Annotated in this window: 50 protein-coding genes (2 of these 50 cut by a window edge); 31 read left to right on the top strand and 19 right to left on the bottom strand. The window is 70.3% G+C overall.

The features are described 5' to 3' along the window. The 3 genes from SSP08S_RS29785 to SSP08S_RS29775 all read right to left on the bottom strand — a co-directional run. Positions 1-2202: the 5' portion of an ATP-binding SpoIIE family protein phosphatase gene (locus SSP08S_RS29785; protein WP_019071308.1), read on the bottom strand. The gene continues 261 nt to the left of window position 1, outside the view; 2202 of the gene's 2463 nt are visible here — the first part of the coding sequence; it begins with the start codon at positions 2200-2202; the stop codon falls past the left edge of the window. A 150-nt stretch (positions 2203-2352) separates the two neighbouring features. Further along, complete coding sequence (locus tag SSP08S_RS29780) at positions 2353-4743, bottom strand: MFS transporter (RefSeq protein WP_019071307.1); 2391 nt, start codon at positions 4741-4743, stop codon at positions 2353-2355. Positions 4744-4909: 166 nt separating this feature from the next. After that, complete coding sequence (locus tag SSP08S_RS29775) at positions 4910-5353, bottom strand: SRPBCC family protein (RefSeq protein WP_019071306.1); 444 nt, start codon at positions 5351-5353, stop codon at positions 4910-4912. A 178-nt stretch (positions 5354-5531) separates the two neighbouring features. On the opposite strand from SSP08S_RS29775, the gene SSP08S_RS29770 reads away from it, so the two are divergent. The 4 genes from SSP08S_RS29770 to SSP08S_RS29755 all read left to right on the top strand — a co-directional run bounded on the left by SSP08S_RS29770 (position 5532) and on the right by SSP08S_RS29755 (position 9383). Further along, positions 5532-6578 carry an Rv2578c family radical SAM protein gene (locus SSP08S_RS29770; RefSeq protein WP_019071305.1) on the top strand — a complete coding sequence of 349 codons (1047 nt, stop codon included), beginning with the start codon at positions 5532-5534 and terminating at the stop codon, positions 6576-6578. A gap of 177 nt (positions 6579-6755) precedes the next feature. Then, on the top strand, positions 6756-8336 hold the full coding sequence (locus SSP08S_RS29765; RefSeq protein ID WP_019071304.1) for an alpha/beta hydrolase: 1581 nt from the start codon (positions 6756-6758) through the stop codon (positions 8334-8336). A 74-nt stretch (positions 8337-8410) separates the two neighbouring features. Next, positions 8411-8809, top strand: a complete 399-nt coding sequence (locus SSP08S_RS29760; protein WP_019071303.1) for a RidA family protein — start codon at positions 8411-8413, stop codon at positions 8807-8809. Positions 8810-8849: 40 nt separating this feature from the next. After that, positions 8850-9383 (top strand): GNAT family N-acetyltransferase, encoded by a 534-nt coding sequence (locus tag SSP08S_RS29755; protein WP_019071302.1) that lies wholly within the window; start codon positions 8850-8852, stop codon positions 9381-9383. Positions 9384-9400: 17 nt separating this feature from the next. Here the strand turns inward: SSP08S_RS29755 and SSP08S_RS29750 are convergent, their stop codons facing one another. Further along, a complete protein-coding gene (locus SSP08S_RS29750) occupies positions 9401-9976 on the bottom strand; it encodes an adenylosuccinate lyase (protein WP_026178940.1) in 576 nt (191 codons plus the stop codon). A 339-nt stretch (positions 9977-10315) separates the two neighbouring features. Here SSP08S_RS29750 and SSP08S_RS29745 point away from each other — a divergent pair, with 339 nt between their 5' ends. From SSP08S_RS29745 to pssA, 9 genes are all read left to right on the top strand, one after another. Then, on the top strand, positions 10316-12121 hold the full coding sequence (locus tag SSP08S_RS29745; RefSeq protein ID WP_019071300.1) for a 3-hydroxyacyl-CoA dehydrogenase family protein: 1806 nt from the start codon (positions 10316-10318) through the stop codon (positions 12119-12121). 136 nt (positions 12122-12257) lie between these two features. Beyond that, the gene (locus tag SSP08S_RS29740; protein WP_026178939.1) at positions 12258-13067 is read left to right on the top strand and encodes a TetR family transcriptional regulator; all 810 of its coding nucleotides are present in this window, start codon (positions 12258-12260) and stop codon (positions 13065-13067) included. 418 nt (positions 13068-13485) lie between these two features. Continuing rightward, entirely contained in the window at positions 13486-14829 is a 1344-nt protein-coding gene (gene ccrA / locus SSP08S_RS29735) for a crotonyl-CoA carboxylase/reductase (protein ID WP_019071298.1), read from the top strand. 9 nt (positions 14830-14838) lie between these two features. Beyond that, a complete protein-coding gene (locus tag SSP08S_RS29730) occupies positions 14839-16866 on the top strand; it encodes a protein meaA (protein ID WP_026178937.1) in 2028 nt (675 codons plus the stop codon). Continuing rightward, positions 16863-17834 (top strand): HpcH/HpaI aldolase/citrate lyase family protein, encoded by a 972-nt coding sequence (locus SSP08S_RS29725; RefSeq protein WP_019071296.1) that lies wholly within the window; start codon positions 16863-16865, stop codon positions 17832-17834. The genes SSP08S_RS29730 and SSP08S_RS29725 overlap by 4 nt, the downstream gene beginning before the upstream one ends. A 5-nt stretch (positions 17835-17839) precedes the next feature. Beyond that, entirely contained in the window at positions 17840-18352 is a 513-nt protein-coding gene (locus SSP08S_RS29720; protein ID WP_019071295.1) for a MaoC family dehydratase, read from the top strand. Positions 18353-18354: 2 nt separating this feature from the next. After that, positions 18355-19560: an acyl-CoA dehydrogenase family protein gene (locus SSP08S_RS29715; RefSeq protein WP_019071294.1), complete on the top strand. Its 1206-nt coding sequence runs from the start codon at positions 18355-18357 to the stop codon at positions 19558-19560. A gap of 169 nt (positions 19561-19729) precedes the next feature. Further along, positions 19730-20386 (top strand): phosphatidylserine decarboxylase, encoded by a 657-nt coding sequence (locus SSP08S_RS29710; protein WP_019071293.1) that lies wholly within the window; start codon positions 19730-19732, stop codon positions 20384-20386. 22 nt (positions 20387-20408) lie between these two features. Continuing rightward, positions 20409-21230 carry a CDP-diacylglycerol--serine O-phosphatidyltransferase gene (gene pssA, locus SSP08S_RS29705; protein WP_019071292.1) on the top strand — a complete coding sequence of 274 codons (822 nt, stop codon included), beginning with the start codon at positions 20409-20411 and terminating at the stop codon, positions 21228-21230. A 257-nt stretch (positions 21231-21487) separates the two neighbouring features. On the opposite strand, the gene SSP08S_RS29695 is transcribed toward pssA, so the two are convergent. Further along, positions 21488-22606, bottom strand: coding sequence for a glycerate kinase (locus SSP08S_RS29695; RefSeq protein WP_019071291.1), 1119 nt, complete (start codon positions 22604-22606; stop codon positions 21488-21490). Between the two features lie 198 nt (positions 22607-22804). On the opposite strand from SSP08S_RS29695, the gene SSP08S_RS29690 reads away from it, so the two are divergent. Then, positions 22805-23878 carry an ADP-ribosylglycohydrolase family protein gene (locus SSP08S_RS29690; protein WP_026178936.1) on the top strand — a complete coding sequence of 358 codons (1074 nt, stop codon included), beginning with the start codon at positions 22805-22807 and terminating at the stop codon, positions 23876-23878. On the opposite strand, the gene SSP08S_RS29685 is transcribed toward SSP08S_RS29690, so the two are convergent. Then, on the bottom strand, positions 23875-24894 hold the full coding sequence (locus SSP08S_RS29685; RefSeq protein WP_019071289.1) for an NAD-dependent epimerase/dehydratase family protein: 1020 nt from the start codon (positions 24892-24894) through the stop codon (positions 23875-23877). The genes SSP08S_RS29690 and SSP08S_RS29685 overlap by 4 nt on opposite strands. A 134-nt stretch (positions 24895-25028) precedes the next feature. Here SSP08S_RS29685 and SSP08S_RS29680 point away from each other — a divergent pair, with 134 nt between their 5' ends. Continuing rightward, complete coding sequence (locus SSP08S_RS29680; RefSeq protein WP_019071288.1) at positions 25029-25586, top strand: TetR/AcrR family transcriptional regulator; 558 nt, start codon at positions 25029-25031, stop codon at positions 25584-25586. On the opposite strand, the gene SSP08S_RS56165 is transcribed toward SSP08S_RS29680, so the two are convergent. Then, on the bottom strand, positions 25555-26445 hold the full coding sequence (locus SSP08S_RS56165) for an SDR family NAD(P)-dependent oxidoreductase (RefSeq protein WP_019071287.1): 891 nt from the start codon (positions 26443-26445) through the stop codon (positions 25555-25557). The two genes, SSP08S_RS29680 and SSP08S_RS56165, sit on opposite strands and share 32 nt — an antisense overlap. 101 nt (positions 26446-26546) lie before the next feature. Here SSP08S_RS56165 and SSP08S_RS29670 point away from each other — a divergent pair, with 101 nt between their 5' ends. Both SSP08S_RS29670 and SSP08S_RS29665 read left to right on the top strand, forming a co-directional pair. Then, on the top strand, positions 26547-27404 hold the full coding sequence (locus SSP08S_RS29670; RefSeq protein WP_026178935.1) for a helix-turn-helix transcriptional regulator: 858 nt from the start codon (positions 26547-26549) through the stop codon (positions 27402-27404). Continuing rightward, complete coding sequence (locus tag SSP08S_RS29665; RefSeq protein ID WP_019071285.1) at positions 27401-27898, top strand: NUDIX domain-containing protein; 498 nt, start codon at positions 27401-27403, stop codon at positions 27896-27898. The genes SSP08S_RS29670 and SSP08S_RS29665 overlap by 4 nt, the downstream gene beginning before the upstream one ends. Positions 27899-27925: 27 nt before the next feature. Here the strand turns inward: SSP08S_RS29665 and SSP08S_RS29660 are convergent, their stop codons facing one another. After that, positions 27926-28126, bottom strand: a complete 201-nt coding sequence (locus tag SSP08S_RS29660; protein ID WP_019071284.1) for a type II toxin-antitoxin system VapB family antitoxin — start codon at positions 28124-28126, stop codon at positions 27926-27928. Positions 28127-28192: 66 nt separating this feature from the next. On the opposite strand from SSP08S_RS29660, the gene SSP08S_RS61910 reads away from it, so the two are divergent. Then, positions 28193-28387, top strand: a complete 195-nt coding sequence (locus tag SSP08S_RS61910) for a hypothetical protein (RefSeq protein ID WP_158697225.1) — start codon at positions 28193-28195, stop codon at positions 28385-28387. A 43-nt stretch (positions 28388-28430) separates the two neighbouring features. Then, positions 28431-29159, top strand: a complete 729-nt coding sequence (locus SSP08S_RS29655; protein ID WP_019071283.1) for an SIR2 family NAD-dependent protein deacylase — start codon at positions 28431-28433, stop codon at positions 29157-29159. Here the strand turns inward: SSP08S_RS29655 and SSP08S_RS29650 are convergent. Beyond that, entirely contained in the window at positions 29156-29644 is a 489-nt protein-coding gene (locus tag SSP08S_RS29650; RefSeq protein ID WP_019071282.1) for a methylated-DNA--[protein]-cysteine S-methyltransferase, read from the bottom strand. The genes SSP08S_RS29655 and SSP08S_RS29650 overlap by 4 nt on opposite strands. Positions 29645-29656: 12 nt before the next feature. Further along, on the bottom strand, positions 29657-31135 hold the full coding sequence (locus SSP08S_RS29645; protein ID WP_019071281.1) for an AlkA N-terminal domain-containing protein: 1479 nt from the start codon (positions 31133-31135) through the stop codon (positions 29657-29659). 147 nt (positions 31136-31282) lie between these two features. Here SSP08S_RS29645 and SSP08S_RS29640 point away from each other — a divergent pair, with 147 nt between their 5' ends. Together SSP08S_RS29640 and SSP08S_RS29635 are read left to right on the top strand one after the other, a co-directional pair. Continuing rightward, positions 31283-32569 carry an aspartate aminotransferase type Ic gene (locus SSP08S_RS29640; protein ID WP_019071280.1) on the top strand — a complete coding sequence of 429 codons (1287 nt, stop codon included), beginning with the start codon at positions 31283-31285 and terminating at the stop codon, positions 32567-32569. A gap of 113 nt (positions 32570-32682) precedes the next feature. Then, positions 32683-33069, top strand: a complete 387-nt coding sequence (locus SSP08S_RS29635) for a luciferase domain-containing protein (protein WP_019071279.1) — start codon at positions 32683-32685, stop codon at positions 33067-33069. Positions 33070-33093: 24 nt separating this feature from the next. Here the strand turns inward: SSP08S_RS29635 and ppk2 are convergent, their stop codons facing one another. The 3 genes from ppk2 to SSP08S_RS29620 are packed head-to-tail and all read right to left on the bottom strand — an operon-like array spanning position 33094 to position 35440. After that, positions 33094-33984: a polyphosphate kinase 2 gene (gene ppk2, locus SSP08S_RS29630; protein ID WP_019071278.1), complete on the bottom strand. Its 891-nt coding sequence runs from the start codon at positions 33982-33984 to the stop codon at positions 33094-33096. A 50-nt stretch (positions 33985-34034) separates the two neighbouring features. Further along, a complete protein-coding gene (locus SSP08S_RS29625) occupies positions 34035-34268 on the bottom strand; it encodes a hypothetical protein (protein ID WP_019071277.1) in 234 nt (77 codons plus the stop codon). 17 nt (positions 34269-34285) lie between these two features. Beyond that, complete coding sequence (locus tag SSP08S_RS29620; protein ID WP_019071276.1) at positions 34286-35440, bottom strand: inorganic phosphate transporter; 1155 nt, start codon at positions 35438-35440, stop codon at positions 34286-34288. 292 nt (positions 35441-35732) lie between these two features. Between SSP08S_RS29620 and SSP08S_RS29615 the strand changes: the two genes are divergently transcribed. Continuing rightward, the gene (locus SSP08S_RS29615) at positions 35733-37592 is read left to right on the top strand and encodes a M1 family aminopeptidase (protein ID WP_019071275.1); all 1860 of its coding nucleotides are present in this window, start codon (positions 35733-35735) and stop codon (positions 37590-37592) included. A 54-nt stretch (positions 37593-37646) separates the two neighbouring features. On the opposite strand, the gene SSP08S_RS29610 is transcribed toward SSP08S_RS29615, so the two are convergent. Further along, positions 37647-38792, bottom strand: a complete 1146-nt coding sequence (locus SSP08S_RS29610; protein ID WP_019071274.1) for an FHA domain-containing protein — start codon at positions 38790-38792, stop codon at positions 37647-37649. A gap of 140 nt (positions 38793-38932) precedes the next feature. Here SSP08S_RS29610 and SSP08S_RS29605 point away from each other — a divergent pair, with 140 nt between their 5' ends. From SSP08S_RS29605 to SSP08S_RS29585, 5 genes are all read left to right on the top strand, one after another. Beyond that, complete coding sequence (locus SSP08S_RS29605) at positions 38933-40687, top strand: serine/threonine-protein kinase (RefSeq protein ID WP_019071273.1); 1755 nt, start codon at positions 38933-38935, stop codon at positions 40685-40687. A gap of 120 nt (positions 40688-40807) precedes the next feature. Continuing rightward, on the top strand, positions 40808-41593 hold the full coding sequence (locus SSP08S_RS29600) for an IclR family transcriptional regulator (protein ID WP_051106004.1): 786 nt from the start codon (positions 40808-40810) through the stop codon (positions 41591-41593). Positions 41594-41724: 131 nt separating this feature from the next. After that, positions 41725-43779, top strand: a complete 2055-nt coding sequence (locus SSP08S_RS29595; protein ID WP_019071271.1) for an NADH:flavin oxidoreductase — start codon at positions 41725-41727, stop codon at positions 43777-43779. A gap of 52 nt (positions 43780-43831) precedes the next feature. Next, the gene (locus SSP08S_RS29590) at positions 43832-45085 is read left to right on the top strand and encodes an aromatic ring-hydroxylating oxygenase subunit alpha (protein WP_019071270.1); all 1254 of its coding nucleotides are present in this window, start codon (positions 43832-43834) and stop codon (positions 45083-45085) included. Then, positions 45082-46116: an FAD-binding oxidoreductase gene (locus SSP08S_RS29585; protein WP_019071269.1), complete on the top strand. Its 1035-nt coding sequence runs from the start codon at positions 45082-45084 to the stop codon at positions 46114-46116. Before SSP08S_RS29590 ends, SSP08S_RS29585 begins: the two co-directional genes overlap by 4 nt. Before the next feature lie 23 nt (positions 46117-46139). Here the strand turns inward: SSP08S_RS29585 and SSP08S_RS29580 are convergent, their stop codons facing one another. From SSP08S_RS29580 to SSP08S_RS29560, 5 genes are all read right to left on the bottom strand, one after another. Continuing rightward, positions 46140-46661 carry an O-acetyl-ADP-ribose deacetylase gene (locus SSP08S_RS29580; RefSeq protein ID WP_019071268.1) on the bottom strand — a complete coding sequence of 174 codons (522 nt, stop codon included), beginning with the start codon at positions 46659-46661 and terminating at the stop codon, positions 46140-46142. After that, positions 46658-48067 carry a phytoene desaturase family protein gene (locus tag SSP08S_RS29575; protein WP_019071267.1) on the bottom strand — a complete coding sequence of 470 codons (1410 nt, stop codon included), beginning with the start codon at positions 48065-48067 and terminating at the stop codon, positions 46658-46660. Before SSP08S_RS29575 ends, SSP08S_RS29580 begins: the two co-directional genes overlap by 4 nt. Positions 48068-48179: 112 nt before the next feature. Further along, positions 48180-49022, bottom strand: a complete 843-nt coding sequence (locus SSP08S_RS29570; RefSeq protein WP_019071266.1) for an inositol monophosphatase family protein — start codon at positions 49020-49022, stop codon at positions 48180-48182. Between the two features lie 121 nt (positions 49023-49143). Continuing rightward, positions 49144-50946: a gamma-glutamyltransferase family protein gene (locus SSP08S_RS29565; RefSeq protein ID WP_019071265.1), complete on the bottom strand. Its 1803-nt coding sequence runs from the start codon at positions 50944-50946 to the stop codon at positions 49144-49146. 134 nt (positions 50947-51080) lie between these two features. Further along, a complete protein-coding gene (locus tag SSP08S_RS29560) occupies positions 51081-52235 on the bottom strand; it encodes an ROK family transcriptional regulator (RefSeq protein ID WP_019071264.1) in 1155 nt (384 codons plus the stop codon). 369 nt (positions 52236-52604) lie between these two features. Between SSP08S_RS29560 and SSP08S_RS29555 the strand changes: the two genes are divergently transcribed. The 4 genes in view from SSP08S_RS29555 to SSP08S_RS29540 are tightly spaced (at most 56 nt apart) and all read left to right on the top strand, a layout consistent with a single transcriptional unit that may run on beyond the window. Then, entirely contained in the window at positions 52605-54674 is a 2070-nt protein-coding gene (locus SSP08S_RS29555) for a fibronectin type III domain-containing protein (RefSeq protein WP_043259771.1), read from the top strand. 56 nt (positions 54675-54730) lie between these two features. Then, complete coding sequence (locus SSP08S_RS29550) at positions 54731-55756, top strand: carbohydrate ABC transporter permease (protein ID WP_019071262.1); 1026 nt, start codon at positions 54731-54733, stop codon at positions 55754-55756. 11 nt (positions 55757-55767) lie between these two features. Beyond that, entirely contained in the window at positions 55768-56706 is a 939-nt protein-coding gene (locus SSP08S_RS29545) for a carbohydrate ABC transporter permease (protein ID WP_019071261.1), read from the top strand. Positions 56707-56738: 32 nt separating this feature from the next. Beyond that, positions 56739-57435 carry the 5' portion of a glycoside hydrolase family 95 protein gene (locus SSP08S_RS29540; RefSeq protein WP_019071260.1) on the top strand. The gene runs 1721 nt beyond the window's last position, so 697 of the gene's 2418 nt are visible here — the first part of the coding sequence; the start codon lies at positions 56739-56741; its stop codon lies beyond the right edge, outside the window.

Below are 57435 nucleotides of genomic sequence, written 5' to 3'. Positions count from 1 at the left end.
GGTGGCGGTGTCGGCGAGTTTGGCGAGGCCCCACTCGTGGAGCTGTTCGCGGACCACCGCGCGGGCCCGGCCGACCTCGGCCGGGTCGAGGGCGAGCCGCCATTCGGCGACGTCGTCCGGCTCGATGCCGTTCAGCCGGGCCATCAGGAGGGCGACGTCGTCCTTGCGGCCGCCGCGCGTGTTGAGGGAGCGGATGATCGTGTCGCAGGCGTCGTCCATGGACGCGGCCGGATGCGCGGCCGACTCGCTCAGCGTCGCGAGTCCTACGCCGATGTCCTCGCCGCGCACCTCGACCAGACCGTCCGTGCACATCACCAGCCGGTCGCCGGGGTCCACACGCACGCGGACCGCCTCGAAGGGCACCCCGCCTACACCGATGGGCGCGCCCGTGGGCAGGTCGAGGAGCTCGCTGCGGCCGTCCCGGGCCCGCACGATCACCGGCGGGATGTGGCCCGCGTTGCCGAGGTGGAGTTCGCCCGCGATCGGGTCGTAGACGACGTACAGGCAGGTCGCGAGGTAGGTGTCGCCGAGGCGCTGGGCCAAGTCGTCGAGGTTGCGCAGGAGTTGGGCGGGCGGGAGGTCCATGGCGGCCATGGTCTGCACGGCGGTGCGCAACTGGCCCATCATGGCGGCCGAGTTGAGGCCGTGGCCCATGACGTCGCCGACGACGAGCGCGGTGCGGGCGCCGGGCAGTTTCACCGAGTCGAACCAGTCGCCGCCGACGCGTCCGAGGAGCGTGCCGGGCAGATAGCGGGTGGCGATGTCGCAGCCCGCCATGCGTGCCGGGATGTGCGGCAGCATGCTGTCCTGGAGGGTCTCGGCGACGGACTCCTGGTAGGTGTACATGCGCGCGTTGTCGAGCACGAGGCCCGCGCGGGCGGCGAGTTCGGCGCCGGTGACGCGGTCCATGTCGTTGAACTCGACGCGCTCCGGGTGGCGCAGCAGGATCATGAAGCCGAGGACGACGTTGCGTGCCTTGAGCGGGACGACCAGCATGGAGCGGCCGGTGATCAGCGGCCGGATGTCGCGCTTCTCGAACTGCGCGGCGATCATGTGCCCCATCTGCTCGCTGATGCGCGGCACGAGGACGGGGTCGCCGGTGGTCATGCACTGGAAGAACGGGGTGTGGGCGGGGAACGGCATGGCTTCGCCGACCGGGATGACGTCGTCCCAGCGGCCGGGTTCGTCGGTGTGCTCGACGGCGACCCGGTGCCACATGGTGGTGGTGTCGGGCACACCGTCCGGGAACCCCTCGCCGGCGACGACCTGTTCGCGCAGATAGGTGCCCGCGACATCCGTGAAGCGGGGTACGACGGCCCGGCTGACCTCGAGGATGGTGGTGGCGAGGTCGAGCGAGGTGCCGATGCGTCCGCTGACCTCGTTGAGGAACTCCAACCGCTCGCGTACGGCGACGTATTCGAGGTCCTCGCGCTCGTCCACGATCTCCTCGGGCACGGGCAGGCCCTCGGCGACCGCGAGGGCGGCCCGCTCGCGGCGCGCCTTGCGCTCGGCGCGGCGGGCGACGCCCCAGTCGGGGGTCACAGGCACCCGTTCGTTCTGGCTGAACTCCAGGACGGGGTAGCCCAGTTCGAGGACCTGGGCGACGATGCGGGCGCTCTCGTCGACGCTCATGCTGGGCAGGATCTCGGGGAGCCTGCGGGCGAGTTCGTCGGCGCCGGGGAAGTCGGTGTGGTGGGCGAAGGCGGGTGCTATGCGCTCGAAGGCGCCGTCCGCCTCGGGGAGGTCCTGGCGCAGTCCGTCCGCGTCGGCGGCGAGCACGAGCAACCGCTCCTGACCCGGTCCGACCAGCGGGTACGCCCACCACAGGACGTCCACGCGATCTCGCTCGGGCACGGTGAGGCGGGCGCGTCCGGCGGCCGGGTAGGACAGCTGTCCGTCGAGGGAGGACTCCAGGTCAGGGCCGAGTCCGTCGTAGGACGCGAACGCGCCGAGGGGACTGGTCTCCTCCTCGTCGGGCAGGGCGCCGGAGACGGGGAGCAGGTCGACCGCCGTCTGGCCGATCGCCTCTTCCTTGGTCGTGCCGAAGAGCCGCCGGGCGCCTCGGCTCCAGTGCGAGACGAGTCCGTCGCGGTCGATCAGGATCACAGCCAGCGGGATACGGCCCGCCGCGGTGTGCTCGCTCACCACGTCGTCCCCGGCTCCGCGGCCGGGAGGCGCCTCCCGCTCGGTGCCACGGTCCATGGCCCAGGCCCTCTCTCCCCACGGCTCCGCAAGATCTGTGCCGCCATCCACCACGCTACGGGGGCGGCCGGTGGCCATGTGCGGCATTCCTGGAATTGGTTCCATCCAATCCGCACCGGCGTGCGCCTGCGCGCCCCGTGGGGCGGGTGATCAGTCCTCGTGACCGAGTTGCAGATCGCGTTCGGTGCGTCCCCCGCCCGCCACTTGGAGAACGGTGGCCACGGGCGGATACCCGGCGGCGATCACCGTGTACTCGCCGGAGGACAGGTCGACGAACCGGAAGGTGCCGTCGGGGCCGGTGGTGAGGGTGTCGACGACGTTGCCCGCCGCGTCGAGGAGCGTCACGCGCGCGTCCTCGACGGGCCGCCCGCCGCTCGCCCGGACGGTGCCGCGCAGCACGGCGCCGCCGGCGAGTTCGACGTCCTGCCGGGTCTCGCGGGAGGCCTGCACGCTGACGGGGAGCGCGGCCGGCCGGAACGCGGGCGCGCTGGCCGCGAGGGTGTACTCGCCGGCCACCAACTCGCTGATCACATAGCCGCCTTCGCGCCCGCTGCGGGTACTGGCCACCACCTCGCCGTGCACATTGGTGAGCGTCACGGCGGCCTCCCGCACCGGGGTGCCGTCCGCGGTCAGCACACTTCCGGCGAGGCGTCCGGCACCGCCGAGGACGACGTCGAGTTCGACGGGCCGCTCCCCCACGGTCACCGACACCGCCTGCGGCTGGTGCCCGCCGGCCGCCGCGATCAGGACGTACGAACCGGAGCCGGGCGTCGACAGCGCGTACCGCCCGTCCGCGCCGCTGGCGCCGCGTCCGATCTGCTGCCCGGAGACGTCGATGAGGGTGAGCGCGGCCCGGGGCACGACGGTCCCGTCGGGGTGCTGCACCCTGCCGCACACGGGGATTCCGGCGGCGTATCCCGAACGGGCCTGCGGGATCGGGGAGTTGAAGGGTGCGGTCTCCGAGGTCTCGGCGGGGGCGTTGTGGGACACCAGTGGTTTCTCCTTGAGGAAGAAGGCGATGAGCAGGCCGAGGGCGAGCACCGGCACCAGGTAGAGGAAGATCCGGGGCATGGCGTCGGCGTAGGCCCGGATGTAGCTGTCGCGCAGTGCCGGGGGCAGCGCGTGGACGAGCTGCGGGGTGATGGACTCGGGGTCGGGGAGACGGGCACCCGCGCGCGTGGGGAGGCGGTCGCGCAGGGCGTCGGTGAGCCGGTCGGCGAACAGGGTGCCGAAGATCGCGGCGCCGACGCTGCCGCCGATCTGCCGGAAGTAGTTGTTGGCGCTGGTGGCGGTGCCGAGGTCGGCCGGCCGTACGGAGTTCTGCACGGCGAGGACGAGGACGGGCATCACCAGGCCGATGCCGGCGCCGAGGACGGCCATCCAGGCGCTGTACTGGAGCCGGGAGGTGTCGACTTCGAGCCGGGACAGCAGCCACATGCCGAGCGCGGCGAGGGCGCTGCCGAGGATCGGGTAGATCTTGTACCGGCCGGTGTGGCTGATGAGTTGGCCGGAGATGATGGACGCGCCGACGATGCCGCCCATCATGGGCAGCATCAGCAGTCCGGACTCGGTGGCGCTGGCGCCGTCGACCATCTGGAGGAAGGTCGGCAGATAGCTGGCGGCACCGAAGAGCGCGACCCCGATCACCAGGCCCACCAGGGCGGTGACGTTGAAGACGGCGTCCCTGAACAGCCGTAGCGGGATGAGGGGTTCGGGCGCGAAGCGCTCGGCGACGAGGAAGAGGACGGCGGCGGCCACGGCTCCCGCGCCGAGCCCGAGGATGACGCGCGAGCCCCAGGCGTACTCGGTCCCGCCCCAACTGGTCAGCAGGACAAGGCAGGTTGACGCGGCGGCCAGCAGCAGCGCGCCGAGGATGTCGAGGCGGGCCTTGACGGTGGGCTTCGGCAGTTTCAGTACGACGGTCACGACGGCCAGGGTCACCACGCCGAAGGGCACGTTGACGTAGAAGCACCACCTCCAGGAGAGGTGGTCCGTGAAGTAGCCGCCGAGCAACGGGCCCGCGACGGAGGCGAGTCCGAAGGTGGCGCCGATCAGGCCCATGAAGCGGCCGCGCTGCCGGGGCGGCACGATGTCCGCGATGATCGCCTGCACGCCGATCATGAGTCCGCCCGCGCCGATGCCCTGCACCGCGCGGAACGCGATGAGTTGGTCCATGGACTGGGCGCGGCCCGCGAGCGCGGAGCCGATCACGAAGACCGCGATCGCGAACTGGAACACGCTCTTGCGGCCGAGGAGGTCGCCGAGTTTGCCGTAGACCGGCAGGCCGACCGTGGAGGTGAGGAGGTAGGCGGTGATCGCCCAGGACATCCTCTCCAGGCCGTGCAGTTCGCCGACGATCTTCGGGAGCGCGGTGGCGACGATCATCTGGTCGAGGGCGGCGAGGAGCAGCGCGAGCATGAGGCCGAGGAAGACCAACCGCACACGGCGCGGGCTCAGTTCGGCCTTCCCGACGGGTGCGGGGACCGGGGTCTCCGGGGGTGCCGGGGGTCGTTCGTCCTGCACCAGAGTCGTCCCGCCCACGTACCGCTCCCCTCGTCGCGCCTGCCGCACAATTCCCGCTTTAGGCGACAACTGTGAGCAAGCGTGACGAGTTACGGCGTACGCCCGGCTCGAACGGAGATCCACTCGAACCGGTGAGGGAAGCCGCCAGGGCGTCAACACGCCCTGGGGGCTTGGCCCTTGGGACCTACTTCTCGACCTCGGCGGCGAGCTTGTCGAGGACCAGGTCGTAGATGCGGCCGAGGCCCTTGGGGGCGAAGGTGCGCTCGAAGAAGCCGCCGATGCCGCCGGCACCGTTCCAGGTGCTGGTCACGACGACGCGGGACTTGCCCTCGCCGGCCGGGGTGACCCGCCAGGTGGTGACCATGGTGGAGTTGCGGTCCTTCTCGACCAGTTCGCCGTCGGTCGGCTCGCTGACCTCCAGGAGGCAGTCGCGGACGCGCTTGCTGGTGGCCTGGAGCTTCCAGTGGACGAGGGTGCCCTCGCCGTCGCCGCCCTCGCGCACCTCGTACTCGCTGAACTGCTCGGGCAGCAGGTTCGCGCGCGTGCCGGTGTAGTCGGCGAGGGCGTCGAACACCTTCTCCGCGTCGGCTGCGACGACCCGCTCGGTGGTGGCCTCGACCTGCGCCATTTCGTTCCTCCAGGACTTGCGTTCTCGGGGTCGGGGCAAGCCAACCACCCCCGCGCTCGGTCACCCAAATCGGGGTGCCCCAGGGCGTCGGAAGCGATCAGGAGTGATGAGGAAGTTCACTTGCGTCGTAATTCGAACAAGTGTTTCACTCTGGGGGCAGGACTACCGAGGAGGCGTCATGCGCTGGGAAAACCTCACAGTGGAGTCCGACGGCCACAGCCGGACGGCCGACGTCGCGCTGTTCGGCGCGGACGCGGTGACCACCCGAACCTTCGACACGCCCGAGTTCCGCGGAATCACCTTCCACGAGGTGCGGGCCCGCTCGATCATCAACCGGGTGCCCGGGGCGTCCCGTATGCCCTTCGAGTGGACGGTCAACCCGTACCGGGGCTGCTCGCACGCGTGCGTGTACTGCTTCGCCCGCAAGTCCCACAGCTATCTGGACCTCGACACCGGCCTCGGCTTCGACTCGCAGATCGTGGTCAAGGTGAACGCGCCGGACCTGCTGCGCCGCCAGCTCGGCTCCCGGCGCTGGCTCGGCGAGCACATCGCGATGGGCACGAACGTCGACTGCTACCAGCGCGCGGAGGGCCGCTACCGGCTGATGCCGGGCATCCTGAGCGCCCTGCGCGATCACGCGAACCCCTTCTCGATCCTGACGAAGGGCACCCTGATCCTGCGCGACCTGGACCTCCTGGTGCAGGCCTCGGAGGTCACCGACGTCGGCATCTCGGTCTCGGTCGGCTTCACCGACCCCGCGCTGTGGCGCACGGTGGAGCCCGGTACGCCCTCCCCGGAGCGGCGCCTGGACGCCGTAAGGACGCTGACCGAGCACGGCATCGACGTCGGTGTCCTGATGGCCCCGGTGATCCCCTTCCTCAGCGACCACCCGGCCCAACTGCGCGCCACCGTAAGGGCGATAGCCGCCTCCGGGGCCACCTCGGTGACTCCCCTGGTGCTGCATCTGCGGCCCGGCGCCCGCGAGTGGTTCATGGCCTGGCTCGGGCAGCACCACCCGCATCTGGTGCGCCGCTACGAACGGCTGTACGCGGAGGGCGCGTACGCCCCGAAGTGGTACCAGCGCCGGATCACCCGTCAGGTCCACGACCTGGCACAGGAGTACGGCATCGGTCCCGCGCGCGCGGGCATGCCGCGCCGGATTCCCGAACCGGTGGAGCCGGCCGACGAGCCGGTGAGCGGGCCGACGCAGCTCTCACTGATCTGAAGGCTGATCTGAACGCGCTTCCCCACGAGCTGATCCGAGGGCGTTCGAGCGCATCCGGCGGCCCAATTGGGTCAAGTATCGGCTGAACAGGTTCTTCCGCCCCGGCTTTTCGGGACTATGCGGCGAGGACCGGCCGCGAGAACCGCGGTCGGCCGCCTCTCCGTCCTGGGAGGACTCATGAGAAAACGCGCAGCCGTACTGTGCGGTGCCGCCGTCGTCGTGGCCGGGACGGTCACCGCTCTCCCCGCCGCCGCGAGCACCACACATTCCGCGACCACCGTCCAGGCGGCGAAGCTCACCTGGAAGAGCTGCGCCACCACCAACTACCCGACGCTCCAGTGCGCGAGCGTCAAGGTGCCGCTCGACCACGCGAACCCGCACGGCACGCGGATCACGCTCGCCCTGTCCCGGGTCCCGCACACCGCGAAGACGTACCAGGGGCCCCTGTTGGTCAACCCCGGCGGCCCCGGCGGCAGCGGACTGACCCTCGCGGGCTTCGTGGCCTCCTCGCTGCCCAAGGCGGTGGCGTCCCAGTACGACGTCATCGGCTTCGACCCGCGCGGCGTCGGCAAGAGCACCCCCGCCCTCGACTGCAAGCCCGGTTACTTCAACCCGGTGCGGCCCGACTCCGTGCCGAGCACCCCGGCGCTGGAGAAGGCCAACCTCACGCGCGTGAAGTCCTTCGCCGCCGCCTGCGGCAAGAAGTACGCGAGCGTGCTGCCGTACATCAACACCATCAGCGCCGTGCAGGACATGGACTCGATCCGGGCCGCGCTCGGCGCGAAGAAGATCAACTACTTCGGTTACTCGTACGGCACCTACCTGGGCGCCGTGTACGCCAAGCTCTACCCGGAGCGCGTGCGCCGCCTGGTCCTGGACTCCATCGTCGACCCCACCGGGGTCTGGTACGACGACAACCTCGGGCAGGACTACGCCTTCAACGACCGCCAGCAGGCGCTGATGGCATGGATCGCGAAGTACGACTCGACGTACAAGCTCGGCACCGACCCGGCCAGGATCGAGGCCAAGTGGTACGCGATGCGGAAGGCGCTGGCCAAGAAGCCGGCCGGCGGGAAGGTGGGCGCCTCCGAGCTGGAGGACACCTTCATCCCCGGCGGGTACTACAACGGCTACTGGCCCTATCTCGCCGAGGCGTTCGCGGCGTACGTGAACGACAAGAACGCCGATCCGCTGGTCGAGGCGTACGACAACTTCGCCGCGATCGACGCCTCCGGGGACAACGGGTACAGCGTCTACACCTCGGTGCAGTGCCGTGACGCGTCCTGGCCGCGCGACTGGAACCAGTGGCGCAAGGACAACTGGGCGGTCTACGAGAAGGCGCCCTTGATGGCCTGGAACAACGCCTGGTACAACGCGCCGTGCGCGTTCTGGCCGACGAAGTCCGAGCAGCCGGTCAACATCGCCAACGGCAAGCTGCCGCCGGTGCTGCTCTTCCAGGCGACGAACGACGCGGCGACCCCGTACGAGGGCGGCGCGACGGTCCACCAGCTGCTGGCCGACTCCAGCTTCGTGGTCGAGCAGGGCGGCGGGAACCACGGCATCACGCTCAGCGGGAACGCCTGCCTGGACAAGTACCTGGCTACGTATCTGAGCAACGGCAAGGTGCCGCGCAGCGGCGGCGAGGTCGACGCGGTGTGCCAGAAGACGCCCGACCCGAAACCGCTGACCACGGCGAAGTCGGCGACGAGCACGGCACACGGTTCGACACTGCACGGGTTGCTGGGCTTCCGCGGCTGAGCCCGGCCTGAGGGTCGATCGGTCCCTCGGGGGTGGGAATCCCCGTTGTCAGACCCATGGTCCACCATGGACGCATGAGTGATCTGACGAGGATTCCCGCCCCCGACGGCGTCGCCCCCGCGACGGCCTACACGCACGTCGTCATGGGCACCGGCCGCTTCGTCGCGATCTCCGGCCAGCTCGCCCTGGACGAGGACGGCAAGCTCGTCGGCGAGGGCGACGCGGCGGCCCAGGCCCGCCAGGTCTTCGAGAACCTCCGCCGCTGTCTCGCCGCAGCGGGCGCCGGCTTCGACGACGTGGTCAAACTGACCTTCTTCGTCACGGACATGGCCCACCTGCCGGCCATCCGCACGGCCCGCGCCGCCCACATACCCGACGACCGGCTCCCCGCCGCGTCGGCCGTACAGGTCGCCGCGCTGGTACGACCGGAGTTCCTGATGGAGATCGAGGCGTTCGCGGTGATCGGCGAATAATCGGGGGCGGCCCGGCAGCCCAGTCCCTAGGGTGCCCGCCATGGACGATGCCGAGCCCCTCCAGATCCGCCCCATGGTCCTCGCCGACTGCGACCGCGTCTCCGAAATCCGCGTCCTCGGCTGGCAGTTCGCGTACCGGGGCCTCATGCCGCAGCCCTACCTCGACGCCCTCAGCGCGAAGGACGACGCCGAGCGCCGCCGGGCGCGCTTCGCGCAGGACGACGGCAGCGTGGTGAGCCTCGTCGCGTCGCGGGGCGAGGAGATCATCGGCTGGGCCGCGTTCGGTCCCTACCGGGACGGTGAAATCCGCACCGGGGAAGCCGAGTTGTACGCGATCTACCTCGACCCGCGACATCTGAACACCGGCGCCGGCCGGGCCCTGATGCAGGAGGCGCTACGGCGGTGCGCGGCCCTCGGTCACGACCGCCTGTACCTCTGGGTGGTCCGGGGCAACGCCCGCGCCCGCCGCTTCTACCAGCGGGCGGGCTTCCGGGCCGACGGGGCGGAGGAGCCGTACGAGGTGGACGGGGTGCTGGTGCCGGAGCTCCGGTACGTCAGGGAGCTGACGCGTTGAGGGGGCGGTGGGCGGGCTCAGCGCTGCCGTGGGATCCGCCCCAGCGCGTGCACCGCCGCCTCCGCCAGTGCCGGGTGGGCGAGGGCCTCGTTCAGGACCGGTCTGGCGCGGGGGTCGCCCAGTTCGCCGAGGCCCTGTACGCAGGCGAGGGCCACGCGGCGGTACGGGTCGTGGGGGCGCAGGCGGCGCTCCAGGGTGGTGATGAGGGCGGGGACGGACTCGGGGGCGTGCAGGTCGGCCAGGAGCCGGACGGGGTGCAGGGCGTAGGCGACGCGCAGTTCGTTGGTGGCGAGGGCGGCCGCCGCGCGGGCGGTGCGGGGGTCGTCGAGGCGGGCCAGGGCGTACGCGGCGGAGGCGCAGCGCGGTGGATCGCGGTGGTTGAGGAACAGGACGAGGGACTCGAAGGCCCGCCGGTCACCCGCGAGGCCGAGCCGGAACGCGGCCAACTCCCGGGCCCAGAGCGGTTGTCCGACGGCCGTGAGCACCTCCGCCAGTTCGTCGAGGTCGTCGGTCGACACAAGTCGCTCGTACGGCGCCGCTCCTCCCGACTCCTGCCGTAAGCGCTCCGTGAGTGATCGCAACTCTTCGTCCATGAAACCGAGCCTATGGGGGGCACGGGACAGACGGGACCTACATCACAAACTCCGGGGGCTGGCGCGCTCGTTACCCACCGGTTAAGCTCAGACGAGCGAGTTACCCACTCGCGTATCTCCTTACGGTGGCCTGGTGACGCAGCCGCCGTGAGTGCAGTCGGTTCGGCACCTCGTGTGCCGCAGTACGACACGGCTTGGGACAGGGCCGGTCGGAACTCTCAACCCGCCGGGCGTGTGCGCTCGTTGCCCGGCACCACCCGCACTCCTTCTCGCACCCCGTGCGCCCCTCGGCGTACGGCGCGCGCTCCCAGTCGTCACCCTCATTCCAGGAGTCCCGCGATGGCAGCTCCCCTGTCCGACACTCCCCTGTCCCCGTTCAAGACCATTGCCGTCGTCGGTCTCGGCACGATGGGCACCGGTATCACCGAGGTCCTCGCCCGGGCCGGCCGCGAGGTCGTCGGCATCGACGTCAGCGAGGCCGCGACCGCGCACGCCTTCGCCGCCCTGGAGACCGCGACCGCCCACGCCGTGCGGCGCGGCCGGCTGACCGAGCAGGAGCGCACCGACGCCCTGGCCCGGGTCCGCACCTCCACCGACCTGGGCGCGGCGGCCGACGCCGACCTGGTCATCGAGGTGGCCCCCGAGTCGTACGAGATCAAGCACCAGATCTTCCGTGAGCTGGACGGGATCGTGCGCCCCGAGACGATTCTCGCGACCGGCACGAACGCCCTGTCCGTCACCCGGCTCGCCGCCGACTCGGCGCGGCCGGAGCGGGTGCTCGGGCTGCACTTCTTCAACCCTGCGCCCGCGATGAAGCTGGTCGAGGTGGTCTCCTCGGTGCTGACCGCGCCCACCGCGGTCACCGCCGTCACCGAGCTGGCGATCGAGCTGGGCAAGGAGCCCGTCGCGGTCGGCGACCGGCCCGGGTTCGTCGCGGACGGGCTGCTGTTCGGCTATCTCAACCAGGCCGCCGCCATGTACGAGGCGAAGTACGCCTCCCGCGAGGACATCGACGCGGCGATGCGGCTCGGCTGCGGACTCCCCATGGGCCCGCTCGCCCTGCTCGACCTGATCGGCGTCGACACCGCGCGCACGGTCCTGGAGGCCATGTACGCCGAGTCCCACGACCGCCTGCACGCCCCCGCGCCGATCCTCAAGCAGCTCAGCGAGGCGGGCCTGACCGGCCGCAAGACGGGCCGCGGCTTCTACTCCTACGAGGCTCCCGGCAGCGCGACCGTGGTGCGGGACGCACTCACCCCGCCGGAGGGCGCGCAGCTCACCCCGGGCCGTACGGTCCGCTCGGTCGGGGTCGCCGGTTCCGGGACCATGGCGTCCGGTATCGCCGAGGTCTTCGCCAAGGCCGGGTACGACGTGGTCCTCGCCGCCCGCAGCGAGGAGAAGGCGCAGTTCGCCAAGTCCCGTATCGGCAAGTCGCTCTCGCGCTCCGTCGACCGGGGGCGGATGACCGCGGAGGCCGCCGCCGAGACCCTGGACCGGATCACCGCGGCAGGCTCCTACGACTCCTTCGCGGACGTGGACCTGGCCGTCGAGGCGGTCGCCGAGGACCTGGAGATCAAGCAGCAGCTGTTCGCGACGCTGGACAAGGTCTGCAAGCCGGGCGCGGTGCTGGCCACCACGACCTCGTCGCTGCCGGTCGTCGCGTGCGCCCGCGCCACCTCGCGTCCGCAGGACGTGATCGGCATGCACTTCTTCAACCCGGCGCCCGCGATGAAGCTGGTCGAGGTCGTCCGTACAGTGTTGACGGATGGTGACGTCCACTCAACAGTCCACGAGGTCTGCGTCAAGATCAAGAAGCATGCAGTCGACTGTGGCGACAGGGCTGGATTCATCGTCAATGCACTGCTTTTCCCGTACCTCAACAACGCGATCAAGATGGTGCAGGAGCACTATGCATCTCTTGACGACATTGACGCCGCGATGAAGCTGGGCGGCGGCTACCCGATGGGCCCCTTCGAGCTGCTGGACGTCGTCGGGCTCGACGTCTCCCTGGCCATCGAGAAGGTCCTGCACCGCGAGTTCCGCGACCCGGGCCTCGCTCCCGCGCCGCTCCTGGAGCACCTGGTGGCCGCGGGCTGCCTCGGCCGCAAGACGGGCCGCGGCTTCCGCGAATATGCCCGCCGCTGAGCGCTACGGCGACCGGTCCGCGGCCGAAGGAGAGTGGGGCGGGCTGCTCGACCCCACCGGAGGACCCCCGCCCACTGCGGGCGGGGGAAACCCCCGACGTGCGCGGCAAGCTGCGCACATGCAGTACGTTCGGGTCATGCCCCAGCCCGCCAAGCCCTCACGTACCGCAGCCGCGCCCGACGCACCGGAGAGTGCGGCCGGGAGTCGCGCCGCCGCCCAGCGCCTCAAGATGCGGCGCGAACTGGCGGCGGCGGCGATGGAGCTGTTCGCGACGAAGGGGTACGAGGCGACCACCGTCGACGAGATCGCCGCCGCGGCCGGGGTCGCGCGCCGGACGTTCTTCCGCCACTTCCGCTCCAAGGAAGAGGCGATCTTCCCGGACCACGACGACACGTTGATCCGGGCCGAGGCGGTCCTCAATGCCGCCCCCGCGCACGAGCACCCGCTCGACACGGTGTGCCGGGGCATCAAGGAAGTCATGCGGATGTACGCGGCGCAGCCGGAGATCTCGGTCGCCCGCTACAAGCTGACGCGCGAGGTGCCCACCCTGCGCGAGGCGGAGATCGCGTCGGTGGCCCGCTACGAGCGGCTGTTCACGCGCTATCTGCTGGGTCACTTCGACGAGCACGCGCACGACGACGACGCCAACGACGACCCGCTGCTCGCCGAGGTCGCCGCCTCGGCGGTGGTCACCGCCCACAACCACGTGCTGCGGCGCTGGCTGCGGGCCGGCGGTCAGGGCGACGTCGAGGCGCAGCTCGACCACGCCTTCGGGATCGTACGGAAGACCTTCGGCAGCGGTATCGGCGCCGGCCGCACCACGGCCCCCAAGCCGGCCACCGCGATGGTGCACCAGCAGGGCGAGGTCCTGGTGACGGTCGCCCGCACCGACGCCCCGCTGGACGAGGTCATGCGGACCATCGAAGAGGCACTCAGGGACCGCTGAGCCCTTCCGCACCATGTGATGACGGCCACCCTCCGGGGTGGCCGTTTTGGCATGTCAGAGCCCCTTTTCACGCACCTTTCAGACCCCGTTCGATCGATCATCGCTCATTTGTTACGTAAAGATTTCACCTGAGAGCAATTCATGGCACTCGGTGCCTTGCGGGGTGACACGCAGTGTCATACGTTGAAGGTGTCCGGGCGGCCGGCGTACAGAGATCTCCCGTACGTCGGCTGTCCCCGCAACCCACCACTGGGCTGCGCGCCCGGACGCCTGCGTCACAGGCACCCTCCCGCGCCACAAAGCGCTGCCGAAGCACCACCCGCCGAACCGACGGCACCTCTCCACCCACCCTCAGCAGCAGCACCGACGTAACCATCGGCGCCCCTCCCTCAGGGCGCACTTCGCCGGAGGCAACACCGTGACCGTGAAGGACATCCTCGCCGCGATCCAGTCGCCGGACTCGACTCCGGCCGATTTCGCCGCCCTGCCGCTCCCCGAGTCGTACCGCGCGATCACCGTGCACAAGGACGAGACGGACATGTTCGCGGGCCTCAGCACCCGCGACAAGGACCCCCGCAAGTCGATCCACCTGGACGACGTCCCGGTGCCCGAACTCGGCCCGGGCGAGGCCCTGGTGGCCGTGATGGCGTCCAGCGTCAACTACAACTCCGTGTGGACCTCGATCTTCGAGCCGCTGTCGACCTTCGGCTTCCTCGAGCGCTACGGCAAGCTCAGCGAGCTGACCAAGCGGCACGACCTGCCGTACCACATCATCGGCTCCGACCTCGCGGGCGTCGTCCTGCGCACCGGCCCCGGCGTCAACGCCTGGAAGCCCGGTGACGAGGTCGTCGCGCACTGCCTGTCCGTCGAGCTGGAGTCGAGCGACGGCCACAACGACACGATGCTCGACCCCGAGCAGCGCATCTGGGGCTTCGAGACCAACTTCGGCGGGCTCGCCGAGATCGCGCTCGTCAAGTCCAACCAGCTGATGCCCAAGCCGGACCACCTGTCGTGGGAGGAGGCCGCCGCCCCGGGCCTGGTGAACTCCACCGCCTACCGGCAACTGGTCTCCCGCAACGGCGCCGGCATGAAGCAGGGCGACAACGTCCTGATCTGGGGCGCGAGCGGCGGACTCGGCTCGTACGCCACGCAGTTCGCGCTCGCGGGCGGCGCCAACCCCATCTGTGTCGTCTCCTCACCCCAGAAGGCGGACATCTGCCGCGCGATGGGCGCCGAGGCGATCATCGACCGCAACGCCGAGGACTACCGGTTCTGGAAGGACGAGCACAACCAGGACCCGCGCGAGTGGAAGCGGTTCGGCAAGCGGATCCGCGAGCTCACCGGCGGCGAGGACGTGGACATCGTCTTCGAGCACCCCGGCCGCGAGACCTTCGGCGCAAGCGTTTACGTCACCCGCAAGGGCGGCACGATCGTCACCTGCGCCTCGACCTCCGGGTTCAACCACGAGTACGACAACCGCTACCTGTGGATGTCCCTGAAGCGGATCATCGGCTCGCACTTCGCCAACTACCGCGAGGCGTGGGAGGCCAACCGGCTGGTCGCCAAGGGCAAGATCCACCCGACGCTCTCCAAGGTGTACTCCCTGGAGGAGACCGGCCAGGCCGCCTACGACGTCCACCGCAACCTCCACCAGGGCAAGGTCGGCGTCCTGTGCCTCGCCCCCGAGGAGGGCCTCGGTGTGCGCGACGAGGAGAAGCGCGCCCAGCACATCGACGCGATCAACCGCTTCCGGAACATCTGAGGTCCGCTGATGACTGAGCGCCAGAAAGACCGGCCGTGGCTCATGCGCACGTACGCCGGTCACTCCACGGCAGAGGCGTCCAACGAGTTGTACCGGCGCAATCTCGCCAAGGGCCAGACCGGTCTGTCGGTCGCGTTCGACCTGCCGACACAGACCGGCTACGACTCCGACCACATCCTCGCCCGCGGCGAGGTCGGCCGGGTCGGCGTGCCGGTGGCCCACGTCGGTGACATGCGCCGGCTGTTCCAGGACATTCCCCTGGACCAGATGAACACCTCGATGACGATCAACGCCACCGCCATGTGGCTGCTGGCGCTCTATCAGGTCGTCGCCGAGGAGCAGGGCGTCGACATCACCCAGCTCCAGGGGACGACCCAGAACGACATCGTCAAGGAGTACCTGTCACGGGGCACGCACGTGTTCCCGCCGGTGCCCTCGCTCCGGCTGACGACCGACATGATCTGCTACACGGTCAACCACATCCCCAAGTGGAACCCGATCAACATCTGCAGCTACCACCTCCAGGAGGCGGGAGCGACACCGGTCCAGGAGATCGCGTACGCGATGTCCACCGCGATCGCCGTCCTGGACGCGGTGTTCGCGTCCGGGCAGATCCCCGAGGACCGCAAGGGCGATGTCGTCGCCCGTATCTCCTTCTTCGTGAACGCGGGCGTCCGCTTCATCGAGGAGATGTGCAAGATGCGCGCCTTCGGCCGCATCTGGGACGAGATCACGCGCGAGCGCTACGGCATCGAGGACCCGAAGCAGCGCCGGTTCCGCTACGGCGTCCAGGTCAACTCGCTCGGCCTGACGGAGGCGCAGCCGGAGAACAACGTCCAGCGGATCGTGCTGGAGATGCTGGCCGTGACGCTGTCGAAGGACGCACGCGCGCGTGCCGTCCAACTCCCGGCGTGGAACGAGGCGTTGGGGCTCCCCCGCCCCTGGGACCAGCAGTGGTCGCTGCGCATGCAACAGGTGCTGGCGTACGAGAGCGACCTGCTGGAGTACGCGGACATCTTCGAGGGCTCGCACGTCATCGAGGCGAAGGTGGCCTCCCTGGTCGAGGAGTCCCTCGCGGAGATCGACCGCATCGAGGAGATGGGCGGCGCGATGGCCGCCGTGGAGTCGGGCTATCTGAAGTCGCAGCTCGTGTCCTCGCACGCGGAGCGGCGGGGCCGTATTGAGTCCGGTCAAGAGAAGATCGTCGGAGTCAACATCTTCAACACGACCGAGCCCAATCCACTCACGGCCGACCTTGATCAAGCGATCCAGACGGTCGACCCGGCCGTCGAGGCCCGGGTCATCGCGTCGTTGCAGCACTGGCGGGACACGCGCTACCAGCCGCCCTTCAACCACCCGCGCCCGTGCAAGGCGCTGGAGCGGCTGAAGGAGGCCGCCAAGGACACCGACAACCTCATGGAGGCCACCCTGGAGTGCGCCCGCGCCGGTGTCACGACCGGTGAGTGGGCCGGGGCCCTGCGGGAGGTGTTCGGGGAGTTCCGGGCGCCCACGGGCGTCTCGTCGGCGCCGGTCGCGGTCCCCGCCGAGGAGGGCTCGGCGATGGCCGGGGTCCGCCGCAAGGTGGATCTGACGGCGCGCGAGATGGGCGTCGGCAAACTGCGCTTCCTGGTCGGCAAGCCGGGCCTGGACGGGCACTCCAACGGCGCCGAGCAGATCGCCGTACGCGCGCGTGACGCCGGCTTCGAGGTGGTCTACCAGGGCATCCGGCTGACCCCGGAGCAGATCGTGGACGCGGCCCTCGCCGAGGACGTGCACGCGGTCGGCCTGTCCATCCTGTCCGGCTCGCACGCCCAGCTGGTGCCGGACGTCCTCGAACGGCTCCGTGTGGCCGGTGCCACAGACATACCTGTCATCGCCGGTGGGATCATCCCCAATGGCGACGCCGAGCAGCTCAGGGCTGCCGGGGTCGCCGCGGTCTTCACCCCGAAGGACTTCGACATCACCGGAATCATCGGCCGCATCGTCGACGAGATCCGGAAGGCGAACAAGCTCGACCCCCTGGAGGTCCCCGCATGACCACGCCCGCCCCCGTGAACCGGCTCCGTCCGCGGCGCTCCTGTCTCGCCGTACCGGGGAGCAACCCGCGCTTCCTGGAGAAGGCGCAGGGCCTCCCGGCCGACCAGGTCTTCCTGGACCTGGAGGACGCGTGCGCGCCGCTGGCCAAGCCCGACGCGCGGCACACCATCGTCAAGTTCCTCAACGAGGGCGACTGGACGGGCAAGACGCGGGTCGTGCGCGTCAACGACTGGACGACCGAGTGGACGTACCGCGATGTCGTCACGGTCGTCGAGGGCGCGGGCCAGAACCTCGACTGCATCATGCTGCCGAAGGTGCAGGACGCCCAGCAGGTCGTCGCGCTGGACCTGCTGCTGACGCAGATCGAGAAGACGATGGGCTTCGAGGTCGGCAAGATCGGTATTGAGGCGCAGATCGAGAACGCGCAGGGACTCAACAACGTCAATGCGATCGCTCAAGCCAGTCAACGTGTCGAGACGATCATCTTCGGCCCGGCCGACTTCATGGCGTCGATCAACATGAAGTCGTTGGTCGTGGGCGAGCAGCCGCCCGGCTACCCGGCGGACGCCTACCACTACATCCTGATGAAGATCCTGATGGCCGCCCGCGCCAACAACCTCCAGGCGATCGACGGCCCCTACCTCCAGATCCGCAACATCGACGGCTACCGCGCGGTCGCGCAGCGGGCCGCGGCACTCGGTTTCGACGGCAAGTGGGTGCTGCACCCGGGCCAGGTCGAGGCGTCCAACGAGATCTTCTCGCCGTCCCAGGAGGACTTCGACCACGCCGAGTTGATCCTCGACGCGTACGACTACTACACGTCCGAGGCCGGCGGCAAGAAGGGCTCGGCGATGCTCGGCGACGAGATGATCGACGAGGCCAGCCGCAAGATGGCGCTGGTCATCTCGGGCAAGGGCCGGGCCGCCGGTATGCAGCGCACGTCCACGTTCGAAGCCCCGGAGGCCTGAGCACCATGCAGTTCGGACGCACCTACGAGGAGTTCGAGGTCGGCGCGGTCTACAAGCACTGGCCCGGGAAGACGGTCACGGAGTACGACGACCACCTCTTCTGTCTCCTGACGATGAACCACCACCCGCTCCACATGGACGCCAACTACGCCGAGAACACGACGGACTTCGGCAAGAACGTGGTGGTCGGGAACTACATCTACTCGCTGCTGCTGGGCATGTCGGTGCCGGACGTGTCGGGCAAGGCGATCGCCAACCTGGAGATCGAGTCGCTGAAGCACGTGGCGCCGACCTTCCACGGGGACACGATCTACGGCGAGACGACGGTCCTCGACAAGACGCCGTCGAAGTCCAAGAACGACCGCGGGATCGTCTATGTCGAGACCAAGGGCTACAAGCAGGACGGCACGCTGGTCTGTGTGTTCCGCCGCAAGGTGATGGTGCCGACCGAGACGTACATCAAGGAGCGCGGCGGCGAGCAGCCCGGCCGCCCCCAGCTCAAGGAGCAGGAGAAGTAGCCATGGCGCGACTCGCCCAGACCGCCGGTCTCACCGACATCCAGCGGGAAATCCTGTCCACCGTCCGCGACTTCGTGGACAAGGAGATCCTCCCGGTCGCCACCGAGCTGGAGCACCGCGACGAGTATCCGCAGCAGATCGTCGACGGGCTCAAGGAGTTGGGCCTCTTCGGCCTGATGATCCCGGAGGAGTACGGCGGCCTGGGCGAGTCGTTGCTGACGTACGCCCTGTGCGTGGAGGAGATCGCGCGCGGCTGGATGTCGGTCTCCGGGATCGTCAACACCCACTTCATCGTGGCGTACATGCTCAAGCAGCACGGCACGCAGGAGCAGAAGGACCACTTCCTGCCGCGCATGGCGGCGGGCGACATCCGGGGCGCGTTCTCGATGTCGGAGCCGGCGCTCGGCTCGGACGTCTCGGCGATCACGTCGAAGGCGGTCAAGGACGGTGACGAATACGTCCTGACCGGTCAGAAGATGTGGCTGACGAACGGCGGTACGTCATCGCTCGTCGCCGTACTCGTGCGCAGTGACGAAGGGCACCCCGAGGGCACCGCGCCGCACAAGTCGATGACGACCTTCCTGGTGGAGAAGGAGCCCGGTTTCGGTGAGGTGCGGCCCGGTCTCACCATCCCCGGGAAGATCGACAAGATGGGCTACAAGGGCGTCGACACCACCGAGTTGATCATGGACGGCCTGCGGATCCCGGCCGACCGCGTGCTCGGCGGGGAAACCGGCCGAGGTTTTTACCAAATGATGGACGGAGTCGAGGTGGGCCGCGTGAATGTGGCGGCGCGTGGCTGCGGCGTCGCTCAGCGTGCCTTCGAACTGGGCGTCTCCTACGCGCAGCAGCGTCACACGTTCGGGAAGCCGATCGCCCAGCACCAGGCGATCCAGTTCAAGCTGGCGGAGATGGCCACCAAGGTCGAGGCCGCCCATGCGATGATGGTAAATGCGGCACGCAAAAAGGACTCCGGCGAACGAAACGACCTTGAGGCAGGGATGGCGAAGTACCTCGCCTCCGAGTACTGCAAGGAGGTCGTCGAAGACGCCTTCCGGATCCACGGCGGGTACGGATTCTCCAAGGAGTACGAGATCGAACGCCTTTACCGCGAGGCGCCGATGCTGTTGATCGGCGAAGGTACCGCCGAAATCCAGAAAATGATCATCGGGCGCAGGTTGCTCGAAGAGTATCGATTCCAGGGCTGATTGTCCGTTTCGGGGTGTTTTCTTCGAGAAGAAGATCACACCCCGTCAACGCTCTTCAGCCGCCGACTCGACTTACTGGCTTAGCCAGTTGTGGCCCACGACCGGTACGATCCCGGGAAAGCCGCCGTCCCCCGTTACAGTGCGGCATCATCCGCTACGAAGGTCATCCATGCCCCACAGCCAAACCTCTGCACCACGCGACAGCCTGGCAGGCGTACGCCTCGCGCGCGGAGCATCGCCGTGGCTCCTGCCGACCGTCGCCACCGCAGCCCTCAGCCTGGTACGTGCGCGCAAGTCCGGCGCCGCCAAGGCCGTGGCCGTACCCGCCACCGCGCTCGCGGCGGGCATGCTGTGGTTCTTCCGCGACCCCGAGCGCGAGATCACCCCGGGCCGGGTCATCTCGCCCGCCGACGGTGTGGTGCAGAGCATCATGCCGTGGAAGGACGGTCGCACCCGCGTCGCCATCTTCATGAGCCCGCTGAACGTCCACGTCAACCGCGCGCCGCTCTCCGGCACGGTGACTTCGGTCGAGCACATCCCGGGCGGTTTCGTTCCCGCGTTCAACAAGGAGAGCGAGAACAACGAGCGGGTCGTCTGGCACTTCGACACCGAGCTCGGTGACATCGAGATGATCCAGATCGCCGGCGCCGTCGCCCGCCGCATCGTCCCCTACGTCCCGCAGGGCACGAAGGTCGAGCAGGGCGAGCGCATCGGACTGATCCGCTTCGGTTCGCGTGTCGACATCTACCTCCCCGAGGGTGTCGAGGTGGACGTGGAGGTCGGTCAGAAGACGGTGGCTGGGGTGACTCGCATTGACCGTGATTGATCCGGAGACACAGGCGGGCTGGGTGCCCGAGGCGGACGAGGTGGACGACGAGGAGGAGATGCCTCTTTCTCTCCGCCTCTCAATAGCGGACACCCTCACCCTCGGCAACGCCACCTGCGGCTTCATGGCGGTGTACTTCACCACCACCGGCATCCTGATCCCGCACCTGACGGGCAACGACGAGTCGACCGGCATGGCCCGCCACAGCGCGGCCACCGCGGTCATCCTGATGCTGTGCGCGGCGGTCTTCGACCTCTTCGACGGCCTCGTCGCCCGCAAGCTGCGCTCCTCCCCCATGGGCGCGGAGCTGGACAACCTGTCGGACCTGATCAGCTTCGGCCTCGCACCGGCGTACTTCGTCCTCGTCTACGGCATGGTCGCGGACGACGCGCACCAGAGAGTGGCCGCGGTCGGCGCGATCGTGGTGCTGCTGGCCGTGGTGCTGAGACTCGCCCGCTTCTCGTGCGTGACCCCGCCGAACGGCATGTTCCAGGGCATGCCCTCCCCGTTCGGCGCGCTGACGGTGGTCTCGATCGTGCTCCTGGAGCTGCCCTTCGTGGCGACGCTCCTGGCGATCCTGGGCACCGCCTGGCTGATGGTGAGCCGGGTCGAGTACCCGAAGCCGCGCGGTCGCCTCGCGGTGGCCATGCTCGCCTGGATCGTCCTGTCGATGGGCCTGCTGGCGGCCTGGGCGTTCGACGCCCCGAGCGGCCAGCTCCTCCTCCAGACGGGCTGCGCGCTCCAGCTGGTCATGGGCGCGGTGATCCCCCTGTTCGCGACGGCCCGCCGCGTGAACACCTTCCGCGACAACAGGCGTGAGGCGCGAGCCGCACAGCTGCCGTAGCGGTCGTAGCAGACGGAACGAAGGGCCCCGAGCCATGTGACTCGGGGCCCTTCGTCGTGTCGGCGCCCGGCATTGGTGCGGGCCCTGCCTGGGGCTGCGGCCCCGGACCCCCGCTTCGGCCCTGAACTGGCCTCGTCCTCAGACGCCGGACGGGCTGAGAGTGACCGGCGTCGAGCAGTCGCCGCGCCGGTCGTACGACGTGTCGAGGGAGGCCCAGGCCACTTGGCCGGGGCCCTTCGGCGTTCCTCGGGCGGGACTCAGACCAGGAAGTCCCGGGCGATGTTCTCCGCCACCCGCTCCAGGATCGGCCCCGCGTCCGCGATGCACTTCACCACGTCCGGTTCGACGGACGTGAGGGGGTAGGCACGGCGGATGCCCGCGTGGCCGAGGGCCTGAGGGGGCAGGGCGAGGCGGCCGCAGACGGCTACGACCTCCTTGCCCTCGGCACGGGCCGCCGCGGCGACGCCGGTCGGGGCCTTGCCGTGCAGGGTCTGTTCGTCGAGGGAGCCCTCGCCGGTGATGACGAGGGTGGCGCCCTCCAGGGCGGAGGCGAAGCCGAGGACGTCGAGCATGACCTCGATGCCGGGGCGGAAGCGGGCGCCGAGGAGGAGCGCGCCGTAACCGATGCCGCCGGCCGCGCCCGCACCGGGTGCGACGGCGTACTCGGCGGCCCGGGCGCCGATCGTCTCCTCCAGGATCTTCGCGTAGTGGCCGAGGGCCGCGTCGAGGGCGTCCACGTCGTCCGGTGCGGCGCCCTTCTGGGGGCCGTAGACCGCGGCGGCGCCCTTGGGGCCGGTGAGCGGGTTGTCGACGTCGCTGGCGAGGACGAGGGCGACGGAGGCGAGGCGCGGGTCGAGGCCGGAGAGGTCCGCCGAGGCCAGCTCGATCAGGGCGCCGCCGCCCGGGGGCACCGGTTCGCCGTCCGCGTCCAGGAAGCGCGCGCCGAGCGCGGAGAGCATGCCCGCGCCGCCGTCGGTCGTGGCGCTGCCGCCGACGCCGAACACGATCGTGCGGGCGCCCGCGTCGAGCGCGGCCCGCAGCAGTTCGCCGGAGCCGTACGTCGAGGAGGTGAGCGGGGCGAAGACGCCCTTGGGGAGTCTCTGCAGTCCGCTGGCCTCGGCCATCTCCACGACGGCCGTGTCGCCGCGGACCGCGAAGGCCGCGGTGACCTCGTCGCCGAGGGGCCCGGCGACCCGTATCTCCCGTCGCTCGAACCCGGCCGCGACGGCCGCGTCCACCGTGCCGTCGCCGCCGTCGGCGACCGGCATCGCCGCGACCTCCAGATCGGGTACGACCCGGCGCAGCCCTGCCGTCACCCGCTCGGCGACCTGCACGGCCGTCAGCGACCCCTTGAACTTGTCCGCGGCGATGAGCACCCTGTGGGTGCCCCTCTGTGCAGCGTCCGCCACCTTGCGATCCCCTTGCTCTACGGGCCCCGCACACTTCAGGGCCAGTCGCGCCGCTTGCGACCCTAACCGGCCGACGCCCCCGCCGTCATGCCCCGACCGAACGCTGGGACCGGGCTGAGCGTCCGCTGTGCCGCTGCCGGGCCCGGAATCGGGTAGACCGGAGACATGACCCCAGTAGGTACTGAGCAGGTGCTCGCGGACCGTGTCCTCGGGGGCTGGCTGGGCCGGATCGCGGGCAACATGCTCGGCAAGCCGGTCGAGCAGGGCGACCTGTGGACCCGCGACCGCATCGACCGCTACCTCTGGCGGGCCGCCGCCCTGCCGCTGACCGACTACCTGCCCGAGCCGGCCGGCGAGGACGACGGCTTCGAGCTGCGCCCCGAGTGGCAGCGGTGCGTGCGCGGCCGGATCCACGGCAGCTGCCGTGACGACGACGTCGACTACGCCATTCTCGGCCTCGACCTCCTGGAGACCCACGGCTTCGGCTTCAGCACCGAGCAGGTCGGCGAACTGTGGCTGCTGCGCCTTCCGTACCTCCAGACGTACACGGCCGAGCGCGCCGCCTACCGCAACCTCGCCAACGGACTCAAACCGCCGCTGACGGCCACGCACGACAACCCCTACCAGGAGTGGATCGGCGCCCTGATCCGGGCCGACATCTACGGCTGGACCAGCCCGGGCGACCCGCGCCGCGCGGCCCAACTGGCGCGCAGGGACGCCGTGTTGTCCCACACGGGCAACGGTGTCTACGGTGCGATGTGGGCCGCCGCCCTGATCTCTGCGGCGTTCACGGCACCGACCGTGCGGCACGCCCTGGACACGGCGCTGACCGTGATCCCGCCGGGCTGCCGCCTCGCGCGCACGGTACGCCGGGTGCTCACGCTGCACGAGACCCGGATGACCTGGGAGGACACGCTCACCACACTCTCCGAGGAGACGCCGGGCCTCGGCTGGATCCACACGATCCCGAACGCGGCGGTCCTGACGGCCGGACTCCTCTACGGCGACGGCGACTTCACCCGCACCATCACCCTCACCGTCCGCGGCGGCCTCGACACCGACTCGAACGGCGCGACCGCCGGTTCGGTCGCCGGCGTGCTGAACGGCGCCGACGCGATCCCGGGGCAGTGGAAGGACCCGCTCGAAAACACCGTGCGCAGTGCGGTGTTCGGGTTCGACGGAGTGCGGATCAGTGAACTGGCCGAGCGGACCGTGCAGTTGGCGGTCGCGGACCGCTAGACGGCCCCATGGTCGATGAGACTCCGCGCGCAGTCGAGGACTGCTTCCCGGGCCGGGCGCGGTTCCCAGCCGAGGACGCGGCGGGCCTTCTCCGTGCTGTGGCGGTTGCGGCGGCCGAGCGCGGGGGTGATCTCACGGAGGGACCGGTCCAAGAAGCGGGCCGCGAACCGGACCGCGAAGTCCGGGAGGCGGCGCGTGGAGACGGTACGGCCGTGCTCGCCGAGGCCCTCGCGCAGGGTGCGCGCGATGTCCTCCATCCACACGAACTCCCCGGTGGCCAGAAAACGTTGACCGGCGGCCTCCGGTGAGGTCATCGCCCGGAGGTGTACGTCGACCAGGTCCCGGACGTCCACGACTTCGAGGCCGATGCGCGGGACGCCCGGCATCCTGCCGCTCACCATGCGCGCGATGATGCCGACGGAGCCCATGTTCGCGGTGGTGAGGACCGGTCCAAAGACGGCGCCGGGGAGCACGGTGGTCAGCTCGGTCGGACCGTCGTAGCCGCTCATGAAGTCCCAGGCGGCCCGCTCGGCGAGGGTTTTCGAGCGGCGGTACGGGATGAGGGTCGGGTCCTCTGGATCGGTCCACAGCGTCTCGTCGGTGACGCCTTCGGAGGCGTACGACGAGGGGCTCGCGGCGTTCGCGGCCGAGGTCAGCACGACGCGTCGTACGCCCGCCCCGGTGGCCGCGCGCAGGACGCGCAGCGCGCCGTCGCGGGCCGGGGCGATCAGGACCTCGGGGTCGTCCGAGGCGGCGCCGAGCGGGGAGGCGACGTGCAGGACGAGGTCGACGCCCTTGAGCGCGGCGTCCCAGCCCTCGTCGGCCGTGAGGTCGGCGACGGCGAAGCCCAGCCGCCCGGCGGGGTCGGCGACGGTCGCGACGGCGTCGGTGACCGCGCGCTCCTTGCCCTCGGCACGGACGGTCGTACGGACGTCGTAGCCGCGGCGCAGCAGTTCCGCGATGCACCAGCCGGCGATGTAGCCGCTGCCTCCGGTGACCAGGACGAGTTCGGGCATGACGGTGCTCCCTGCGGTGTCGGGTGGGGGTGTGCCAGAATGGCGAGCGAAACGGAGGACCCTCCGGTACATCCGTCAACGTACCGGAGGACCCTCCGCTCAGCAATCCCACACCGGACGGACGACCCGCACCCGTGAACCCGAAACCGACCCGCCGCGACGCTCTCGACAACCGGGAGCGCATCCTGACCGTCGCCCGCGAGGCCATCGCCGCGTCGAGCACCGCCTCCCTCACCGCGATCGCCAAGCAGGCGGGCGTCGGCATCGGGACGCTCTACCGGCACTTCCCCACCCGGGAGACGCTGATCCTGGAGCTGTACCGGCACGACATCCAGCACCTGATCGACCGCGCGCCCGTGCTGCTGGCCGAGCATCCGCCCCTCGCGGCGCTACGACTCTGGCTAGAAGAGGTCGCCCACTACGGGCGGCTCAAGTACGGCGTCGCCGAGGTGATCCACGCGGCGACCGACGGGGGCGCGGACGACGAGTACTTCGCGCCCTTCGTGGCCGCGATCGACGTACTCCTGAAGGCCGGGGCCGCCGACGGTTCGCTGAAGTCCGGGATCGATCCGGAGGACGTGCTGCTTCAGCTCAGCGTGCTGTGGCGGATCGATCCGGCGCGGCCGGGCTCGGAGGCGCGGGCCGGGCGGATCCTCGAGCTCATCGTGGACGGGCTGCGGGCGACTCCGTGAGGGGCGCGTCCTCGAACGAGTCCGCCGTCACGCCGAACGCCTTCAGCACCAGCCGGTCCCGCAGCCCGTCCGGCAGGAAGCGCAGCAGGGCGAGGGCGCGGCCGTCGCGGCCGGTGGTGGTGAGGGTCGCCGGGCGGCGGGCGGTGAGGGCGCGCACGACCGCGTCGACGGCGGGGGCGACCGGGCCGAGCTGCTGGCGGGCGGCCGTCGCGCGTACGGCGTCCAGGGCGCGGGCGTAGTGCTCCTGGGTCTTGGCCGAGCCCGCCCAGCCCAGGTCCGTGCTCGCCTTGTCCGCCGTCGCGAAGATCGGGGTGTCCATGGCGCCGGGTTCGACGAGGGTGACCTTGACGCCCTGGTGGCGGAGTTCCGCGCGCAGGGAGTGGGTGAGTGCGGCGAGCGCGGCCTTGGAGGCGGCGATGGGGCCGAAGAAGGGCGGCGGGACACGGGCCGAGACGGCGCCGACGTTGACGATGCGGCCGCCGGAGGCCCGTAGCGCGGGCAGGAAGGCGCGGATCACGGTCGCCTGGCCGATGACGTTGATCTCGAACTGGCGGCGCCAGGCCTCGGTGGGCGTCAGTTCGACGGGGCCCTGGCCCATGATCGCGGCGCTGTTCACGAGTCCGTCGAGTCGCGACCCGATCTGCTCGGCCGCGGCGAACACGGAGTCCTCGTCGGTGAGTTCGAGCCGGACGGGGGTGAAGCCGGCGTCCCGGAGCGCTTCCGCGTCCTCGGGGCGGCGGTGGGCGGCGTACACGGTCCAGCCGGCGGTGTGCAGGGCGCGGGCGACTGCGGAGCCGACGCCGCCGGTGGCGCCGGTGACCAGGACGGTGCGGGGAGTGGACAGGGGAAGCTCAGCCACAAGGGCCGCCTTTCACAAGGGAGTTCAGACCACCATGGAGTCCGGTGTCCCTCTCACCCTGCGCCGGGTCGCCGCCCACTTGAAGAGTGCAGAATTAACTGGTGCCGGCAACACCACCACCAGAATCCGGGGATCACGGCCGCAAGGCGCTCGCCGCCTTCCTGCGGTCCCGCCGTGAGCGTGCCGATCCGGACGGGACGGGGCTGCCGGCGGGCGGCCGGCGCCGAACTCCGGGTCTGCGCCGCGAAGAAGTGTCCCTCCTCTCCGGTGTCAGCCTGACCTGGTACACGTGGCTGGAGCAGGGCCGTGACATCAATGTCTCCCCGCAGATCCTGCTCGCGCTGTCCCGGGCGCTGCAGTTGGACGAGGTGGAACGGGCGCACCTGTTCCGGCTGGCGGGCAGGGCCGCGCCCGAACCCGCCGAGCGGTCGCTCCAAGTACCGGACGCCGTACGGGCGTTCCTCGACACGCTGATGCCGAACCCGGCGTTCGTCATCGACCGCTGCTTCGACGTCCTGGCCTGGAACCGGGCCCAGGAGGCCGTCCTCGGCGCCGCCCTCCTCGACCGGCCGCGCCGTGAACTCAACAGCGCCTGGCTGCTGTTCAGGGAACCCGGGGTCCGCGCCCTGATGCCCGAGTGGGAGGCGGAGACGGAGTGGATGGCCGGTCTGCTGCGGCAGCAGGCGGCGTACGAGCTGGACAACCCGCGCTTCGCCGAGCTGATCGACGAACTGACCGCCACCAGCCCGCACTTCGCGCGGCTGTGGGAGGCGCACGAGGTGGTGGAGTTCCGCTCCTCCGTGCGCCACTACCGCCACCCCGACGCGGGTGACATCGAGGTGTCGTTCGTACGGCTCGCGGTGCAGGAGGCGCCCTGGCTGAGCCTGATCTGTCACTTCCCGGAGCCGGGCAGCGAGTCGGAGAGACGGCTGCGCGGGCTGGTTACCCTTCCTCAATGACCACCACGCCAGACTTCGCCACGTACCTCGCCGGACTCCCCCGCATCCTCGCCGGGGCCGCCGCGCTCTTCCGCGACACCGAGGGCAATGTCCTGCTCGTCGAGCCCAACTACCGTGAGGGCTGGGCCCTTCCGGGCGGCACCATCGAGTCGGACGACGGCGAGACACCGCGCCAGGGCGCGCGCCGCGAGACGCTGGAGGAGATCGGCCTCGACGTCGAACTCGGCCAACTGCTCGCCGTCGACTGGATCTACCACGGCCCGGACTACCCGCCCCTGGTGGCCTACCTCTACGACGGCGGAGTCCTCACCGCGAACGACCTCAAGTCGATCCGACTCCAGGAGGAGGAACTCCTGTCCTGGCGCCTCGTCCCGCGCGACGAACTCCCCGAGTACCTGCCGGGTTCGCTCGGGCTCCGCGTCCTGGTCGGGCTCGATGTGCTCGCGGAGGGCGCGGGAACGGCGGAGCTGGAGAACGGACGGCGGGTGGGCTGAGCCCCTTCCCGACGGCCCCGCCGGCTCTCAGCCCTCGACCTCGCGGGGCTTGACGTCCACCTCGCGCCGCGCGTCGTCGCGTGCCTCGGCCCTGGCCTCGGTGCGGTGGCCGCGCTGGATGTAGTCGCGGACGACGAGCTCGACGGCGTCCTGCGGGTTGCTCACGCCCGCAAGGACCATGACTTCCACGACGAGCGCGGCGTCGAGCGAGACGTTCACCTTGGCCATGGGCGGACGCCAGCACCTGCGGGCGCGCCCCGAACATCCGTACGAGGCGAGGAACCCACCGCACCGATGACCAGTCCTGCCCCCGTGGACGACGACGCGTACGCCGGGATCGTGTTCTCGCGTCCTCGCGATCGGTGCCGCCGGTGCGGTGGTGGGGTGTGTTCGCTGCCGTCCGTGCGGCGGATCACGGGCCGGTGGTGGACGGGCCCCGCCGTACTGGCCGGCCCGATCGCGGCGACCCGCTGGGCGACGGGCAGTTGATATCCGTTCGCCTCCCGGCGCCCGGGCGACCTACCCTCGGCCCATGAACAAGCCTCTCGTCGCCGTCCTGAGTGGCGCGGGTATCTCCACCGACTCGGGGATCCCCGACTACCGCGGTCCGAACGGGCTGTGGCGCCAGGATCCCGAGGCCGAGAAACTCGTGACGTACGAGTACTACATGGGCGACCCGGAGATCCGGCGCCGGTCGTGGCAGATGCGGCGCGACAACCGCGCGCTCCAGGCCGAGCCGAACGCCGCGCACCGGGCGATCGTCGAGCTGGAGAAGTCCGGCGTACCCGTGCGGGTCATCACGCAGAACGTCGACGGGCTGCACCAGCTCGCCGGCCTGCCCGCCCGCAAGGTGCTCGAACTGCACGGCACGGCACGGGAGTTCAGCTGCACCGGATGCCATGCGCGCGGCCCGATGCAGGACGCCCTCGCCCGGGTCGCGGCCGGCGAGGCGGATCCGCCGTGCCTGGAGTGCGGCGGGATCCTGAAGTCGGCGACCGTCTTCTTCGGCGAACGGCTCGACCCCGTCGTCCTCGGCGAGGCCGCGGCCATCACCAAGGCCTGCCAGGTCTTCATCGCCGTCGGCAGCAGCCTCCAGGTCCACCCCGCCGCCGGACTCGCCGGTGTCGCCGCCGATCACGGGGCCCGGCTGATCATCGTCAACGCCGAGCCGACGCCCTACGACGAGCAAGCCGACGAGGTCGTACGGGAGCCGATCGGGACGGCGCTGCCCGAACTGCTGCGGACCCTGCGGGGCGTCTAGAAGAGCGCCGCCCCGCTCTCGAAGTCCAGCAGTCGCTGCTTGCGGTCCAGGCCGCCGCCGTAGCCCGTGAGGCTGCCGTTCGCGCCGACGACCCGGTGGCAGGGGACGATGATGCCGATGGGGTTCTTGCCGTTGGCGAGGCCGACCGCGCGGGAGGCGCCCGGGTTGCCGAGGGCGTCGGCGAGGTCGCCGTAGGAGCGGGTCTCGCCGTAGGGGATGCGGCGCAGCTGGTCCCAGACGGTGCGTTGGAACGGGGTTCCGTGCAGGCGCAGTTCGAGGGTGAACTCCTTCAACTCGCCCGCGAAGTACGCCTGTAGTTGCGCGGTCGCCTCGGTGAAGGGGGTGTCGTCGGGGGTGCCGAAGGATTCCTCCGGGGGGCGGTGGCGCTGGTCGACCATGTAGAGGCCGCAGAGGGTGCCGTCGTCGTCCGCGACGAGGGTCAGGGGGCCGTAGGGGCTGTCGATCACGGTGTGGTGCTTCGTCACTTCTGTTTTCCCTTACACAGGCAGGAAGTTGATCGGGTGGGTGTCCGTCGCCCACAGGTACTGGACCGCGTACGCCCGCCACGGCCGCCACGCCGCCGCGCGGGCGGTGAGCGCGGCCGGGGTCGACGGGAGGCCCAACTCCTGTGCGGCGCGCCGGATTCCGAGGTCGGTGGGGAGGAAGGCGTCGGGGTCGCCGAGGGCGCGCATGGCGATGACGTCGACCGTCCAGGGGCCGAAGCCGGGGAGGGCCAGGAGCTGGGCTCGTGTCTCCGTCCAGTCGCTCTCCACTCCCAAGTGGAGGGTTCCGTCGGCCAGTTGGGCGATCAGGGTGGCGAAGGTGGTGCGGCGGGTCTGCGGCATCGCCAAGGACTCGGGGGCCAGCGCCGCCAGTGACTCCGGGGACGGGAAGAGGTGGGTCAGGCCGCCCTCGGGGTCGTCGACCGGTTCGCCGTGGGCGGTGACCAGGCGGGCCGCGTGGGTGCGGGCCGCCGCCGTGGAGACCTGCTGGCCGAGGACCGCCCGTACGGCGAACTCGGCCTCGTCGACCGTGCGCGGGACGCGTCGGCCCGGTGCCTTGTCCACCAGCGGTGCCAGAACGGGATCGGTCCGCAGCTGGTCGTCCACCGCGACCGGATCCGCGTCCAGGTCGAGCATGCGGCGGCAGCGGCTGATGGCCACGGGGAGGTCGCGCAGGTCGCTGAGGGTGAGGCGGCAGGCGATGTGGTCGGAGCAGGGGGTGAGGGACGCGATGCCGTGGCCGTAGGGGAGGCGGAGGGTGCGGCGGTAGGCGCCGGCCCGCCACTCCTCCACGCCCGGTACGGCGGTCGCCGCCAGGTGGCCGAAGAGGTTGTCGGGGTTGAGCGGGGCGCGGAACGGCAGGCGGAGGGTGAGTGTGCCGGGGGTGAGGACGGTCGTCCTCGGGCGCCTGTTGCGCAGCTCGCTCGGCGTCAGGGCGAAGACCTCGCGCACGGTGTCGTTGAAGGTGCGGATCGAGGAGAAGCCGGCGGCGAAGGCGATCTCCGCCATCGGGAGCGCGGTCGTCTCGATCAACAGCCTTGCTGTCTGGGCGCGTTGGGCGCGGGCCAGGGCGAGGGGGCCGGCGCCGAGTTCGGCGAGGAGCTGGCGTTCGATCTGCCGGGTGCTGTAGCCGAGGCGGGAAGCGAGGCCGGGGACGCCCTCGCGGTCCACGGTGCCGTCGGCGATGAGGCGCATCGCGCGGGCCACCAGGTCGGCCCGCTGGTTCCACTCCGGGGAGCCGGGGCTGGTGTCGGGGCGGCAGCGCTTGCAGGCGCGGAAACCCGCCTGCTGGCAGGCCGCCGCGCTCGGGTAGAACGTCATGTTCTCGGGCTTGGGCGGTACGACCGGGCAGCTGGGCCGGCAGTAGATGCGGGTGGTCAGGACGGCCGTGAAGAACCAGCCGTCGAAGCGCGCGTCCTTGGACTGGACCGCGCGCACACAGCGCTCCGTGTCGGTGTGCATCCCGTTCTGCATGTGTCCAGCATCCGATACGGGCCGGGCCGGGGCTGGCGGGAATCCGACATCGACGTCGCGTGGCCTGGCCCTCTCCCGGGTCCGTGCCGGTGAGGGCCGGGCATATCGGTTTGTGGTGTGAGACCCGGCTTTGTAGCGTCGACCTCCGTGACCCCTCCCTCACTCTCGCACAGCGCCGATTCCCTCCCGGCCCGCCTCGACGCGGCCCGGAGCGACTACGAAGCCCTCCTCACGAAGAAGCTGTCGCTCGACCTGACCCGCGGCAAGCCGTCCGCGCGACAGCTCGACCTGTCCGCCGAACTGCTCTCGCTGCCCGGCGACCGCTACACCTCCGCCGACGGCACGGACTGCCGCAACTACGGTGGCGCGGAAGGGCTGTTGGAGCTGCGGGAGATCTTCTCCGGGTTCCTCCAGGTACCGGCCGGGCAGCTGCTCGCCGTGGGCAACTCCAGCCTGGAGCTGATGCACGACTGTCTGGTGCACGCGCTGCTCGGCACGCTTCCCGGGGCGGCGGGCCGCTGGGCGGACGAGGAGCGGGTCGCGTTCCTGTGCCCGGTCCCCGGCTACGACCGGCACTTCGCGCTGTGCGAGCGCTTCGGCATCGAGATGATCCCGGTGCCGATGACCGCCGAGGGTCCCGACATGGACGTGGTGGAGCGGCTGGTCGCCGCGGACCCGGCGGTCAAGGGCATCTGGTGCGTGCCCAAGTACAGCAATCCGGACGGCACTTGCTACAGCGACGAGGTCGTACGACGGCTCGCCGCGATGCCGACGGCGGCGCCCGACTTCCGGATCTTCTGGGACAACGCCTACGCCGTGCACCACCTCACCGACGAGGAGGTGGAGATCGCCGACCTGTTGGCGGCCTGCGCCGAACACGGCAGTCCCGACCGGGTCTTCGTCTTCGGGTCCACCTCGAAGATCACGCTGGGCGGTGCGGGCGTGGCGTTCTTCGGCTCGTCCCCGGCCAACGTGGCCTGGCTGCGCGGCTACAGCGCCAAGCGCTCCATCGGACCCGACAAGGTCAACCAGCTGCGGCACGCGATGTTCCTGCGCGATCCCGACGGCGTGCGCGCCCATATGCGCAAGCACCGTGAGCTGCTGCGGCCGAAGTTCGACACCGTGCTGCGCATCCTCGCCGACCGGCTGGGCGACACCGGTCTCGCCACCTGGTCGACGCCCAGGGGCGGTTACTTCATCACCCTCGACGTCCCCGAGGGCTGCGCCCGCGAGGTGGTGCGCCGCGCGGCGGACGCCGGTCTCGCCCTCACGCCGGCGGGCGCCACCCATCCGTACGGCGACGACCCCCAGGACCGTACGATCCGGATCGCCCCCTCCTTCCCGGACGCCTCGGAGATCGAGGAGATCATCGACGGGGTGGCCACCTGCGTACGGCTCGTGGGCTACGAAAAGCTGGTGGCGGACGCGAGTTGACCCGGTGCGAGGCACCGCACACCTGATGCTCCAGAGGTGTGCGGTACCTCACGCCACGGTTACAAATCGCTCAACCTCTGGTTGCGAAGCGGTGAGCAGTCCACGATGGGGACATGACCCTGGCCGAGAGAGCCATGCAGCGACTGACAGGCTGGCCCGACCTCAGTCCGGGCCCGGCCAGCTGCGGCACGGGGCGGGCGCTGCGGTCCGTCCACAGCGAGATCGTGCATTTCCACTCCGACCACGATGTGGACCTGCATCTCACCGTCGGGGCCATCCTCCGGTTCCATCATGATCTCAGCGAGTCGACGGCGATCCGGATCATCCCGGGTTCCCGCTGGGTGACGGTCCACCTGGACTGCGAGACGGACGTCGACCTGCTGCTGAGCCTGGTCAGCGTCGCCCTCAAGGCACATGCGGGCGGGCCCCCTTCCGGGAACCCGCCCATGACCGGCTGCAACTTCCACCGGGTGACACTGGTGCCGCGGGACGGCGACTAGGACCGGTCCAAAAGGACCTCGCCCCTAGAACACCGCCGCCGTGTCGTCCTCCCCCGCCTCCAGCAGGGTGGCCGCCGCGCCCACGATGCGTGGGTCGGGGCTGCCGACGACCTCGTCGTCCTTGTCGGCGTAGTCGAAGCGGGCCAGCACGCTGCGCATGGCCTCGACGCGGGCGCGCTTCTTGTCGTTGCTCTTCACCACGGTCCAGGGGGCATGCTCGGTGTCGGTCTCCCGGAACATGGCGACCTTGGCGGCGGTGTAGTCGTCCCAGCGGTCCAGCGAGGCCAGATCCATCGGGCTGAGCTTCCACTGCCGTACGGGATCCACCTGGCGGATCGTGAAACGGGTGCGCTGTTCACCCTGTGAGACGGAGAACCAGAATTTGATCAGGTCGATGCCGTCGTCCGCCAGCATCCGCTCGAACAGCGGGGCCTGGCGCATGAAGCGGCGGTACTCGTCCTCGGAGCAGAACCCCATCACGCGCTCCACGCCGGCCCGGTTGTACCAGGACCGGTCGAACAGCACGATCTCGCCGGCGGTCGGCAGATGCTGGACGTAGCGCTGGAAGTACCACTGCCCGCTCTCGCGCTCGCTCGGCTTCTCCAGGGCGACCACGCGGGCGCCGCGCGGGTTCAGGTGCTCGGTGAACCGCTTGATGGTGCCGCCCTTGCCGGCCGCGTCCCGTCCCTCGCAGACGATGACGAGCCGGCGTCCGGTCTCCTTGATCCAGCGCTGCAGCTTCAGCAGTTCGATCTGCTGGAGCCGCTTGTGCCAGTCGTACTCCTTGCGCTCCATGCGCTGTTCGTACGGGTAGTTCTCGCGCCAGGTGTCCACCGGGCTGCCGTCGGGCCGGATCAGCACCGGGTCGTCCTGGTCCGTGTAGTCGACGCGCAGCCCCGACAACAGCTCAGTCATCCCGGCCTCCTTCTCGATGGTGTTCGGTTGATCAGTGGCATCGGCGGTATTCAGTGGAACTGCGGCACGATGAGATATATGCCGTATGCCACGACAGCCGCGCAGGCGAGAAAGCACAACCCCGCCTGGGCAAATCCGAGCGCGTGGGTGCCGCCGTCCTGTTCGCGGGCGGTCTCGACCTGGGCGATGCCGAGCACCCCCAGCGCGAAGACGACGACCACGCCTACGGTCACTCCGACACTCACCGCGAAGACCTCGCCGAGGGCGTTCCAGTCCAGGCTCATGGCTCAACTCCCTTGATTCAGGCGGCCGTACGGACGTCGGTGGACGCGCCGCCGCGGATGGTGACCTCGTGGGTCTCGTTGACGTTGTCGGCGTGCACGGGGTTGCGGCGCGAGGCGATCACGATGAATCCGGCCACGGCGGCGGCGATCAGCGCGATCAGGGCCGTACCGAGGTTGCCGCCGTGCTTGACGACGGTCGCGGACAGACCGCCGACCGCGGCGGCGGCCGGGAGGGTGACCAGCCAGGCGATGACCATGCGGCCCGCGGTGCCCCAGCGGACCTCGGCGAGGCGCCGGCCGAGGCCCGCGCCCAGGATGCCGCCGGAGCAGACCTGGGTGGTGGAGAGCGCGAAGCCGAGGTGGGCGGAGGTGAGGATGACGGTGGTGGAGGCGGCCTCGGCGGCGAAGCCCTGCGGGGACTGGATGTCGGTGAGGCCCTTGCCCATCGTGCGGATGATGCGCCAGCCGCCGATGTAGGTGCCGAGGCCGATCGCGAGTCCCGCCGAGGCGATGACCCACACCGGCGGACCGGCGTCGTGGCCGAGCGCGCCCACGGAGATCAGGGTCAGGGTGATGACGCCCATCGTCTTCTGGGCGTCGTTCGTGCCGTGTGCGAGGGAGACCAGCGAGGCCGAGGCGATCTGGCCGAGCCGGAAGCCCTTGGTGACCGATTCCTTGCGGGCCCGTGCGGTGATCTTGTAGGCCAGGTAGGTGGCGAGGAGAGCGGCGATTCCGGCCACGAGCGGGGAGGCCACCGCGGGGATCAGGATCTTCTCCACGACCTTGTCGAAGTGGACCCCGTTGGAGCCCGCGCCGACCCAGACGGCACCGATCAGGCCACCGAAGAGGGCGTGCGAGGAGCTGGACGGGAGCCCGAGCAGCCAGGTCAGGAGATTCCAGAGGATCGCCCCGACGAGCCCCGCGAAGATCATCCCCGGCGTGACCAGGGTGTCGTCGACGATGCCGCCGGAGATCGTCTTGGCGACTTCCGTGGAGAGGAAGGCGCCGACGATGTTGAGAGCTCCACTGATCAGAACCGCCGTCTTGGGCTTCAGCGCCCCGGTGGCGATGGACGTCGCCATCGCGTTGGCGGTGTCGTGGAATCCGTTGGTGAAGTCGAAGGCCAAGGCCGTGACGATGACGACCGCCACGAGGAACGTGATGTGGTCCATCGCTCGATGGAAGCAATCGAAGGCGTACATTCGGCCAACCGGAGGCCAAATCCAGGCATGGCCCGGTCAACGTGGGCCTACGTACGGCACCCTCCGGCCCTCGTTCGCACCTTCCTCCACTTCATGCGCACACTTCCTTCTTTTTATGGCATGGCCCGGTCAAATCTGCGAAGCTTCCCCCGCGATCACGCACCAGCTACGCGCGTTCCCGAGGCCACCCACCGGCACACCCAGTCCGGCCGGGCGGCCACCGAGCAGGCCGGGATCCCGGCCGCCGTATAAGGAGTTCCGTGTGAGACCGACCCCCCACAAGGCCCTGGCCGCCGGCGTCTTCGCCGTCGCGGCAGTGGCCGCCCTGTCGCTCCCCGTCACCCCGGCCGCCGCGGCACCGTCCGCGGCCCCCGTGGCCGCCGCCTGCACCCCGGCGCAGGTGGTCGCCAACGGCGGCTTCGAGAGCGGCACTTCGTCCTGGACCCAGTCCTCGACGACCGTCATCACCAGCCGCACCGGGCAGAGCGCCCACGCCGGCACCAGCTTCGCCTGGCTGGACGGCACCGGCGGCACGCACACCGACACGCTGTCCCAGAGCGTGACGATCCCGTCCGGCTGCGCCAGCGCGACGCTCACCTTCTGGCTGCACATCGACACCGCCGAGACGACCTCGTCGACCGCGTACGACAAGCTCACGGCGAAGATCGGCAGCACGACCCTCGCGACGTACTCGAACCTGAACAAGGCCACCGGCTACGTCCAGAAGTCGTTCGACGTGTCGTCGTTCGCCGGCCAGACCGTGAGCCTCGCCTTCTCCGGCGTGGAGGACTCCAGCCTCCAGACGAGCTTCGTCGTCGACGACATCGCCCTCAACACCTCGGGCGACACGGCCCCGCCGGCCGACTCGACGCGCACGCCGGCCGCCCCGGCGTACACCGTGAGCCTGAGCAGCAACACCGCCGGCACGGTGTGGACCGGCCACGAGAGCACGACCTTCACCAACGCGTCGGCGACCCCGCTGACCGAGGTGTACCTGCGGCTGTGGGACAACTACCACGGCACCTGCACCGCCCCGCCGATCACCGTCACGAACGTCACCGGCGGCACCGCGGGCGCCCTCTCGGTCGCCTGCACGGCCCTCCAGATCGCGCTGCCGACCCCGCTCGCACAGGGTCAATCCACCACGATCGGCTTCGACTTGGGGATCACCGTCCCGAGCGGCGCGGACCGGTTCGGCTACGACGGCGCGTTCAGCATGATCGGCAACGCGCTGCCGGTCCTCGCGATCAAGGACGGTTCGGGCTGGCACCTGGACCCGTACACGAACAACGGCGAGTCCTTCTACTCCCTGGCCGCCGACTTCAAGGTGACCCTGGACCACCCGAGCACCCTGCTGGTCCCGGCCACCGGCGCCTCGGTCGACACCCCCGGCACCAGCGGCCGTACGGTGACCACGGCCACCGCGTCCAAGGTCCGCGACTTCGCGTGGGCGGCGGGCCCGTTCACCAAGATCTCCGGTACGTCGACGGCGGGCACCCCGATCAACATCTACTCGGTCACCGGCATCAGTTCGGCCAACGCCCAGTCGATGCTCACCACCGCCAAGTCGGCGGTCGACGCACACGCCGGCCGCTTCGGGGCCTACCCGTACGGCGAGTTGGACGCCGTCATCGACAACAACTTCTGGTTCGGCGGCATGGAGTACCCCGGCTTCGTCCTCGACCTGGTCAGCACCACGGCCCTCACCCATGAGATCGGCCACCAGTGGTTCTACGGCATCGTCGGCGACGACGAGTACAACAGCCCCTGGCTGGACGAGGCGTTCACCGACTACGCCACCGACCTGGCCCAGGGCCTGACCGGCACCAACTGCTGGAACAACGTCTCCTGGGCGTCGTCGGCGGAGAACATCACCAACTCGATGGCCTACTGGGACGCCCACTCGTCCCGCTACTCCACCGTCGTCTACGGCTACGGCAAGTGCGCCCTGCACGACCTGCGCCGCACCCTCGGTGACACTGTGATGGCCAAACTCCTGAAGGACTACGCCACTTCGCACTGGTACGGCGTCTCGACCACGGCCGAGTTCAAGGCGGCGGCCCAGGCCGCGACGACCACGGACCTGACCTCGTTCTGGACGACGCACCGCATCATCGGCTGACGGAGGGGAGTTGGCGGTGCGGTCGGGTATCGCACCGCCAACTCCCTTTCGCGCTCAGGCCCGTCGCGTAGGTGCCGCCGCAGTGGGCGGTACGGCGATCCCGCCAGCCTCCGTGCGCCAGGCGTCGGCTAGTTCGGCGGGGAAACGCCGGCCGCTGCGGACCAGGACGACACCGGGGGCGAGTTCGACCTCGTCGCCGGGTCGGAAGGACCGGTCCACTCCGGGCGGCAGCGTCTCCCAGGGGCCGGGCACACCTCTACGGCCGGCTCCGCGCATCCGCGTCCCGTAGGTGCTGACATCACGGACCAGGACCGTGCCGCCCCGCGCGGAGAGCGCCACATGGCGGCGGCTGACCCGCGCGGCGACCTCCGGCGACAACAGACGGTGCAGGGCGATGCCCTCGGGTCCCGGCAACCGTCCGACGTGCGCCTCGCGGCCCTCGTCGAGTGTGTAACGGGCCACGCAGACACGGTCGATGACGACCTTGAGCTGGGCGGCGGCGGGCCTCGGCCCCTCGTCGGCCAGCGGGGCGCCGTGCAGTTCGCAGGTGGGGACCCCGCGTCGCATGCGCGGCAGCAGGACGCGGTCGCCCCTGCGGACGTCGTAGAGCGTGCAACGGGGTTCCGGGCAGCGCCAGTTGCGCATGACGACCTCGGTCAGCGGGGTGCGGGACGGGCCGAGCAGGCCCTGTTTCTTGAGGGCCGCGAGCTCCATGCGGTAGGAGATCTCGGCCTCCGTGCGCACGCCCATGTCCATGGCCACGAGGGCGACCGAGCCGTCGGGGCGGGGCTCGGGTCTGAGGAACTGCCAGGTGTTGCCCTGGATCCACGGGTGTTCGACGCGATGGTCGACGTACTGGTCCCCGGTGACGACCCGGGTACCGGTCATCCTCGCCAGGTCCAGGACGCGCTCGTCGGCGTCGTCCACCTCCTCGACCAGCCCCTCGGCCACCCACCGGCGCAGCCGCCGGACCTCGGCCGGATCACCGAACTCCCGGTGCCCGCCCAGCAGACTGGTGTCGGCGACCAGATAGACGGAGACGTCGGGGTCCCCGGTGAGTTCCGTCAACGCCCGCAGGACGAGCCCGAGTCGGCGCAGCGACCGCGGTCCCCGGGGGCCGATGGAGGTCTGGCGTACGACGTTGGAGAGTTCCAGCAGATAGTCGGCGCTCTCCGCCGAAGGGGACAGATAGTGTTCCATGCACGCCTCACCGTCCGACGGGACCGTCAACTTCCCTGATTCTCCCCGCATTTCGTCGTAATTCCTTGATCTCCTCGGACCCTTCCGGATGACCGGGTTGCGCCGGTACGATCACTCGCCTGGCGAGGGGGCCGATCATCGTGAACAACGCTGAAAACACCGACCACTTGAGACCGCTGGGTCCCGACGACCCGCAGGACGTGGCCGGTTACCGGCTGCTCGCCCGGATCGGCGAGGGCGGCATGGGGTCCGTCTATCTCTCGCGCACCCGAGGCAACCAGCCGGTCGCCCTGAAGGTGATCCGCCGGGAGTACGCCCAGGACGCGGAGTTCCGCCGCCGCTTCGAGCAGGAGGCGGCCGCCGCCCGCCGCGTGCAGGGCTACCACATCGTCCCGGTCGTCGACCACGACACCACCGGGCCACAGCCCTGGCTCGCCACCGTCTACGTCCCCGGCCTCGCCCTGGACCGGGTCCTCGCCCGGTACGGGACGCTCCCGCTGCCCGCCGTGCTCCAGTTGACCGGCTGCGCGGCGGAGGCGCTACAGGCCGTGCACAAGGCCGGTGTCATCCACCGGGACATGAAGCCGAGCAACATCCTCGTCGGCTCCGACGGTCCCTGGATCATCGACTTCGGCATCGCGCGGGCCGCCGACGCCACCCAGCTCACCCGCAGCGGCGGGCTCATCGGCACCCCGCAGTTCATGTCGCCGGAGCACGCGAACGGCCAGGAGCAGACCCCGGCCGCCGATGTCTTCTCCCTCGGCCTGATCGCCGCCGTGGCCGCGACCGGCCGTCATCCGTACGGCGACTCGGGGGCCATCACGCTGGCCACGAAGATCGCCAACACCGAGTTCCGCCCACCGGACCTGACCTCGTACCCCGAGCCGCTGCGCACGGTCCTGGAACGCACACTGGCCGCCGACCCGGCCGCCCGGCCGACCCCGGCCGAACTGGCCGAGCTGTGCCAGGAGTTGGCGGGACGGCCGTTGCGGGACTTCACCGACTGGTTGCCTGCGGCGGTCGCCGAGGACATCGCCCGGCAGGAGCAACTCGCGGTTGAGGAAGGGGTGTCGGGCGGTGACGTGAGCCTCGCGGGTGCCTCCACGCATGCGGGTGCGGCCGGCGCGCCGACCCTACCGCCCAACGGGTATACGCCCACCCACGTACCGGGATCGGGGCCCGGCGAGCCGACGCAGCACGCGCCGACGCGGCAGCCGCCGCCCCCGTCCGACCCGGCGCCCTCGGCTTCGGTACCGACGGCATCGACGGCACCGCCCCGCAAGCGGACCCCGCTGGTCGTAGGCGCCGCCGCGCTCGCCGTCGTGGTCGTGGCCGCCGCGGCCTGGGTCCTCACCCGCGACGACGACAACGACAAGGACACCGGCGCCCAGGGAAGCGGCGGAAAGACGGCCTCGTCACCCAGCACGAGCGCAAGCACGAGCACGACCGCAACGCCGAACGGCTACACCGTGGTCTTCGAGGCCAAACCCCTCACCCTGCGCGCCCAGTTCACGACCGGCCGCAGCTCGTACACGAACGTCGACCTGGACGCACCGCGGATCGACACCCACGCCTCCAGCTCGACGACCGGAGCCGAGTTGCAGTACGCGGAGTGGGGCACCGCCCACACCCTGAACCTCGTGACGACCACGGGCAAGAGCGCGGGCCCCACACCGGAGCAGTGCGCCGAGGGCGCGGCGGCGAACGCGCTGCCCTCCCAACTCGCCGACGCCGACCAGGCCAAGGAACTGACCAAGGGCACACTGCTGTGCACCGTCACCGACGAGAAGAACCTCGCGATGCTCAAGATCAAGGACGTCGTCGTCCAGACGGACGCCTCCGGCGTCAAGGCCCGCGACTACGTCGCCGAACTGACGCTCTGGAAGACGGCCTGACAGTCGGGTGGACGGTCCGGTGACGGCCTGACGGTCGAGTCGGGCACCCGCGCACGAGGGGCCCGGAACCGGTCGTCCGGAGCTCGCGGCCGGTGTCCGCCGCTCGGTTACCCTTCCGCCATGACCAGCAACGGGACCCGCCCACGTGATCACTCGGTGCAGTCCGTCGACCGGGCGGTGTCGATCCTCCAGGTGCTGGCGACGCGGGGTCCCAGTGGTGTGACCGAGATCGCCGAGGAACTGGGCATCCACAAGTCGACCGTGTTCCGGCTGCTGGCGACCCTGGAGTCACGGGGCCTGGTCGAGCAGGACACCGAGCGCGGGCGGTACCGCATCGGGTACACGATGGTCGAACTCGCCGCCGGGGCGAGCAAGGTGAACGACCTGTCCCTGCTGAGCCGTCCGGTCTGCCAGGAACTGGCCGCGGCCGTGGGCGACACGGTGAACGTGGCGATCCACGACGGACATGACGTGATCACCATCGACCAGGCGATCGGCGCGGCGGCGATCAAGAGCGTCGACTGGGTCGGCCGGCGCGCCCCGCTGCACGCCACCGCGGCCGGCAAGCTCTTCCTGGCGCACATGACCCCCGACCAGGTCGCGGAGATCTTCGCGGGGGGGGCGGAGAAGTACACCCCGCACACGATCGTCGACCCGACGGCCCTCGCGGCGGCGCTGGAGACGGTCCGCGAGCGGGGTTACGCCACCACCAGCGAGGAGCACGAGATCGGACTGGCGGCCATCGCCGCCCCGATCCGCGCCCTGGACGGCCAGGTCATCGGGGCTGTGACCCTGTCGGGACCGACCTTCCGCATCGACGAGGACACCGTGCCCGGTCTCGCGGAACAACTGCTGGCGGCCGCCGCGAAGATCTCCTGGCGGCGGGGTCACGTGAAACGCGGATGAGCGCTGCGCGCACGGCGAGTTAACACGGCGGGCTATTGACGGCCGGGGATTCCCAGCTCCACCATTTGTCTCGTATGGCGATGCTGTTTTGCATCGCGAAACAGCGCCACAGCATCCTTCGAGGAGCAGCCGTGCCCTCAGCCATCCTGGATCCCCTGCTCCAGCCCTTCCGGCTCAAGCACCTCACCCTGCGCAACCGCGTGGTCAGCACCTCCCACGAACCGGCGTTCGGCGAGGACGGCCTGCCCAAGGACCGTTATCGGGCCTACCACGTGGAGAAGGCCCGGGGCGGGGTCGGTCTCACGATGATCGGCGGCTCGGCGGTCGTCTCGCCCGACAGTCCGCCGGCGTTCGGCAATCTGCTCCTGTACCGCGACGACATCGTCCCGTGGCTGCGCCGGCTCACCGACGACGTGCGCGAGGCCGGGGCCGCCGTCATGTGCCAGGTCACCCATCTCGGCCGCCGTACCAGCAACTTCACCGGCGACTGGCTCCCGGTGGTGTCCGCCTCACCGCTGCGCGAACCCGCGCACCGCGCCTTCCCGAAGGCCGCCGAGCCCTGGGACCTGGACCGGATCGTCGCCGACTACGCCTCCGCGGCGGTCCGTTGCCGGGAGGGCGGTCTCGACGGCATCGAACTCGAGGCGTACGGCCACCTGTTGGACAGCTTCCTCTCCCCCGCGACCAACCACCGCGACGACGAGTGGGGCGGCGGCCTCGAGAACCGCATGGCGTTTCCGCGCCGGGTGATCCGGGCGGTGCGCGAAGCCGTCGGCCCGGACTTCGTCGTCGGGATCCGGATGTCACTGGACGAGGCACAACCCGGCGGCCTCACCTTCGACGAGGCGATCACCGCCGCCCGGCAATACGAAACCGACGGCATCGACTTCATCAGCACCATCCACGGCTCCATCGAGCGCGACGCGTCCCTGGCGAAGGCCATCCCGTCCATCGGCACCCCGCTCGGTCCGTACCTGGAGTTCACCGGTGAGATCAAGCGACGCCTTTCCGTCCCCGTGATGCACGCGGCACGCATCGCCGACGTCGCCACCGCGCGGCACGCCCTGCGCGAAGGGCTGCTCGACCTGGTCGGCATGACCCGAGCCCAGATCGCCGATCCGCACCTGGTCGCCAAGGTGAAGGCCGGCCACGAGGACCGCATCCGGCCCTGCGTCGGGGCGAGTTACTGCCTCGACGCGATCTACGACTCGGGCGACACCAAGTGCGTCCACAACCCGGCCGTCGGCCGCGAACTCCACCTGCCTCACATCGTCCCCCTCACAACTGGCCGTCGCAGAAAGGCAGTTGTCGTCGGAGCGGGACCGGCCGGACTGGAGGCGGCTCGTGTGCTGGGCGAACGCGGCCACGACGTCGTCCTGTTCGAGGCGAGCGACCAGCCCGGCGGGCAGATCAGGCTCGCCGCGTCGAACCCGCGCCGGGCCGACCTGATCCAGATCGTCGACTGGCGCCTCGCCGAGTGCAAAATCCTCGGCGTCGACCTGCGCCTGGGCACGTACGCCGAGGCCGACGACGTCCTCGCCGAACACCCCGACCTCGTGATCGTCGCCACCGGAGGCATGCCCAACCGCGGCTTCCTCACCGCCGGCGAGGGCCTGGTGTCCGACACCTGGGACGTGATGACGGGTTCGCTGCGGCGCCCGCGCGGCGAGATCCTGGTCTACGACGACCACGGCGGCTACCCGGCGATGGACGCCACGGAGGTCCTCACCGCCCTGCCCGACGTCCGGATCGAGTACGTCACCCCGGAGCGCGCGCTCGCCCCCGACGTCGGCAGCATGAACTCCCCCGCCTACCTACGGGCGTTCACCGCGCACGACGTCACCGTCACGCTCGCCCGGCGGCTGCGCTCCGTGCGCCGCACCGGGGACGGACGACTGGCCGCGACCCTCTACAGCGAGTACACCGAGGCCGAGACCGAGCGGATCGTGGACCACGTGGTCGTGGAGCACGGGACCCTGCCGGCGGACGAGCTGTACGTCGAACTCCTCGCCGGATCGAGCAACTTGGGCGAGGTCGACCACCGCGCCCTGCTGGGCAACGAGCGGCAGTCCGTGGTCCGCAACGAGGCGGGCCGCTACCAGCTCTTCCGCGTCGGCGACGCAGTCGCCTCCCGCAACATCCACGCCGCGATCCATGACGCGCTGCGGCTGTGCCTGCCGGTCTGAGCGTCACCCCCCCGTCCTGACGTCAACTCCCCAGTCGTACCGGAGAGATGAGATGAAGCAAGCGACCTCCGACGTCGGCGACCTCGTCGCCCGACGTCCCGCGGGCCAGAGCCTCGAAGCACCGTTCTACGTAGGCGAGGAGTTCTTCGACCTCGACATCGAGGCCGTCTTCGCCCGGAGTTGGCTGTTCGTGGCCGCCGAGGCGGAGCTTCCCGAGCCCGGCGACTATGTGACGGTCGACCTCGGGTCGTACTCGGTCATCGTCGTGCGCGACGACGACGAGGACGTCCGGGCCTTCCACAACGTCTGCCGCCACCGCGGGGCACGCATCCTCAACGAGGAGCGCGGCTCGGTGGGCAACATCGTCTGCGGGTACCACCGTTGGACCTACGGCGTGGACGGCAAGCTGCTGTACGCCGAGTCCCAGGCGCCCGGCTTCGACCCGTCCTGCTTCGGGCTGCGGTCCGTGCACGCGCGCACGGTGGCCGGGCTGGTCTTCATCTGCCTCGCCCAGGAGCCGCCGGAGGACTTCGACGAGGTCGCCGCCCGCATCGAGCCGTACCTCGCACCGCACAACCTGGCCAAAGCCAAAGTCGCCACACAGATCGACCTGGTCGAGCACGGCAACTGGAAGCTGACCATGGAGAACAACCGGGAGTGCTACCACTGCGTGGGCCATCCCGAACTCCAGGCCTGCTACTTCCCCATCTACGGCTACCAGGAGAAGGACATCCCGCCCGCGCTGCGCCCCGCCTACGAGCGCTTCCTCGTGGCCGACGCCGAGGCGCGCACCACCTACGACTCGTTGGGCCTGCCCTACGCCGAGATCGAGGAACTGGACACCCGTCCCACCGGTTTCCGCATCCAGCGCGAACCCCTCGACCTGGCCGGGGAGTCGTACACCCCCGACGGCACGGCCGCGTGCAAGCGCCTGCTGGCGGACTTCCCCACGGCCCGTCTGGGCCGGCTGTCCATGCACATCCAGCCCAACTCCTGGTTCCACTTCATGGCCGACCACGCGATCACGTTCTCCGTGATCCCGCTCGGCCCGGACCGCACCCTCGTCCGCACCACCTGGCTCGTGCACGCCGACGCCGTCGAGGGGATCGACTACGACCTCGACACCCTCACCAAGGTGTGGCAGGCAACGAACGACCAGGACGCGGTGCTGGTGGCCCGCGCCCACCGGGGCATCAGCAGCCCGGCCTATCTGCCGGGTCCGTACGGTCCGACGGAGGAGCAGGTCGAGGCGTTCGTCAACTGGTACGTGACCAGGCTCAAGGCACACCTGGAGCGCCGGCCATGAGCGAGACCGAAGAGCTGCTGGTCTGCCGGCAGGTGCACCCGCTCACGCACGACGTCTCCACGTTCGTGTTCGAGTACGCCGAACCCCGGCTGTTCCGGCACGACCCGGGCCAGTTCCTGACACTGACCCTCGACATCGACGGCCGGCCGGTGCAGCGCTGCTACACCATCTCCTCACCGCCCACCCGCCCCTTCCTGCTCTCGATCACGGTGAAGCGCGTACCGGGCGGGCTCGTGTCGAACTGGCTGCACGACCACCTCGGGCCGGGCGACACCGTACGGGCGCACGGACCGCTCGGCGACTTCTCCACGGCCCGGCATCCGGCGCCCAAGTACCTCTTCCTGTCCGGGGGCGTCGGCGTGACGCCGTCGATGTCGATGACCAGGACGCTGTACGACCTCGCGGACCCCGCCGACGTGGTGTTCGCGCACAGCGCGCGCACCCCGGCGGACATCGTCTTCCGCCATGAACTCGACCTCATCGCCGCGACCGCGCCCAACATCCGGATCGTCCACATCTGCGAGGAGGACCGCCCGTACGCCCCGTGGGGCGGACACCGCGGCCGGCTCACGATCGAGACACTCCGGCAGATCGCGCCGGACTTCCTCGAACGGGAGGTCTTCACCTGCGGCCCCGCCCCCTACATGGCCGCCGTACGGCGGATGCTGTCGGACGCGGGCCTCGACATGGACCACTACCACGAGGAGAGCTTCACGTTCGAGGCACTGACCACGCAGACCGACTCCTCCCCCGCCACCTCCGCGGACACCGGTTTCAAGGTCGAGTTCACCCGCACCGGACGCACCATCGAGTGCGACGCCGACACCTCGCTCCTCGCCGCCGCGTCCCGAGCCGGCCTCAGCCTGCCGGCCTCGTGCGCGCAGGGCATGTGCGGCACCTGCAAGACGACCCTGGTCTCCGGCTCCGTCGACATGCGGCACAACGGGGGCATCCGGCCACGCGAGATCGCCCAGAACAAGATCCTGCTCTGCTGCTCGAAGCCGCTGGAGGACGTCGTGATCGACGCGTGAGGCAGAGGGACTACGCCCCTTGGTCAGCTGACCTGGCGGTCGAACGCCTCGTACGCCGCCTCGTCGAAGAGCACGAACGTGACCTCCTCGACCGACGTGTCCGCCGCGCGTACGGTCTCCACCGCGATGCGTGCCGCGTCGTCCATCGGCCAGCCGTAGATGCCGGCGGAGACGGCGGGGAACGCGACCGTGCGGGCGCCGAGTTCGTCGGCGACGCGCAGCGACTCCCGGTAGCAGGAGGCGAGTTGGTCCGAGCGGTCCTCCTCGCGGGAGTGGACGGGGCCCACGGTGTGGATCACCCACTGGGCGTCGAGTTCGCCCGCTGTCGTCGCGACCGCCTGGCCGGTGCGCAGGCCCTTGCCGTAGTGGGAGGCGCGGAGTTTTCGGCAGGCCTCCAGGATCGCGGGGCCGCCCCGGCGGTGGATCGCGCCGTCCACGCCTCCGCCGCCCAGGAGTGAGGAGTTGGCCGCGTTGACGATCGCGTCGGCGGTCTGACGGGTGATGTCGCCCTGGACGAGCTTGATGGTGGTGTTGTTGGTGGTCATGACTGCCTCAGTCTGCGCCAGACGGCCTTCGCCGCATTGTGTCCCGACATGCCGTGCACACCGGGGCCCGGCGGGGTCGCCGAGGAGCAGATGAAGACGGCCGGGTGCGGGGTGCCGTAGGGAGAGAGGGAGAGTTTGGGTCGGAGGAGGATCTGGAGGCCGGAGACCGCGCCGGTGCCGATGTCGCCGCCCACGTAGTTGGCGTTGCGGGCGGCGAGTTCGGGCGGGCCCGCGGTCGCGCGGGCGAGGACGCGGTCGCGGAAACCCGGAGCGAAGCGCTCCAGTTGGCGTTCCAGGGCGTCCGTGAGGTCGCCGGTCCAGCCGCTGGGGACATGGCCGTAGGCCCAGAAGACCTGCTTGCCGGCCGGGGCCCGGGTGGGGTCGACGACGCCGGGCTGCACGGTGATCATGAACGGCCGGTCGGGGGCGCGGTTCTCGCGGGAGGCGGCGCGCAGGGCGTTGCCGATCTCCGTGCTGTCGGCGCCGATCTGTACGGTGCCGGCGGTGCGCGCCTCCTTGGCGGTCCAGGGGACCGGGCCGTCCAGGGCGTAGTCGACCTTGAAGACTCCGGGGCCGTAGCGGAAGTTCTCGTAGTAGTTGCCGAAGCCGGCGATCTTCGCCAGGGCGGTGGGCGAGGTGTCGAAGACGTAGGCGCGGGCCGGGGGGAGGTCGTCGAGGCGCTTGACCTCGTAGTCGGTGTGGATCTCGCCGCCGAGGTCCTTCAGGTAGGCGGCCAGGGCGTCCGAGATGGACTGGGAGCCGCCGCGGGCCACCGGCCAGCCGCGCGCGTGTGCCGCGAGGGCGAAGACCAGGCCGATGGCTCCGGTGGCGAAGCCGCTGAGCGGGGCCATGACGTGACCCACCAGTCCGGCGAACAGGGTCTTGGCGCGCTCGTCCCGGAAACGGCTGGTCAGCCAGGTCGACGGGGGCAGTCCGGCCAGGCCGAAGCGGGCGAGGGTGACCGGGTCGCGGGGCAGCGAGGTGGACGGCAGGGACATGAAGTCGCGGACCAGGGTGTCCCACTTGGGGAGGAAGGGCTCGACCAGCCTGCGGTACGTCCCCGCGTCGCGCGGCCCGAAGGAGGCGGCCGTCTCCGCGACGGACCGGGAGAGCACGGCCGCGCTGCCGTCGGTGAACGGGTGCGCCATGGGCAGCTCGGCGTGCAGCCACTCCAGGCCGTAGCGCTCCAGGGGCAGGGCGCGGAACGCGGGCGAGTTGATGCCCAGCGGGTGCGCCGCCGAGCAGGGGTCGTGCCGGAAGCCGGGGAGGGTGAGCTCCTCGGTGCGGGCGCCGCCGCCGACGGTGTCCCGTGCCTCGAACACGGCCACGGAGAAGCCGCGCCGGGCCAGCTCCACGGCAGCCGTCAGTCCGTTCGGCCCCGCACCCACCACGACCGCATCGAGCATCGACGGCACCTTCGGACCCCTTCTTCGTCAGCCCATGGCCACTCGGGGTCAGGATATGCCGCGGGACTGACATCCCCGGGGCCGGTCCGTCCAGTGTGCGGAACCCGTGACCCTAGGACGCCCGCAGCAGTTCCATGACGCGCCGGGCCGTCGCCGCGTCCCGGGCCGCCGTGAACGGCAGTGCGTTGCCGCCCGTGATGCGGAACGGCTCTCCGGTGAGCGTGAGGTGGGCGCCGCCCGCCTCCTCGACGAGGAGCAGGCCGGCCGCGTGATCCCACGCCGCTTCCCAACTGAAGGCGGTGGCGTCCAACTCGCCCTTGGCGATGGCGAGATACTCGAGGCCGGCCGAGCCGCACGGGCGCGTGCGCACCCCGTCCGCCCAGAGGCCGAGCAGGGCGCGCTTCTGGGCGTCCGTCGTGTAGTCCGGGTGGGAGGTGGCCACTTCCAGGTCCCGGGCGGGGTCCGGGGCTCCGGGGCGCAGCCGGACGCCGTCGAGGAAGGCGCCGCCGCCCTTCACCGCCGTGGCCAGTTGGTCGCGGGCGGGGGCGTAGGTCCAGGACGCGAGCAGTTCGCCCTGCCGGGCGAGTGCGACCAGCGTGCAGAAGCCGGTCTCGCCGCGCACGAACTGGCGGGTCCCGTCGACCGGGTCGACGATCCAGACCGGGGCGTCGCCCTGGAGCGCCTCGTAGGTCTCCGGGTCGGCGTGCACCGCTTCCTCGCCGACCACGACGGAGCCGGGCAGGAGGGCGCCGAGCACCTGCGTGAGGTGTCGCTCGGCGTTGCGGTCGGCGTCCGTGACCAGGTCGTGCGGGCCGCTCTTCTGGTCTATCTCGTGCGCGGCGAGCTGCCGGAAGCGGGGCATGATCTCGGCCGCCGCCGCCTTGCGGATCGCGTCCTCGACGTCGGCCGTGTGCTGTACGAGAAACTCGTCGATGGTTTCGGTGTCTTCGATCATGTCTCCATGAGAGCACGGGCCACTGACAATCCACACCCGCCCGGTGCACTCCGGGTGGAATCACCATGAACACCCGGATTCGCGATCACCGTCCGATTCACTGTCCGTGTCGCCCTCCGGATCAGCGTCCGACGGCATACCCCTGCATGCCGCGCGGGTTCGCCGCCGCCGAGAGGATCCCGGCCGCCGGGTCCCGGGCGACCGCGCACAGCCGCCCCTCCGACCAGGCGTCCCCCACGGTCACGTCGTGGCCGCGCCGGCGCAGTTCCTCGACCACCGTCGCGTCCATCCGGGACTCGACGGTCACGCTGCCCGGTCGCATGCCGCGCGGGTAGAAGGAGCCGGGGAAGCTGTCGTTGTGCCAGTTCGGGGCGTCGATGGCGCCCTGGAGGTCGAGCCCGCCGCGTGCCTTCGCGCGCGTGGCGACCGCCAGGAAGAAGTGCAGCTGCCACTGGTCCTGCTGGTCCCCGCCGGGTGTGCCGAAGGCCAGCACCGGGACTCCGTCGCGCAGGGCGATCGACGGGGTGAGCGTGGTGCGCGGACGGCGGCCCGGAGCAAGGGAGTTGGGCAGTCCCGACTCCAGCCAGGCCATCTGCAGCCGGGTGCCGAGGGGGAAGCCAAGCTCGGGCACCACCGGGTTGGACTGGAGCCAGCCGCCGCTGGGCGTGGCCGCGATCATGTTGCCCCAGCGGTCGACGACGTCGAGGTGGCAGGTGTCGCCCCGGGTACCGCCGTCGGCCGTGAGCCGCGCGACGGTCGGCTCCCCCGCCCCCATCGGGTCGAACCCCGGCTCCGCGGGCGCCACCACGCGCGCGTGCCCGCTCAGCCGCGGAACGCGCCCTCCGGGGCTGCCCGGCCGCAGCTCGTACGACGCCTTCTCGCCGATCAGCTCCCGCCGCGCCGCGTTGTAGTCCGCCGACAGCAACTCCCCCAGCGGTACGGCCTCTTCGCCCGCGTCCCCGTACCAGGCCTCCCGGTCCGCCATCGCGAGCTTGCAGCCCTCGATCAGGAGGTGGACGTAGTCGGCGGTCTCGTAGGCGGGCAACTCGGGCGGGAGGAGTGCGAGTTGCTGGAGGAACGCCGGGCCCTGGCTCCAGGGGCCGGCCTTGCAGAGTGTCCAGCCGTTCCAGTCGTAGGTCGCGGGTGCCTCGTAGGACGCGGACCAGGAGGCGAGGTCGGCGGCCGTGAGGGTGCCGGTGTGGCGCTCGCCGCTGGTGTCCATGGTGGGCCGCCCGGACTGCCGTACCAGGGCCTCGGCGATGAACCCGGACCGCCACACCGCCCGCGCCGCCTCGATCTGGGCCTCCCGGTCCCCCGCCCCGTGGACCTCAGCGAGCAGGCGCTTCCAGGTGGCGGCGAGGGCGGGGTTGCGGAACAGCTCGCCGGGGCGGGGCGCCTTGCCGCCGGGCAGGTACACGTCCGCCGACGAGGTCCACTCCGTCTCGAAGAGTTCCCGTACGGTCTCGACGGTCGCGCCGACGTTCTCCACGCACGCGTGCCCGTCCTCGGCGTACCCGATGGCGTACTTCAGGACGTCGGCGAGGGACTTCGTGCCGTGGTCGCGGAGCAGCAGCATCCAGGCGTCGAAGGCACCTGGGACGGCCGCGGCGAGGGGGCCCGTGCCGGGTACGAGATCCAGACCGAGTCCGCTGTAGTGGTCGATCGTGGCTCCGGCGGGGGCGACGCCCTGTCCGCACAGCACCCGCACCTCGCGGCCCGCCGGGGCGAGCAGGATGGGCACCTCGCCGGCCGGGCCGTTGAGGTGCGGCTCGACGACGTGCAGGACGAAGGCCCCGGCGACGGCGGCGTCGTAGGCGTTGCCGCCGTCCTCCAGGACGGCCATCGCGGACTGCGAGGCCAGCCAGTGGGTGGAGGACACCATGCCGAAGGTGCCCTGGAGGGTGGGGCGGGTGGTGAAGGACATGTCTCACCTCGGTGATCGCGCGCGTGGTTGCCCTGATCGTTCAGCAGACTATCGACCGGGGCGTGCACCCTTCGGCGCGCGTCGGGCCGCAGGGGCGACCGGTGTTCAGGAGCCCACCCATGTCCGTTGCCGCCCTACTTCGCGGGAGCGAACACGCGCTGTGCCGCGACCACCGCCCCGCCGCGCGCCCACTCCTCGAACGGCAGGGGGCGGACCACCAGATCGCAGTCGACCGCGGCACCGAAGGCGTGGTCCACGAAGGCCTGGCGGATGTGGTCGGCGAAGAGGTCGTAGGAGGCGACGCCCTCGCCGGAGATGATGATGCGCTCCGGTCCGATGAGGTTGGCGACGCAGGCCAGGGCGAGGCCCACGGCGTGTCCGGCGCGGGCGAAGACGGCCCGGACGGCGGGGTCGCCGGTGTGCGCCAGGCGGATCGCGCCGTCCATGGTCAACTCCGCGTCGCCGGTGGCCTGTCGGGCCTGTTCGACGATCGCGTGGGTGGAGGCCACCGCTTCCACGCACCCGGTGTTGCCGCAGGTGCAGACCCGGTCGGTGCCGCTCACCGGGAGGTGCCCCACCTCGCCCGCGACGCCGTGCGCTCCGGAGACGACCCGGCCGGCGACACAGAGTCCGGCGCCGATGCCTGCGCCGACGGTGACCAGGGCGAAGATCGACAGTCCGACGCCGGCCCCGAACCACTGCTCGGCCACGGTCAGGGCGCGTACGTCGTTCTCGATGACCGTGGGTGTCCCGGTGGCCGTCTCGACGAGCTGGGCGAGCGGCACCCGGCGCCAGTTGAGGAAGGGCGAGTACTGGACCGTGCCCAACTGGCTGTCCACGTCGCCGGAGATGGTGACGCCGACGCCGTGGAGGTCGGCGGTGCCCTCCAGGTGCGCGGCCGCACGCAGTTCGTCCACGAGCCGGGCGATGGCCAGCACCACGGTGCCCACGTCGCGCGAGTCGAGGCGGACACGCCGGGAGGCCAGTGGACGGGCCGTCAGATCGGCCAGCACGCCGATGAGTTCCTCACCGGTGACCTTCACACCGGCGAACAGGGCGCGTTCGGGCCGTACTTCGACCGGGGTCGCCGGGCGGCCGTTCGTCCGCTCGGTGGCGGGCCGACCGCCCTCGGTGATCCAGCCGTCGGCCATCAGCGAGGTGGCCACCTTGGTGACGGCTCCCGCGGTCAGTCCGGTCCGCCGGCCGATCTCGGCGCGACTCAGCGGACCGTGCTGGAGCAGGGTCTGCAGGACGAGTGCGGCCGCGGGCGGCTGGTCGGCGAGGGTCATGGGGCGACGTTACCTTTCCTTTGGAAAGTAAGACAAGGGATATTCATCGGCCCTATGGGCCTGAAACCGCAGGTCATTCGGCAGCAGGTGGCCGAAACCCCCCACCTGGCCACACAAAGGTCGGAGTTTTCCGCCGGTCGACTATGTTGACGCTGGAAGGAAACTAAGCCTAGATTCGCCGCACTCCTCGTCGGGGCGGACGGGACGGTCCTGCGCCGGTGAGGAGTGTGTGGCCCCCACCCACTCGCCCGTTGGTCCCAGCGAACCCCCTCGGTGATGTCCCGGGACGACCACCACCGAGAGGCTCCCCGCACCTCGACACCTCAGGCGGGAACCCCGCCTGCAGCCGCGCCCTGACGGAGTGAACACATGCCTCGTCCAGCTCGACCCACACGTCTGAGAACTCTCACCTGCCTCACCGCGCTGACGGCGGCGCTCGTCGTGCCCGCCTCCGCACGGGCCGCGACCGCCGCGGACGCCTCGGGGGCCCAGGCATCCGGTACCACGACCGCCACGACCACGCCTCTCGTGGCCGCCAAGCCCTACATGGGCTACAGCACTTGGAGCGTCGAGTCGACCAACTTCCCCGGCTACGGCGGGGACTGGCTCACCGAGGCGCACGTCCTGCAGCAGGCGGACGTGCTGTCCTCGAAGTTGAAGTCGCACGGCTACAACTACGTGAACGTGGACGCCGGTTGGAACGACGCCAAGGGCGACGCCTATGCCCGGCCGACCCCGAACCTGACGAAGTTCCCGCACGGGATGAAGTACCTCGCGGACCAACTCCACCGCAAGGGACTGAAGTTCGGCCTCTATCTGGCCGTCGGCCTCTACCAGCAGGCGTACAACGACGGCAGGACGCCGATCTACAACGCGCCGGGCTGCACCACCAAGGACATCGTCTACCCGGACCTGCGCAAGACCAGCGGCTGGGACGACGTCTCCTACCAGCTGAACTTCTCCAGCCCCTGCACCACCAAGTACATCCAGTCCGAGGCCGACCAACTGGCCTCCTTCGGCGTCGACTTCCTCAAGATCGACGGCGTGGGCCCCGGTTCCAACCAGGGCGACGCGGCGCACAACAACGTCCCCGACATCCAGGCCTGGCACACCGCCCTGAAGAACACCGGGCGGCCCATCGAGTTCACCCTGTCCTGGTCGCTCAGCCACAACCAGGCCGACGTCTGGAAGGCCAACTCCAACGGCTGGCGCATCGACACGGACGTCGAGTGCTACTGCGACACCCTGGTGACGTGGAACAACTCCGTGAAGGCGCGCTGGAACGACGTCGTGCCGTGGATCGACGACGCAGGGCCCGGCCACTGGAACAACCTCGACTCGCTCGACGTGGGCTCGGACGTCATGGACGGCGTCAACCAGACCGAGCGGCAGAGCTACATGACGCTGTGGGCCATCGAGGCCGCGCCGCTGTACATCGGTGACGACCTCACCAAGCTCGACAAGTACGGCCTGAAGCTGCTCACCAACGACGAGGTCATCGCGGTCGACCAGGCGGGCAACCCGGCCAGGCCGGTCAGCCAGAAGACGCCCCAGCAGACCTGGTACGCCCGCAACTCGGACGGCAGTTACACCGTGGCCCTGTTCAACCTGGGCAAGGGCTACTCGGACGTGACCGCGGACTTCAGCGACCTCGGCATCAGCGGCAAGGCCAAGGTCCGTGACCTGTGGAGCCACAAGAACCTCGGCTCGGTGAGCGGCAGGTTCACCGACAACCTGGCCCCGCACGGCTCGCGTCTGCTGCGCATCACGCCCGCCGCGACCGGCAGCCACCCGGGTGTACCGCTGAACGTGCACGGCACCGCGTCGACGGCCGGCAGCGTCTCGCTCGCCTGGAGCGCGGTGAACTCCGGTACGAAGACCACCGGTTACGACGTGTACGCCAACGGCACCAAGAAGGCCACCGTCACCGGCACCTCCGCCACCGTGAGCGGTCTGCAGGCCGGTACCGCCTACTCCCTCACCGTGGTCGCGCATGACGCCAAGGCCCGAACGTCCGCCCCCAGCAAGGCAGTTGACGTCACCACCCCGGCGGCCGGCGGACCGGTGTCCTACGAGGCCGAGGCCTCCGGGAACACCCTCACCGGCAACGCCTCCGTGGGCGACTGCTCCGCGTGCTCGGGCGGCAAGAAGGTCGGCAACCTCGGCGGCACCGGAACCCTGGCGGTCAACCACGTCACCGCGCCCCGCGACGGCACCTACCTGATGAAGCTCGACTACACCGACGGCTCCACCGGCCGCACGATGATCATCGGCACGGGTGACACCTCCTTCCAGCAGTTCCTGCCCGGCAGCAACGACAACAACTGGGGGCAGCCGAGCTCGATCACGGTGCCCGTCCAGCTGAAGGCCGGCGACAACACGATCACCTTCGGCAACGCCTCGGACTACGCCTCCGACGTGGACCGCATCACCCTCTGACGGTCGTCCGTCCGACCCGACCAACCTCCAACCGACCGACATCCGAGGAGAGTTCCGTGGTGGTCACATCACAGGGCGAGCCCAAGACGCCGACCCCACCGCCGTCCGCCGCGGTGACCACCACGGCCACCGCCCCCGGCTCAACCCCCCGCATCCGCAAGACCCGTTCGGCCCGCAGAGCGAGCCGATACGCGCCGACCAGGTCCGCGGCGGCCCGCCGCCGCGACCTGCCGGTCGCACTCCTGCTGATCATTCCCTCCGTAGTCGGATTCGCGGTCTTCTACGCCTATCCGACCCTCCGAGGCATCTACCTCAGCTTCACCGACTTCCATGTCCTCACCCCGCCGCACTGGGTGGGACTGGCCAACTTCCACCAGATGTTCGGCGACGACGTCTTCTGGCACTCCCTGCTCGTCACCGTCTACTTCGTGATCCTGGCCGTCGTCTTCGGCACATTGGCCTCCCTGGTGACGGCCGTGGTGCTGCACCGGGTGACCAAGTCGTCGGCGCTGCGCGGAGTGATCCTGCTGCCGTTCCTGATCTCCAACGTCATCGCCGCGCTGGTCTGGCAGTGGATGCTCGACCCTTCCCTCGGTGTCGTCAGCCTCGTCCTGCAGCATCTGACGGGCCACTCCATCCTCTTCTTCGGCAGCAGCGCCTGGGCCATCCCGTCCCTCGCCGCGATCAGCATCTGGAAGTGGATGGGCTACTACTCCCTGCTGATCTTCGCCGGACTGCAGACCATCCCCTCCACCATCTACGAGGCCGGCCGGGTGGACGGCGCCGGCGAAGTGCAGATGTTCCGGCGCCTCACAGTGCCGCTGCTGCGGCCGATCCTGGTCATGGTGGTCGTCCTGACGGTGATCAACTCCTTCCAGGTGTTCGACATCGTGCAGGTCACCACCCAGGGCGGCCCGGCGAACGCCTCGAACGTGCTGCAGATGTACATCTACAGCAAGGCGTTCAGGCAGTTCGACTTCGGCTACGCCGCCACCCTCTCGCTGGCCCTGTTCGCCCTGCTCATCACGGTCACCTTCACCCAGCTGCGGCTCGCCCGCGCCAATGAATCCGACCTCAGCTGAAGGAGCCCGTCATGGCAGTCACCCTCGCCCCCGGCCGGGCGGCCACCGCGCGGCCCCGGCCGCGGAAGAACCGCAGAAGCCTCTCCCCCGGCAGGATCGTCGCCTGGACCTATCTGGGCATCGTCGTCCTGATCACCCTCTTCCCGTTCTACTGGATCCTGCGCACCGCGCTGTCCAACAACTACAAGCTGTCGACGCACCCGTCCTCACCGCTGCCGGTGGGCTTCACCTGGGGTGCCTTCGAACGCGTCCTCGGTATCGCCTCAACCGCCGACGCACAGGCCCAGGGCGGCTCGGGCGCGGCCATCAACATCGCGCTGTACCTGCGCAATTCGCTGATCTACGCGTCCGTGCAGACCGTGCTGATCGTCCTGTTCGCCTCGGCCGGCGCCTACGCGTTCTCCCGGCTGCACTGGCGTGGCCGCAACCTGGTCTTCAACATTCTCATCACCGCGTTGATGGTGCCCAGCGTCTTCACGCTGCTGCCCAACTTCGTGTTCGTCAAAGACCTCGGCCTGACCAACACGTTCGCCGGACTGATCCTGCCCGGGGCGCTCTTCCAGGCGTTCACGCTGTTCTTCCTGCGGCAGTTCATGCTGGGGCTGAGCAACGAGGTCGAGGAGGCCGCGATCCTCGACGGGGCGGGCCCGCTGCGGATCTTCTTCCGGATCGTGCTGCCGATGTCGTCGGCTCCGATCGCGACCGTGTCGCTGCTGATGTTCGTCAACGCCTGGAACGACTACTTCTGGCCGCTGCTGATCACCAACAGCCAGGACGTGGAGCCGCTGACCCTCGCGCTCGGCGTCTTCAAGCAGTCCTCGCCCCAAGCCGCCCCCGACTGGGCCGGGTTGATGGCCGCCGCCCTGGTCGCGGCCCTGCCGATGCTGCTGCTGTTCGTCGCCTTCGGCAAGCGCATCGTCAACTCCATCGGCTTCTCCGGCCTCAAGTGACCGGCCGTACCCCGCGATTGGACGACACAGCCATGCACTCCAGCGACCTGGTGCTGAGCTGGCCCGCGCCCGCCGCCACCTGGACGGAGGCCGCCCCGGTCGGCAACGGCAGGATCGGCGCGATGGTCTTCGGCGGCACCGGCCGGACCCGTATCCAGATCAACGACTCCACCGTCTGGTCCGGCACCCCCGGCGGACCGGCCACCGCTCTCGCCGCACTCCGCGCGCAAGGGGCAGGACCGGAGCGGCTCGAAGAGGTCCGCGCCGCGCTGCGCGCCGGCGACCAGGACCGCGCCGAGTCCCTCCTGATGACCTTCGAGGGGTCCTACACCCAGGAGTATCTGCCGTACGCCGACCTGCACTTGACCGTGCCGGGCGGCGAGCGCGCCCAGTACCTCGGCCGGACGCTCGACCTCGACACCGCGGTCGCCGAGGACGGCTTCGACCTCGACGGGACGACGGTACGGCGCCGGGTCTGGGCCGACGCCGTCACCGGTGCGCTGTGCGTGACGCTGGACGCGGACGCCGGCACGGTCGACCTGGCCGTCGAACTGTCCACCCCGCTGCGGGAGTTGCTCCGCTCGGCCGCGCCCGACGGCATCACGCTGGGCATCGAGATACCGGTGGACGGCGCCCCCGAGCACGAACCCGAGGTCGCGGAACCGCTGCGTTACGCGGACGGTCCCGTCGACGGCTACGACCCCTTCGGCGCCCTCGCGCTCGCCGTGG

The sequence above is a fragment of the Streptomyces hokutonensis genome, assembly GCF_000376565.1.
In the GTDB taxonomy this organism is placed as follows: domain Bacteria; phylum Actinomycetota; class Actinomycetes; order Streptomycetales; family Streptomycetaceae; genus Streptomyces; species Streptomyces hokutonensis.
This window is presented reverse-complemented; position numbering and strand designations above follow the sequence as displayed.

Bases quoted from the DNA above. Each gene is read 5' to 3' on its own strand.
- SSP08S_RS29745 (WP_019071300.1), top strand. From the start codon at position 10,316: ATGGCAGCTCCCCTGTCCGACACTCCCCTGTCCCCGTTCAAGACCATT.
- SSP08S_RS29665 (WP_019071285.1), top strand. From the start codon at position 27,401: ATGACCACCACGCCAGACTTCGCCACGTACCTCGCCGGACTCCCCCGC.
- SSP08S_RS29570 (WP_019071266.1), bottom strand. From the start codon at position 49,022: ATGATCGAAGACACCGAAACCATCGACGAGTTTCTCGTACAGCACACG.
- SSP08S_RS29755 (WP_019071302.1), top strand. From the start codon at position 8,850: ATGGACGATGCCGAGCCCCTCCAGATCCGCCCCATGGTCCTCGCCGAC.
- SSP08S_RS29660 (WP_019071284.1), bottom strand. From the start codon at position 28,126: ATGGCCAAGGTGAACGTCTCGCTCGACGCCGCGCTCGTCGTGGAAGTC.
- SSP08S_RS29775 (WP_019071306.1), bottom strand. From the start codon at position 5,353: ATGGCGCAGGTCGAGGCCACCACCGAGCGGGTCGTCGCAGCCGACGCG.
- SSP08S_RS29715 (WP_019071294.1), top strand. From the start codon at position 18,355: ATGGCGCGACTCGCCCAGACCGCCGGTCTCACCGACATCCAGCGGGAA.
- SSP08S_RS29685 (WP_019071289.1), bottom strand. From the start codon at position 24,894: ATGCCCGAACTCGTCCTGGTCACCGGAGGCAGCGGCTACATCGCCGGC.
- SSP08S_RS29730 (WP_026178937.1), top strand. From the start codon at position 14,839: ATGACTGAGCGCCAGAAAGACCGGCCGTGGCTCATGCGCACGTACGCC.
- SSP08S_RS29575 (WP_019071267.1), bottom strand. From the start codon at position 48,067: ATGCTCGATGCGGTCGTGGTGGGTGCGGGGCCGAACGGACTGACGGCT.
- SSP08S_RS29580 (WP_019071268.1), bottom strand. From the start codon at position 46,661: ATGACCACCAACAACACCACCATCAAGCTCGTCCAGGGCGACATCACC.
- SSP08S_RS29765 (WP_019071304.1), top strand. From the start codon at position 6,756: ATGAGAAAACGCGCAGCCGTACTGTGCGGTGCCGCCGTCGTCGTGGCC.
- SSP08S_RS29620 (WP_019071276.1), bottom strand. From the start codon at position 35,440: ATGGACCACATCACGTTCCTCGTGGCGGTCGTCATCGTCACGGCCTTG.
- SSP08S_RS29635 (WP_019071279.1), top strand. From the start codon at position 32,683: ATGACCCTGGCCGAGAGAGCCATGCAGCGACTGACAGGCTGGCCCGAC.
- SSP08S_RS29710 (WP_019071293.1), top strand. From the start codon at position 19,730: ATGCCCCACAGCCAAACCTCTGCACCACGCGACAGCCTGGCAGGCGTA.
- SSP08S_RS29625 (WP_019071277.1), bottom strand. From the start codon at position 34,268: ATGAGCCTGGACTGGAACGCCCTCGGCGAGGTCTTCGCGGTGAGTGTC.
- SSP08S_RS29645 (WP_019071281.1), bottom strand. From the start codon at position 31,135: ATGCAGAACGGGATGCACACCGACACGGAGCGCTGTGTGCGCGCGGTC.
- SSP08S_RS29720 (WP_019071295.1), top strand. From the start codon at position 17,840: ATGCAGTTCGGACGCACCTACGAGGAGTTCGAGGTCGGCGCGGTCTAC.
- SSP08S_RS29590 (WP_019071270.1), top strand. From the start codon at position 43,832: ATGAAGCAAGCGACCTCCGACGTCGGCGACCTCGTCGCCCGACGTCCC.
- SSP08S_RS29555 (WP_043259771.1), top strand. From the start codon at position 52,605: ATGCCTCGTCCAGCTCGACCCACACGTCTGAGAACTCTCACCTGCCTC.
- SSP08S_RS29600 (WP_051106004.1), top strand. From the start codon at position 40,808: ATGACCAGCAACGGGACCCGCCCACGTGATCACTCGGTGCAGTCCGTC.
- SSP08S_RS29760 (WP_019071303.1), top strand. From the start codon at position 8,411: ATGAGTGATCTGACGAGGATTCCCGCCCCCGACGGCGTCGCCCCCGCG.
- SSP08S_RS29545 (WP_019071261.1), top strand. From the start codon at position 55,768: ATGGCAGTCACCCTCGCCCCCGGCCGGGCGGCCACCGCGCGGCCCCGG.
- SSP08S_RS61910 (WP_158697225.1), top strand. From the start codon at position 28,193: ATGACCAGTCCTGCCCCCGTGGACGACGACGCGTACGCCGGGATCGTG.
- SSP08S_RS29610 (WP_019071274.1), bottom strand. From the start codon at position 38,792: ATGGAACACTATCTGTCCCCTTCGGCGGAGAGCGCCGACTATCTGCTG.
- ppk2 (WP_019071278.1), bottom strand. From the start codon at position 33,984: ATGACTGAGCTGTTGTCGGGGCTGCGCGTCGACTACACGGACCAGGAC.
- SSP08S_RS29655 (WP_019071283.1), top strand. From the start codon at position 28,431: ATGAACAAGCCTCTCGTCGCCGTCCTGAGTGGCGCGGGTATCTCCACC.
- SSP08S_RS29770 (WP_019071305.1), top strand. From the start codon at position 5,532: ATGCGCTGGGAAAACCTCACAGTGGAGTCCGACGGCCACAGCCGGACG.
- SSP08S_RS29740 (WP_026178939.1), top strand. From the start codon at position 12,258: ATGCCCCAGCCCGCCAAGCCCTCACGTACCGCAGCCGCGCCCGACGCA.
- SSP08S_RS29690 (WP_026178936.1), top strand. From the start codon at position 22,805: ATGACCCCAGTAGGTACTGAGCAGGTGCTCGCGGACCGTGTCCTCGGG.
- SSP08S_RS29565 (WP_019071265.1), bottom strand. From the start codon at position 50,946: ATGTCCTTCACCACCCGCCCCACCCTCCAGGGCACCTTCGGCATGGTG.
- SSP08S_RS29560 (WP_019071264.1), bottom strand. From the start codon at position 52,235: ATGACCCTCGCCGACCAGCCGCCCGCGGCCGCACTCGTCCTGCAGACC.
- SSP08S_RS29750 (WP_026178940.1), bottom strand. From the start codon at position 9,976: ATGGACGAAGAGTTGCGATCACTCACGGAGCGCTTACGGCAGGAGTCG.
- SSP08S_RS29725 (WP_019071296.1), top strand. From the start codon at position 16,863: ATGACCACGCCCGCCCCCGTGAACCGGCTCCGTCCGCGGCGCTCCTGT.
- SSP08S_RS29585 (WP_019071269.1), top strand. From the start codon at position 45,082: ATGAGCGAGACCGAAGAGCTGCTGGTCTGCCGGCAGGTGCACCCGCTC.